The 57,671-nt window shown below is 60.2% G+C and carries 41 protein-coding genes (1 of these 41 running past the window's edge); 9 read left to right on the plus strand and 32 right to left on the minus strand.

Annotation, left to right across the window (positions count from 1 at the left end; all coding sequences use genetic code 11):
- Positions 1-17: 17 nt before the first annotated feature.
- The 19 genes from AC3WMT_RS26375 to cbiE form a co-directional block, all read right to left on the minus strand.
- Positions 18-857, minus strand: coding sequence for an urease accessory protein UreD (locus tag AC3WMT_RS26375; RefSeq protein ID WP_103306100.1), 840 nt, complete (start codon positions 855-857; stop codon positions 18-20).
- 43 nt (positions 858-900) lie between these two features.
- A complete protein-coding gene (gene urtE, locus AC3WMT_RS26380) occupies positions 901-1,599 on the minus strand; it encodes an urea ABC transporter ATP-binding subunit UrtE (protein ID WP_103306101.1) in 699 nt (232 codons plus the stop codon).
- Between the two features lie 142 nt (positions 1,600-1,741).
- Positions 1,742-2,611: an urea ABC transporter ATP-binding protein UrtD gene (gene urtD / locus AC3WMT_RS26385; RefSeq protein ID WP_103306102.1), complete on the minus strand. Its 870-nt coding sequence runs from the start codon at positions 2,609-2,611 to the stop codon at positions 1,742-1,744.
- The gene (urtC, locus tag AC3WMT_RS26390; protein ID WP_103306103.1) at positions 2,608-3,687 is read right to left on the minus strand and encodes an urea ABC transporter permease subunit UrtC; all 1,080 of its coding nucleotides are present in this window, start codon (positions 3,685-3,687) and stop codon (positions 2,608-2,610) included. The genes urtD and urtC overlap by 4 nt, the downstream gene beginning before the upstream one ends.
- Positions 3,687-5,189 carry an urea ABC transporter permease subunit UrtB gene (gene urtB / locus AC3WMT_RS26395; protein ID WP_103306104.1) on the minus strand — a complete coding sequence of 501 codons (1,503 nt, stop codon included), beginning with the start codon at positions 5,187-5,189 and terminating at the stop codon, positions 3,687-3,689. Before urtB ends, urtC begins: the two co-directional genes overlap by 1 nt.
- 142 nt (positions 5,190-5,331) lie before the next feature.
- The gene (gene urtA / locus AC3WMT_RS26400; RefSeq protein ID WP_103306105.1) at positions 5,332-6,597 is read right to left on the minus strand and encodes an urea ABC transporter substrate-binding protein; all 1,266 of its coding nucleotides are present in this window, start codon (positions 6,595-6,597) and stop codon (positions 5,332-5,334) included.
- Between the two features lie 327 nt (positions 6,598-6,924).
- Positions 6,925-7,935: a FecCD family ABC transporter permease gene (locus AC3WMT_RS26405; protein ID WP_103306106.1), complete on the minus strand. Its 1,011-nt coding sequence runs from the start codon at positions 7,933-7,935 to the stop codon at positions 6,925-6,927.
- On the minus strand, positions 7,932-8,879 hold the full coding sequence (locus AC3WMT_RS26410) for an ABC transporter substrate-binding protein (protein WP_103306107.1): 948 nt from the start codon (positions 8,877-8,879) through the stop codon (positions 7,932-7,934). Before AC3WMT_RS26410 ends, AC3WMT_RS26405 begins: the two co-directional genes overlap by 4 nt.
- On the minus strand, positions 8,876-9,664 hold the full coding sequence (locus AC3WMT_RS26415; protein ID WP_103306108.1) for an ABC transporter ATP-binding protein: 789 nt from the start codon (positions 9,662-9,664) through the stop codon (positions 8,876-8,878). The genes AC3WMT_RS26410 and AC3WMT_RS26415 overlap by 4 nt, the downstream gene beginning before the upstream one ends.
- Positions 9,665-9,833: 169 nt before the next feature.
- Positions 9,834-11,957 carry a TonB-dependent receptor gene (locus tag AC3WMT_RS26420; protein ID WP_103306109.1) on the minus strand — a complete coding sequence of 708 codons (2,124 nt, stop codon included), beginning with the start codon at positions 11,955-11,957 and terminating at the stop codon, positions 9,834-9,836.
- 150 nt (positions 11,958-12,107) lie between these two features.
- Positions 12,108-13,487, minus strand: coding sequence for a PepSY-associated TM helix domain-containing protein (locus AC3WMT_RS26425; RefSeq protein ID WP_103306110.1), 1,380 nt, complete (start codon positions 13,485-13,487; stop codon positions 12,108-12,110).
- 163 nt (positions 13,488-13,650) lie between these two features.
- Positions 13,651-15,771: a TonB-dependent copper receptor gene (locus tag AC3WMT_RS26430; RefSeq protein ID WP_103306111.1), complete on the minus strand. Its 2,121-nt coding sequence runs from the start codon at positions 15,769-15,771 to the stop codon at positions 13,651-13,653.
- 84 nt (positions 15,772-15,855) lie between these two features.
- Positions 15,856-16,302 carry a DUF2946 domain-containing protein gene (locus tag AC3WMT_RS26435; protein ID WP_103306112.1) on the minus strand — a complete coding sequence of 149 codons (447 nt, stop codon included), beginning with the start codon at positions 16,300-16,302 and terminating at the stop codon, positions 15,856-15,858.
- Between the two features lie 21 nt (positions 16,303-16,323).
- Complete coding sequence (locus tag AC3WMT_RS26440; RefSeq protein ID WP_103306113.1) at positions 16,324-16,803, minus strand: copper chaperone PCu(A)C; 480 nt, start codon at positions 16,801-16,803, stop codon at positions 16,324-16,326.
- Positions 16,804-16,851: 48 nt separating this feature from the next.
- A complete protein-coding gene (locus AC3WMT_RS26445) occupies positions 16,852-17,250 on the minus strand; it encodes a DUF2946 domain-containing protein (protein ID WP_103306114.1) in 399 nt (132 codons plus the stop codon).
- Positions 17,251-17,297: 47 nt separating this feature from the next.
- Positions 17,298-17,609, minus strand: coding sequence for a hypothetical protein (locus AC3WMT_RS26450; protein ID WP_103306115.1), 312 nt, complete (start codon positions 17,607-17,609; stop codon positions 17,298-17,300).
- A 261-nt stretch (positions 17,610-17,870) separates the two neighbouring features.
- Entirely contained in the window at positions 17,871-18,593 is a 723-nt protein-coding gene (locus tag AC3WMT_RS26455) for a cobalt-precorrin-6A reductase (RefSeq protein WP_103306116.1), read from the minus strand.
- Positions 18,590-19,687 (minus strand): cobalt-precorrin-5B (C(1))-methyltransferase, encoded by a 1,098-nt coding sequence (locus AC3WMT_RS26460; RefSeq protein ID WP_103306117.1) that lies wholly within the window; start codon positions 19,685-19,687, stop codon positions 18,590-18,592. The genes AC3WMT_RS26455 and AC3WMT_RS26460 overlap by 4 nt, the downstream gene beginning before the upstream one ends.
- Positions 19,680-20,891: a precorrin-6y C5,15-methyltransferase (decarboxylating) subunit CbiE gene (gene cbiE / locus AC3WMT_RS26465; protein ID WP_103306118.1), complete on the minus strand. Its 1,212-nt coding sequence runs from the start codon at positions 20,889-20,891 to the stop codon at positions 19,680-19,682. The genes AC3WMT_RS26460 and cbiE overlap by 8 nt, the downstream gene beginning before the upstream one ends.
- 240 nt (positions 20,892-21,131) lie before the next feature.
- On the opposite strand from cbiE, the gene AC3WMT_RS26470 reads away from it, so the two are divergent.
- The 9 genes from AC3WMT_RS26470 (at position 21,132) to AC3WMT_RS26510 (ending at position 42,784) form a co-directional block, all read left to right on the plus strand.
- On the plus strand, positions 21,132-21,803 hold the full coding sequence (locus AC3WMT_RS26470) for a hypothetical protein (RefSeq protein ID WP_103306119.1): 672 nt from the start codon (positions 21,132-21,134) through the stop codon (positions 21,801-21,803).
- Between the two features lie 139 nt (positions 21,804-21,942).
- Positions 21,943-22,767 (plus strand): hypothetical protein, encoded by an 825-nt coding sequence (locus tag AC3WMT_RS26475; RefSeq protein ID WP_103306120.1) that lies wholly within the window; start codon positions 21,943-21,945, stop codon positions 22,765-22,767.
- Between the two features lie 51 nt (positions 22,768-22,818).
- A complete protein-coding gene (locus AC3WMT_RS26480; protein WP_103306121.1) occupies positions 22,819-23,481 on the plus strand; it encodes a hypothetical protein in 663 nt (220 codons plus the stop codon).
- A gap of 148 nt (positions 23,482-23,629) precedes the next feature.
- Positions 23,630-24,928: a precorrin-3B synthase gene (cobG, locus tag AC3WMT_RS26485; RefSeq protein WP_103306122.1), complete on the plus strand. Its 1,299-nt coding sequence runs from the start codon at positions 23,630-23,632 to the stop codon at positions 24,926-24,928.
- A complete protein-coding gene (locus tag AC3WMT_RS26490; RefSeq protein ID WP_103306123.1) occupies positions 24,921-25,547 on the plus strand; it encodes a precorrin-8X methylmutase in 627 nt (208 codons plus the stop codon). The genes cobG and AC3WMT_RS26490 overlap by 8 nt, the downstream gene beginning before the upstream one ends.
- Positions 25,544-26,278 (plus strand): precorrin-2 C(20)-methyltransferase, encoded by a 735-nt coding sequence (locus AC3WMT_RS26495; RefSeq protein WP_371919331.1) that lies wholly within the window; start codon positions 25,544-25,546, stop codon positions 26,276-26,278. The genes AC3WMT_RS26490 and AC3WMT_RS26495 overlap by 4 nt, the downstream gene beginning before the upstream one ends.
- Entirely contained in the window at positions 26,278-27,978 is a 1,701-nt protein-coding gene (cobJ, locus tag AC3WMT_RS26500) for a precorrin-3B C(17)-methyltransferase (protein ID WP_103306124.1), read from the plus strand. Before AC3WMT_RS26495 ends, cobJ begins: the two co-directional genes overlap by 1 nt.
- 310 nt (positions 27,979-28,288) lie before the next feature.
- Positions 28,289-35,446, plus strand: a complete 7,158-nt coding sequence (locus AC3WMT_RS26505; protein ID WP_103306125.1) for a TcdA/TcdB pore-forming domain-containing protein — start codon at positions 28,289-28,291, stop codon at positions 35,444-35,446.
- A gap of 279 nt (positions 35,447-35,725) precedes the next feature.
- Positions 35,726-42,784 (plus strand): TcdA/TcdB pore-forming domain-containing protein, encoded by a 7,059-nt coding sequence (locus tag AC3WMT_RS26510; protein ID WP_103306126.1) that lies wholly within the window; start codon positions 35,726-35,728, stop codon positions 42,782-42,784.
- A gap of 78 nt (positions 42,785-42,862) precedes the next feature.
- Here the strand turns inward: AC3WMT_RS26510 and AC3WMT_RS26515 are convergent, their stop codons facing one another.
- The 13 genes from AC3WMT_RS26515 to AC3WMT_RS26575 form a co-directional block, all read right to left on the minus strand.
- Positions 42,863-43,459: a MarC family protein gene (locus tag AC3WMT_RS26515; RefSeq protein ID WP_064593220.1), complete on the minus strand. Its 597-nt coding sequence runs from the start codon at positions 43,457-43,459 to the stop codon at positions 42,863-42,865.
- 62 nt (positions 43,460-43,521) lie between these two features.
- Positions 43,522-46,299, minus strand: a complete 2,778-nt coding sequence (locus AC3WMT_RS26520) for a hybrid sensor histidine kinase/response regulator (RefSeq protein WP_103306127.1) — start codon at positions 46,297-46,299, stop codon at positions 43,522-43,524.
- A 99-nt stretch (positions 46,300-46,398) separates the two neighbouring features.
- The gene (gene purD, locus AC3WMT_RS26525) at positions 46,399-47,694 is read right to left on the minus strand and encodes a phosphoribosylamine--glycine ligase (protein ID WP_103306128.1); all 1,296 of its coding nucleotides are present in this window, start codon (positions 47,692-47,694) and stop codon (positions 46,399-46,401) included.
- Between the two features lie 156 nt (positions 47,695-47,850).
- On the minus strand, positions 47,851-49,458 hold the full coding sequence (gene purH, locus AC3WMT_RS26530) for a bifunctional phosphoribosylaminoimidazolecarboxamide formyltransferase/IMP cyclohydrolase (protein WP_103306129.1): 1,608 nt from the start codon (positions 49,456-49,458) through the stop codon (positions 47,851-47,853).
- Positions 49,459-49,540: 82 nt separating this feature from the next.
- Positions 49,541-49,861, minus strand: a complete 321-nt coding sequence (gene fis, locus AC3WMT_RS26535; RefSeq protein ID WP_002555375.1) for a DNA-binding transcriptional regulator Fis — start codon at positions 49,859-49,861, stop codon at positions 49,541-49,543.
- Positions 49,858-50,868 (minus strand): tRNA dihydrouridine synthase DusB, encoded by a 1,011-nt coding sequence (gene dusB, locus AC3WMT_RS26540; RefSeq protein ID WP_103306130.1) that lies wholly within the window; start codon positions 50,866-50,868, stop codon positions 49,858-49,860. Before dusB ends, fis begins: the two co-directional genes overlap by 4 nt.
- Positions 50,869-51,052: 184 nt before the next feature.
- Positions 51,053-52,327: a DUF3426 domain-containing protein gene (locus AC3WMT_RS26545; protein ID WP_103306131.1), complete on the minus strand. Its 1,275-nt coding sequence runs from the start codon at positions 52,325-52,327 to the stop codon at positions 51,053-51,055.
- A 30-nt stretch (positions 52,328-52,357) separates the two neighbouring features.
- A complete protein-coding gene (gene prmA, locus AC3WMT_RS26550) occupies positions 52,358-53,236 on the minus strand; it encodes a 50S ribosomal protein L11 methyltransferase (protein WP_103306132.1) in 879 nt (292 codons plus the stop codon).
- A 33-nt stretch (positions 53,237-53,269) separates the two neighbouring features.
- A complete protein-coding gene (locus AC3WMT_RS26555) occupies positions 53,270-54,148 on the minus strand; it encodes an EI24 domain-containing protein (protein WP_103306133.1) in 879 nt (292 codons plus the stop codon).
- Between the two features lie 68 nt (positions 54,149-54,216).
- On the minus strand, positions 54,217-55,572 hold the full coding sequence (gene accC / locus AC3WMT_RS26560; protein WP_103306134.1) for an acetyl-CoA carboxylase biotin carboxylase subunit: 1,356 nt from the start codon (positions 55,570-55,572) through the stop codon (positions 54,217-54,219).
- 17 nt (positions 55,573-55,589) lie between these two features.
- Positions 55,590-56,054 carry an acetyl-CoA carboxylase biotin carboxyl carrier protein gene (gene accB, locus AC3WMT_RS26565; RefSeq protein WP_103306135.1) on the minus strand — a complete coding sequence of 155 codons (465 nt, stop codon included), beginning with the start codon at positions 56,052-56,054 and terminating at the stop codon, positions 55,590-55,592.
- Between the two features lie 48 nt (positions 56,055-56,102).
- Positions 56,103-56,555, minus strand: a complete 453-nt coding sequence (aroQ, locus tag AC3WMT_RS26570) for a type II 3-dehydroquinate dehydratase (protein ID WP_093430249.1) — start codon at positions 56,553-56,555, stop codon at positions 56,103-56,105.
- 240 nt (positions 56,556-56,795) lie between these two features.
- Positions 56,796-57,671, minus strand: partial view of a methyl-accepting chemotaxis protein gene (locus AC3WMT_RS26575; RefSeq protein ID WP_103306136.1) — the final stretch only. Its footprint extends 1,071 nt past the window's final position; the window shows 876 of its 1,947 coding nt (coding positions 1,072-1,947); the start codon falls outside the window, past its right edge; it ends in the stop codon at positions 56,796-56,798.

Consider the following 57,671-nt stretch of genomic DNA (forward strand, 5'->3'; position numbering starts at 1 on the left):
GGGTGAGGGTGGGGCCTTCAAGTACTCCAGATTCGTGGTGGTCGGGCTTCTCGTCCTAGCAGGGCGGGTCTTAGCAATCGCCATAAATCGATGAGCCAGCCACGAGCCAACAGTGCTTCACTGGCCAGGCATCGGGCGACCAGCAAACCCGGCAACTGGGTCAGATCCCCGCGTACTTGGTGATTCAGCGAGCGGCAACGCTCCAGCAGTTCAGCATCGATTTCACCCGTTACCAGCAGCGTCGCAAACACCGGATTGCCATCCAGACCAATCGGCGAATCAAGCAAACCGTCGTCGCCGACAATGCGCTGACGTTCATGCCAGAGCAATCGACCGTCGCGACGAATATCCAGATGCGCTTGAAAATGGCCGAGGTCGAAGCGCTCGCCACTGGCCGGGCGACCCAGCGCCACCACGTCCCAGTAGAACAGCCGGGCGTCACCTTCCAGGTCAATCGAGGTGGTCAGTTCGGCCTGAGCGGCGCTGTAGACGATGGTCTCTTGCGGCAACCATTCCAGTGTCGCCCCGGCCGCTACCCGCAAGTCGAGCTTCTGATAAGCGGGTCCCCCGGCGCGATACCACTTGGTTGCGCCGGGGCTGGTGATCTGCGCCCAGGCGTTGTGTTCTACGCGGGCGCTGATATCCAGTCGGTCACCGCCAGCAATCCCGCCCGGTGGGTGGACGATGATGTGTTGGCAGACTTCGGGGCCTTCGGCGTATAGATGCTTTTGCACCCGTAGCGGGCCGAGGTGCCGACGCATGACCGGGCGCGTGCAGTGGTCGAAACGGGCGTAGGCCAGTTCCAGCTCGGCGTGCCAGCTCGGGGTAAACAGGGCAGGTGAAACAGTCGAATTCATGGTGTGTAATTATCGTTAGGAGGCTACAGATTAGTTCGTTGTACTAGATCGTTACCAGCCCGCGCACACCTTCGGCTTCCATATTTTCACCGCGACCCTGCTGCACGATCTCACCCCGGGACATCACCAGGTATTGATCGGCCAGCTCAGCGGCGAAATCGTAGAACTGCTCGACCAGCAGAATCGCCATGTCGCCGCGTGCCGCAAGCTTCTTGATCACCGCGCCGATCTCTTTGATCACCGAGGGTTGAATGCCTTCGGTGGGTTCGTCGAGGATCAGCAAACGCGGACGGCTGGCCAGTGCGCGGCCAATCGCCAATTGCTGTTGTTGCCCACCGGACAGATCGCCGCCGCGACGCTGCTTCATTTGTAGCAGCACCGGGAACAATTCGTAGATGAAACCTGGCACCTCTTTCGCTTCGCTGCCGGGAAAGCGTGATAAACCCATCAGCAGATTTTCTTCCACGGTCAGCCGGCCGAAGATTTCCCGGCCTTGTGGCACATAGGCGATCCCGGCGTGCACACGCTGGTGCGGCTTGAACGTGGTGATCGGTTTGCCCTCCCAATTCACCGCGCCTTCCTTGGCCGGGAGCAAACCCATCAGGCATTTGAGCAGGGTGGTCTTGCCGACGCCGTTACGGCCGAGCAGGCAAGTGACTTCGCCGACTTTCACGTCGAAAGAGAGGCCGCGCAGGATGTGGCTACCGCCGTAGTACTGATGCAGCTTGTCGACTTGCAGCATTCTCAAATTCCTTCTGTTGCACACAGAACCCTGTGGGAGCTGGCTTGCCAGCGATAGCGGTGGATCAGTCGGCATCAATGCTGGATGTGTCGACCTCATCGCTGGCAAGCCAGCTCCCACAGTTTTGATAAGTGTTTGCAGTTCAGCGGCCGAGGTAGACCTCGATCACGCGCTCGTTTTCCTGCACCTGCTCAAGCGAGCCTTCGGCCAGTACGCTGCCCTGGTGCAACACGGTGACGTGGTCGGCAATCGAGCCGACAAAGCCCATGTCGTGTTCCACCACCATCAACGAATGTTTGCCGGCCAGACTCTTGAACAACTCGGCGGTGAATTCGGTTTCGGCGTCGGTCATGCCGGCCACCGGTTCGTCGAGCAGCAACAGTTGTGGGTCCTGCATGAGCAACATGCCGATTTCCAGAAACTGCTTTTGGCCGTGGGACAACAGGCCCGCCGGGCGGTTGACCGAGGTGGTCAGGCGAATCGTCTCCAGCACTTCGCTGATGCGATCCTTCTGCTCGCCGCTCAGACGCGCACGCAAGCTGGCCCATACTGATTTGTCAGTCTTCTGCGCCAGTTCGAGATTCTCAAACACGCTCAAGGCCTCGAACACGGTGGGTTTCTGGAACTTGCGACCGATGCCGGCCTGGGCGATCTGCACTTCGCTCATCTGCGTCAGGTCCAGCGTTTCGCCGAACCACGCCTTGCCGTGGCTGGGGCGAGTCTTGCCGGTGATCACGTCCATCAGCGTGGTTTTACCCGCGCCGTTGGGGCCGATGATGCAGCGCAATTCGCCGACGCCGATGTACAGGTTGAGATTGTTCAACGCGCGGAAACCGTCAAAGCTGACGCTGATGTCTTCCAGGGTCAGGATCGTGCCGTGGCGGGTGTCGAGCCCCGGGCCGGCGCTTTGGCCGAGGCCGATGGAGTCGCGGCTGGTGCCGGCATCCTTGTTCGGTTCGACAGGGAAAAAGGCGGGTTCCAGCATGAATTCGGCGCTCGCTGTCACTCTCATTGCTCACCTCGTTTCTTCAACAGGCCAATCACGCCTTTGGGCAGGTACAGCGTCACGACGATGAACAGCGCGCCGAGGAAGAACAGCCAGTATTCGGGGAAGGCCACGGTGAACCAGCTCTTCATGCCGTTGACCACGCCGGCCCCGAGCAGGGGACCGATCAAGGTGCCGCGACCGCCGAGGGCGACCCAGACTGCCGCTTCGATGGAGTTGGTCGGTGACATTTCACTCGGGTTGATGATCCCGACCTGCGGCACGTACAGCGCCCCGGCCAAGCCGCACAGGACGGCGCTCAACACCCAGACGAACAGCTTGAAACCGCGCGGATCGTAGCCGCAGAACATCAAGCGGTTTTCCGCATCGCGCAGCGCGGTCAGCACCCGACCGAACTTGCTCTGCGCCAGACGCCAGCCGATGAACAGACTGGCCACCAGCAGCAATACCGTGGCGAGAAACAGCACCGCACGGGTCCCCGGTTCGGTGATGCCGAAACCAAGAATCGTGCGGAAATTGGTGAAGCCGTTGTTGCCGCCAAATCCGGTTTCGTTGCGGAAAAACAGGAGCATGCCGGCGAAGGTCAGGGCCTGGGTCATGATCGAGAAATACACGCCCTTGATCCGCGAGCGGAAGGCGAAAAAGCCAAACACCAGTGCGAGCAATCCCGGCGCCAGCACCACCAGACACATGGCCCAGACGAAGCTGCTGGTGCCGGTCCAATACCACGGCAATTCGCTCCACGACAGGAAGGTCATGAACGCCGGCAAACCGTCACCGGCGGCCTGACGCATCAGGTACATGCCCATCGCATAACCGCCGAGTGCGAAGAACAACCCGTGGCCCAGGGACAGCAAACCGGCGTAACCCCAGACCAGATCCAGCGCCAGAGCGACGATGGCGTAGCAAAGAATCTTGCCGACCAGTGTCAGGGTGTAGGCCGAAATATGCAGGGCACTTTCTGCCGGTAGCAAGGACAACAACGGCAGGGCGATCAGCAGGGCAAGAATCACCGCGCCGACCGCGATCGTGACTTTTGGCCCGGCCTTTTGTGTGGCCGTGACTAACAGAGGCTGGTTCATCAGTCGATCACCCGTCCTTTCAGTGCGAAGAGGCCTTGCGGACGTTTCTGGATAAACAGAATGATCAGCGCGAGGATCAGGATCTTGCCGAGCACCGCACCGATCTGCGGTTCAAGGATCTTGTTGGCGATACCGAGGCCGAACGCGGCGAGTACGCTGCCGGCCAGTTGACCGACGCCGCCCAGTACCACCACCAGAAACGAGTCGATGATGTAGCTCTGGCCTAGATCCGGGCCGACGTTGCCGATCTGGCTCAGCGCCACGCCGCCGAGGCCGGCGATGCCTGAACCGAGACCGAAAGCGAGCATGTCGACACGCCCGGTGGGTACGCCGCAGCAAGCGGCCATGTTGCGGTTCTGGGTGACGGCACGAACGTTGAGGCCCAAGCGGGTCTTGTTCAGCAGCAGCCAGGTCAGCACCACCACAAACAAGGCGAAGGCGATGATGACGATGCGGTTGTACGGCAGCACCAGGTTCGGCAACACCTGAATCCCGCCGGACAGCCACGCCGGGTTCGCCACTTCGACGTTCTGCGCGCCGAACAACAAGCGCACCAATTGAATCAGCATCAGGCTGATGCCCCACGTCGCGAGCAGGGTTTCCAAAGGTCGGCCGTAGAGATGGCGAATCACCGTGCGCTCCAGCGCCATGCCAATGGCGGCGGTGACGAAGAACGCCACCGGCAAGGCGATCAGCGGATAGAACTCGATGGCCTGCGGTGCATAACGCTGGAACATCAGCTGCACCACATACGTCGAGTAGGCGCCGAGCATCAGCATCTCGCCGTGGGCCATGTTGATCACCCCAAGCAGGCCAAAGGTGATGGCCAGACCGAGCGCCGCGAGCAGCAGAATCGAACCGAGCGACATGCCGCTGAAGGCTTGGCCGAGGATCTCGCCGATCAACAGTTTGCGTTTGACCTGGGCGAGGCTGGTTTCGGCGGCGGTACGCACATTGGCATCGGTTTCGACGCCGGGTTCGAGCAAGCCTTCGAGGCGCGTACGTGCCAGTGGATCGCCGGTTTCGCCGAGCAGACGCACGGCGGCGAGGCGCACGGTCGGGTCGCTGTCGACCAATTGCAGATTGGCCAGCGCCAAACTCAGGGCGGCGTGAACACTCTCGTCTTTTTCGCCAGCCAGTTGCTGGTCGAGGAATTTCAGCTGCGCGGGTTTCGCGCTTTTCTGCAATTGCTGCGCGGCAGTCAGACGGATTTTGGCGTCGGCGGCGAGCAATTGGTGGCTGGCCATGGCAGTGTCGATCAGACCCCGCAGGCGATTGTTCAGGCGCAGGGTTTTGGCTTGGCCGTCGACGGTCAGTTCGCCTTGTTGCAGGGCGTTGATCAGTTCGATACGGGCCGGGTCGGGCTGCGCGGCCCAGGCTTCGAGCAGTTTGGCCTGTTGCACGGGATTGGCCGCGACGAAGTCTTCGGCATCACTGGCGTGGGCCAGTATCGGCAGCAACAGTGCGATGGCTATGAGAAAGCGGTGTATGGCAGTGGGCATAGGTAGGGCCTTGCTTATTGATCGTTCCCACGCTCCGCGTGGGAATGCCTCACCGGACGCTCCGCGTCCGCTTTTGGACGCAGAGCGTCCTCGGCTGCATTCCCACGCAGAGCGTGGGAACGATCAGGTTGAGCGGGATAACTCAGTTGCTCTTCACCGCATAATCCGGCTTCTTGTCATTGCCATCGATAAACGGGCTCCACGGCTGCGCACGGATCGGCCCTTCGGTCTGCCACACCACGTTGAACTGACCGTCGCTCTGAATCTCGCCGATCATCACCGGTTTGTGCAGGTGGTGATTGGTCTTGTCCATGGTCAGGGTGTAGCCCGACGGCGCGGCAAAGGTCTGCCCGGCGAGTGCTTCGCGAACCTTGTCGACGTCAGTGGATTTGGCTTTCTCTACCGCTTGCGCCCACATGTGGATGCCGACATACGTGGCTTCCATCGGGTCGTTGGTCACCGCTTTGTCGGCGCCCGGCAGGTTGTGTTTCTTCGCGTAGGCTTTCCAGTCAGCGACGAATTTCTTGTTCTGCGGGTTCTCCACCGACTCGAAGTAGTTCCACGCCGCGAGGTTGCCCACCAGCGGTTTGGTGTCGATGCCGCGCAGTTCTTCTTCACCCACCGAGAACGCCACGACCGGAACGTCGGTGGCTTTCAGGCCCTGGTTGGCCAGCTCTTTATAGAACGGCACGTTGGAGTCGCCGTTAACCGTCGAGATCACAGCAGTCTTGCCGCCAGCCGAGAATTTTTTGATGTTGGCAACGATGGTTTGATAGTCGCTGTGACCGAACGGGGTGTAGACCTCTTCGATGTCCTTGTCGGCCACACCTTTGGAATGCAGGAACGAGCGCAGAATCTTGTTGGTGGTGCGCGGGTAGACGTAGTCGGTGCCGAGCAGGAAGTAGCGCTTGGCGCTGCCGCCTTCTTCGCTCATCAGGTATTCAACCGCCGGGATCGCTTGCTGGTTCGGCGCGGCGCCGGTGTAGAAGACGTTCGGCGACATCTCTTCGCCTTCGTACTGCACCGGGTAGAACAGCAGACCATTGAGCTCTTCGAACACCGGCAGCACCGATTTGCGCGACACCGAGGTCCAGCAGCCGAACACCACGGCGACCTTGTCCTGGGTCAGCAACTGCCGGCCCTTTTCGGCGAACAGCGGCCAGTTGGATGCAGGGTCAACCACCACCGGTTCGAGCATCTTGCCGTTCACACCACCCTTGGCGTTGATCTCGTCGATGGTCATCAGCGCCATGTCTTTGAGCGACGTTTCAGAGATCGCCATGGTGCCGGACAACGAATGCAGGATACCGACCTTGATGGTCTCGGCGGCCTGGACAGTCCAGGTCATGCCCATCGCGGCAATGGATGCCGTGAGTGTGAAAGCCTTGATCAAACTGCGACGCTTCATTGTGCGATCTCCATGAACGTTAAAGTTTTTTATGGTTGGCAGATGCGGACGACTGAAGGGTGTTTTGCAAGGGCTGTGCCCGGTCGGGGACGGGCAGGAAAACGTCGGTTTAGAGCGGTTGTGCGCGGTCGCGATGCACCATGAAGGAACGCGGAGGGAGCGTTGGTGCAGGCGGCCGCGCCAGATTGGGGCGCGATTTTGCGCTCACTACAAATCAAATGTGGGAGCGAGCCTGCTCGCGAATAGATCGTGTCAGTCAACATCACTGGTGAATGACACACCGTATTCGCGAGCAGGCTCGCTCCCACATTTTTGATCTGTGTTGGTTCAGCGGCGGCGCATCAGGCCGATGAAAAACAGACCACCGATGGCCGCAGTGGCGACGCCGATGGGCAGGTCTTCGGGGGCGATCATCGTGCGGGCGGCGACGTCGACCCAGATCAGAAACACACTGCCCAGCAACACGCACGCCGGCAGCAATCGCCGGTGTTCGGCACCCACCAGACGGCGCGCAATGTGCGGCACCATCAGCCCGACAAAACCGATCGAGCCACTGATCGACACCAGCACACCGGTCATCAGCGAGGCGATGACAAAGACCCGCAAGCGCACCGAGCGAGCATTCAAACCGAGGGTGACGGCAGTCTGTTCGCCGGCCATCAGCGCGTTCAACGGGCGGGCCATGCCCAGCAGCAAGATCAACCCGAGCAGCACGCTCGCTGCCGGCACCGCCAGCAACTCCCAACGCGCCAGCCCGAGGCCGCCGAGCATCCAGAACATCACCGCGGAACTGGCGCGATGGTCACCCATGAACAGCAGCAGATTGGCAATCGCCATCATCACGAACGACACCGCCACGCCGCACAACAACAGGCGGTCACTGTCGAGCCGGCCTTGCCGACTGGCAATCGCCAGCACCACCAGCATGCTCAGCAGGGCGCCGATGAACGCGGCAATCGGCAAGGTCAGCAGGCCGATGATTTCACCGACATGCAGCACCACGATCACCGCGCCCAATGTCGCCCCAGACGTCACGCCAAGCAGATGAGGATCGGCCAGAGGATTGCGCGTCACCGCTTGCAACACCGCGCCGATCAGCGCCAGACCGGCGCCCACCAGCGCGCCGAGCAACATGCGCGGCACGCGGATCAGCCAGACGATGTGTTCCTGCCCGGCGCTCCAGTCGACCTCGCCAATGCCAAGCGTCTTGTGCAGCAAAATCCGCCACACCACGTCCACCGGCACCCGCGCGGGGCCGAAGCCGAGCGACACCACGCACGACACCAGCAACACGGCGCCGAGGGCGATCAGCAGCAGGGCGTAGCGACGGTTGATCATTCGCCGTGGAAACCTTTGGCCAGGGTTTCCACCGCCAGCACGTTGTCGATCCCCGGCGTGGCCTGCACATACGGAATGACGATGAAGCGCTGGTTCTTGATCGCGTCCACCGATTGCAGGGCTTTATTGTTCAGCAGAAATTCGATCTTCTGCTCGGCAGTGATTTCGCTGTAGTCAACGATCACGATGACCTGCGGATTATGCTCGACCACGGTCTCCCAATTGACCCGCGTCCAGCTCGCTTCGACGTCATCGAGAATATTACGCCCGCCCGCCGCGTCGATCAGCGCCTGCGGCATGCCGAGGCGGCCGGAAGTCATGGCGCGGTCTTCGCCGCTGTCGTAGAGGAAAACCCGCGGTTTTTCGGCGGGCAGGTCTTTGCGCACGTCGGCGACTTGCGCCTGCATCCGGGCGATCAGCGCATTGGCGCGATCCTGCACGTCGAAGATTTTGCCGAGGTTGCGCAGATCGTTGTAAGTGTCTTCAAGCGATGCGGCCGGGCGCTTCATCACGAACGCGCAGGACTCGGTCAACTCATACACATTGATGCCCAGCGGTTGCAGGGTTTGCGGGGTGAGGTCGCCGCCGACGCGCATGCCGTAATCCCAGCCGGCGAAGAAAAAATCGACGTTGGCATTGAGCAGGGTTTCCACCGACGGATATTTCGCCGCCAGCTCTGGCAAACCGTCGAGCAACGACTGCATGTCGGGCGTCACTGACTTCCAGCCACTGACGCCGCTGTAACCGGCCATGCGCGACTTCAGGCCGAGGGCGAGCATCATCTGGGTCATGTTGATGTCGTGGCTGACCGCGTGTTGCGGCGCTTGCTTGAAGGTCACTTCGCGGTTGCAGCTCTGAATGGTCAGCGGGTACTTCGTGGCCTCGGCCAGCGCCTGGGCACTGCACAACAGAAGAGCGACGCAAAGCAGGGAACGCACAGTCATGGTCGGGTTATCCAGGTGATTCGCGGGTAGCCGTGAAGGGGGTGGGAGTCGATCAATGCCTCGACGCCGAAAACCTCGCGCAGCAGTTCGGTGGTGAGGACTTCTTGCGGCGTGCCGCTGGCGACGATGCGTCCGTGATTGATCACATAGAGTCGGTCGCAGAAAGCGGCAGCGAGGTTCAGGTCGTGAATGCTCGCCAGCGTGCCGATTTGCAGACGTTTGACCAGTTGCAGCAGTTCCAGCTGATAACGCGGGTCGAGGTGGTTGGTCGGCTCGTCGAGGATCAGCAGTTGCGGTTGCTGGGTCAGAGCGCGGGCAAGAATCACCCGCTGTTTTTCACCGCCGGAAAGGGTGGCGAAGGCGTGGTCTTCGAAGCCTTCCAGGCCTACCGATTTGAGCGCCTGGGTGGCGAAGTTGCGGTCCTCGAGGGTTTCGCCATCGAACAGACCTTTGTGCGGCGTGCGGCCCATGGCGACGACTTCTTCGACGGTCAGGCCGAAGGCGTCGGGGAACTCCTGCAGGACCACGGCGATGCGTTGCGCGCACCAGCGCGAGGACTGCTTCCACACGTTGTAGTGATCGAGACTGACCTCACCGCTTTCCGGTTGGCTGAAGCGGTAGGCGCAGCGCAACAGGCTGGTCTTGCCGCTGCCGTTGGGACCGATCAGCCCGACGAACTCACCGGCAGCCACTTGCAAGGAGGCGTCACGCAGTTGGAACTGGTGATGGCAGTGGCCGTGGCCCAGCGGTGTCCAGGCGAGGTTGGTGAGGGTCAGTGAGGTCATTACTTTCCTGATTTCAGTAGCATTTGTGGCGAGGGGATTTATCCCCGATCGGCGTCGAAGCCGTCGTAAATCGATGAATACGGTCTTCTGATAAACCGTGATTACAGGTTTGGGACCGCTGCGCGGTCCATCGGGGATAAATCCCCTCGCCACAAGAGTGTTTCCGCTTTTAAAAGGTGTAATCAGCCGTGACAAAGAACGATCTCGGCTCGCCGAGTATCCACTGCTGGCCCTCATTGTATTGGCTTTGTGCGTACTGGCGGTCAAACAGATTGTTCACCTGCAAGCCCAGCGTGGTGTTGCGCAAGGCTTTCCACGACAGGGTCGCATCCACCACGGTGTAACTCGGCAGCTCATTGCGGTTGGCCATGTCGGCGTAACGCGCATCGACATAACGCAGACCCGCGCCGGCTTTCAGGTCATCGCTGAGGTTTTTGTTCAACCACAGATTGGCGGTACGACGTGGCACATCCACCGGACGGTTGCCGTTGTACGACAGGGTCTGACCATTAACCACCTCGGAAAAATCGTCGTACCTGGCCTTCACGATCGCCGCGTTGGCTTGCAATTGCCAGGCGTAGGGCAATTGCAGATCGAGGCTCGCTTCCAGGCCGTTGGATGACTGCTGGCCTACCTGTTGCTTGAGCGTCGGGTTGCCCGGGTCGTCCGTCAGCAGTTTCTTTTTGACGATGCGATAGGCCGCCAGCGTGAACTCGCCGCGCTGATCCCAGAACAACTGCTTGAGGCCGATCTCGGTCTGGCGGGCGGTCGACAAATCGTACTGCTGCTGATTCGGACTGAGGGAAATCAAGCCACCGATGCCATCGGTGCTGGTCGCCATCTGACCGTAGAACGAAGTCTGCGGCGTCAATGCAAACACCAGACCGGCCTTCCAGTTATTACCGGTCAGGGTCTTGTCGCTCTGGCTGCCATCGGTCAGGCCGTTGCGATCCACGTGCACGTAATCACGGCGTACGCCGGTCACCAAGGACCAGCGTTCGCTCAGTTGCGTGCGGTTTTCAGCGAACACCGACATTTGTCGGGTGGTGCTGTCGAACTGGTCGCGGTACGGATTGCTGCTCTCGAAATAACCCGATTGCGGGTGATGCAGATCCAGCGGCTGGCCGTTCGGCAACACGTCGTTGAATGGCGAGTTGCTGTTGAGCTGGAAACGGATGCGGTTGTAATCGACACCGGTAACGGTCTGGCTGTCGAGGCCGAACAGTGAGTGTTTGAAGGTGAAGGTCTGGCGATCACCGACCTGCTCCTGCTTGTGGCCGATGCCGAAGTAACCGCTGCGGCTCAAATGTCGTGTGTCGGTATTGAAGTTGTAGTTCTCGGCGTTCTGCCAACGGCGCTGGGCCTTGAGGTAGTACAGCTCGTTGCTGGCGCTGACCGAGTCATTGATCTGCCAGTCACTGGTCAGGCGCGTCCACTGATCGTTGTAGTGCTGCTTGTCGTCGCGCACGTTGTAGTTCTTGTCGCGCAGGCTTTCCTGCAACCGGCCGTTGATCAGTGGCGTGCCGAAATAGTTCTGCGGGCGCTGGTCGCCATAGTCATGGGCGAGGGTGAACGCCAGATCATCAGTGGCCTGCCAGCGCAGCGCGGCACTGATGAAGTCGCTGGAGGAATCGCCGCGATCGATCCAGCCGTTGCTGCGCAGACGATTGAGGTTGAGGCGGTAGCTCAGGGTATCGGTCAGCGAGCCGCCGCTGTCGAAGGCTTGCTGCTGGCGGTCGTATGAGCCGTAACCGACGCGCACATGGTTTTCGATCTCGCCCTCGAACGGCTTCTTCGGGATCACGTTGACCACCGCACCGGTCGCGCCTTCGCCGTACAGCACCGAGGCCGGGCCGCGCAGCACATCGACGCGCTCCACCGACCAGGTGTCGACCGGGAAGGTGACCGTGCCCATGCCGGTGTACATCCGGTTACCGTCATACAACTGCATCACCGAACTCTGCCCGGTAAAACCCCGTGCCTGCAGCGACGTGCCGCCATCGCCCGGCGTCCCGGTGCGACTGATGCCGGTGCTGCGCGATACGGCGTCCTGCACGCTTTGATCGCCACGGGCGCGGACTTGCTCACCGCTGAGGCTTTCGACGCTGGCCGGGGTTTCCATGGCCGTCAGGTTCAGGCGCGAACCGGCGGTGGTCGGTGTGGTGAGGCTGACGTTTTCTTCGTCAACGGCCGGCGCAGTGATGTTGCCGGTGGGCAGGGTCAGCGCTTGGCTATCGGCATGGGCGCTGTTCATCACGAACAGGCAGAGGCTGGACAAGAGGTACTTGTTCATCGGGGCGGTGAATCACTTCTGCAAAAGAAAGCCCGCAGCTTTTGGCCGCGGGCAGAATGGCAAACAAGAGTTATACAGTAACACTAAGGGCTGCCGAATTATAAGCCTCGGCATTCTATAGAGCTGTCTAAAACGCGCATCTCGCCTGATTCATGATGAAGGTGAGGCAGATTCAGCTTGTCGGCCAAATCGCGACAGCAACAGTCGATCCAGCAGCCACACCACCACCAGCGAAGCCCCCACCAGCGGAAAAATCACCGCCAGCGCCAGCATGATCACCACACCGGTTTTCCACTTCGGCAAGTCATGCCGCAGCGGCGGCACGCCGAACTTGCCCTGTGGCCGGCGCTTCCACCAGATCACCACGCCGCTGACGGCGCTGAGCAGAATCATCAGGCAGATCAGCAGCACGACGATCTGGTTGAAGGTGCCGAACATCTTGCCTTCATGCAGCATCACGCCGATTTCCGTGGCGCGGGCCACCGTGCCGTACTGTTCGAAACGCACATCCGCGAGGACGTTGCCGGTGTACTGATCGACGTGCAGGGTCGCGTCGTTGCGCGGGTCATCGGCGAACACCGCGATGGTGAACACACCGGTGGCGGTGGTCGGCAAGGTGATGCTGTAACCCGGCTCGACCTTGCGCTGCATGGCGATGTTCTGCACGTCTTGCAGGCTGATGGTTGGCGCGGCAGGGCCGTGTTGCATGCCGCTGTGGGCCATGTGTTCGGCGTGGTCGCCGGACATCGGCATCGGCGTGTTTTCCATCGCCCATGGCACGGTCTGGCGCGTGGCGCTGTTGAGGCTGCGGGCTTCAACGTCGGAGGTCGGCACGTTGTCCCACATCGCTGCCGGGAACACGTTCCAGACCTGCGCGTATTGCTTGCCCCAGAAGCCGGTCCAGGTCATGCCGCTGAGTAGCATCACCAGCAGCAACGTCGCGCCCCAGAACCCGGTGACGGCGTGCAGATCACGCCACAACACGCGGCCGCGACTGTTCAGGCGCGGCCAGAGAATCCCCGCTGCCTGACCGCGCGGCCACCAGAGGAACAGTCCCGACACCACCAGCACCACGCCCCAGCCGGCGGCCATTTCGATCAACCGGTCACCGACGGTGCCGATCATCAATTCGCCATGGATGGCGCGGGCGACGGCTTGCAGATTCTGCTTGGCATTCTGCTCGCCGAGGATGTCGCCGTGGTACGGATCGACGAAGACATTCAGTTCGTGGCCGGCGTTGGTCACGACAAACTGAGCACTGCGTTCGGCGTTCACTGGCGGTAGATATTGCGTGACCTGGCCCTGTGGATAGGCGCTTTTTACCCGCTGCAGCAAGTCATCGGCGGGGACGGTGTGATGGCCGGCCGGGACCTTGAGCAGGCTGCTGTACATCAGCGAGTCGAGTTGGGGTTTGAACAGGTAGATGATGCCGGTCAGGGCCAGCATCACCATGAACGGCGCGACGAACAATCCGGCATAGAAATGCCAACGCCAGGCTAGGTTGTAGAAATTCGGTTTGGGCTTTTGCATCACGTTTGCTCCGCTTGGCTTGGATCTTTTAGTTGTTCATTCAGGTTGCTACACCGCATTCCCTGTGGGAGCGAGCCTGCTCGCGAAGGGGACGGCACATCCAACATTGATGTCGTCTGGCACGATGCCTTCGCGAGCAGGCTCGCTCCCACATGGGTGGGTGTCAGAAACTCATGTCCACCTTGGTCCAGAGCGTGCGCCCCGGTTCATTGATCGCTTGCGGGTCATTGGCCGGGTAGCCGAAACCGGCGTTGCCCGCCAGGTTCAGGTGTTCGGCGTACGCCTTGCCGAACAGGTTGTCGACGCCGCTGCTGACCTTCCAGTTTTTGTTGATCCGGTAGGCACCGTTGAGCGAGAACACGCCGAAGCCGGAACTCTTGTCGTAATCCTTGCCGACCACGTTGCCCTTGTTCTGGTCGATGCGGTTTTGCGCAGCAACCACCCTCCACAGCGCGCCGGCGCTCCAGTTGTTTTCGGTATAGGTCAGGCCGAAACGTGCATCCAGCGGCGGCATCTGCGGCAGTGCCTTGCCGTCGCTGCTGTTCTTGCCCCAGGCGTAGGCCAGGGTCGCATCGGCTTTCCAGTTGTCGGTGAGGTTGTAAGCGGCACCGAGTTCACCGCCCATGATCCGCGCGTCGATGTTTTCCGCGCGCGAAGTGCTCATGCCCATCCTCGTCGGCGTGTAGTCGAACAGGATGTAGTCACGCACCACGCCGATGTAGCCCGAGGCCCAGGCTTCGAGGTCGGCGCTCTTGTAGTTCACGCCGAAGTCGAGTTGAGTGGTCTTTTCCGGTTTGATCGAATCGAAGGCATTGACCGAGCCCGCCGGGCCGGATTTCGGCGAGAACAGCTCCCAGTAATCCGGGAAGCGTTGCGCGTGACCGAGGCCGGCGTAGAGCGTGGTCGGGCTGTCGGCCAGGTCATGCTCGTAACGCACGAAGCCGCTTGGCAGGGTGTCGGCGCGGGTTTCATCAGCGGTGGGATTCGGCCGGGACATCATTCCGGAGCCGCTGCTCTGCCGATAATCCTTGGCCGAGGCGCGATCAACCCGGGCGCCAGTGATCAGCCGATCACGGTCGGCGGCGTACCAGGTCATTTCGCTGAACACGCCGTAGTTATGAAAGTCGGCGTCCTTGGTGTAGGGCTGATCCTTGTAGGTATCGATGCCCATGCCGCTGCGCTGACGGTGTTCGTTGGTCTGCGCATCGAGACCGGTGATCAGCTGGATATCAGCCCAGCGCCAGGTGGCTTTGATCCGTGCGCCTAGGGTGCGACGGTCAACGTTGGACGCCATCGGCCCGGCCATCATCCCGGTGCCGGATGGTTTGCGCAGGGTGTAGTTGTCCATCACATGATCGGCGTAGTTGTAGTAGACCTGCGCCTCCAGCTTCTCCAGCACGTCGCTGATGTTGGATTTCTCAACACGCAGACCGAGGCTTTCGCGCAGGAACTGCGAGCCGTCCATACCCCGCCCGGCATAGCGCGCCTCGCCGTCGCCCTTGCCGGCAGTCAGTTCGATCAGGGTGTCAGCGTCCGGCGTCCAGCCGAGCGCAACGTCGCCGTTCCACTTGTCGTAACGCGAGCCGACGATGTCGTTGTTACCGTCGCGATAGTCGTCGGAATGCGCGGTGTTGCCGATCACCCGCACGTAGCCCAATGGCCCGCCGGCAGCGGCGTCGACGACTTTGTCGAAGCGCCCGTGGGAGCCGGCCAGAATGCTCGCATTCACTCGGGTGCCGAGTTCGCCGAAGCTCTCCGGTTCTCGGTCAAACAGCACCGTGCCCGCCGAGGCGCCGGGGCCGTAGAGCACGGTTTGCGGGCCTTTGATCACGGTGAGTTTGTCGTAGGTTTCCGGCGAGATGTACGAGGTCGGCGCGTCCATCCGGCCCGGGCAGGCGCCGAGCATCACGCCGCCGTTGGTGAGGATGTTCAGGCGTGAGCCGAACATGCCGCGCAACACTGGATCGCCGTTGGTGCCGCCATTGCGCACCAGGGCAAAGCCCGGGATGGTTTTCAGATAATCACCGCCATCGCTGGCCGGCACCGGTTGGCGCGGGTCCTTGGGGTTGGTGACGATGGTCAGTGGCGAGCTCGGCGCGATGGCGGTGATCACCGTCGGGCTCAGTTCTTCCGAATGGCCGGTGTGCTCATCGGCCAGCACCAGCGGGGCCAGCAATACGCCGCAAAGGACGGCGGTAGCGTGCGAGAAACGAATCCGCGATTCGTTCAAGGCAAAGGTCGCCTGGGCAGAACCCGAGCGTGGAACAGCAGAAAACCTGGACATGACAATTTCCATCAAACAGTCGTAAACGACACGGCCGGCAGCCTGAAGCTGTCTTCTCAACCGTGTGCAATCAGAGGCGGGTGATTACGCTGCGATGGGCGGTGCGCGGCTGCGGGCGCCGGGGAAGAAGGTTTGCCGGGCGTGGCCCAGGCGTGGAGAGGGCGCTGTGAAGGTGTTGACGTGGGCGATGCTGAATGTGGCAAAAGTACCGCCGCCCGTCAGCGCCGGACAGTTGAACAGCAGGCTGCAATAACCGCACTTTTCCCACATCGCGTGATGTGAGGATTGCGGCGGACAGTGTTCGGCGACAGGTTTTGCAACGTGCCCGGAGTGATCCATGCCGGGCATTTCCATCGACATGTCCATGCTCATTGGCATGGATGTCGAGGCGTGCTGATCCATCGGCATCGACTGAGAAATCAGTGGGCCGATGAAGATCATCAACATGGCGAACAGGGCGATCCAGCTGCCGCGGGTCAGGTGTTCAGCCTGACGGCGTGGCGCGGAGGGCCTGGCGCTCAACGGGCGCATGGGCGACGTCAACCGGATCGGTTATTGGGCGTGCGCGTGTTCCGGCATGTCTTGCGGCGGCTTCTTCTGCACGGCGACTTCGACGGTGACGTCACCGGCCTTTTCGAAATGCATCGTCAGGGGGAAGCGCTTGCCGTCGCTGAGCAGACTGCGATCGGTTGGGTTGAGCAGCATTACGTGATAAGCCATCGGCGCGAAGGTTACCTCGCCGCCGGCAGGGACTTCGACGCTCGGCACTTGCTGCATCTTCATCAGATCGCCCTGCATCACGTGCTCGTGCAGTTGCGCTTCAGGGGCGATTGGCGAATCAACGCTGAGCAGGCGATCAGCGGTTTTGCCGGCGTTGTGAATCACGAAATAGGCGGCAACCGTCGGCGCGTTGGGCGGCAGCTCTTGCGACCACGGATGAGCGATTTCCAGCTCGCCGGCCTTGTATTCGTGGGCATGGGCGAAGCACGCAGGCACCAGCAGCACAGCGATGACGATCAGTTTGTTCAACATGGCAGTTCTCCAGAATGATTTGAAACGCAGGTCAATTGCGCGAACAAATCAAACCAGAGGGGAAGCGCGGGGGTTGAGACTTGGCCATTGCTGGCGCGGTGTGGGAGTTTGCAGTGAGGCGGGCGCCACGCTGCGATTGCTGTCATAGCGGGCGAAATACAGCTGCGGCGTATGCCCCGGCAGCGCGACCAATGGCGCCGAGCCCGAGCAGCACCAGCAATGCTGCATGTTGGAATGGCTGTCGTTGGGCGGGGCTTGCTGATCGGTGGCGGCAATGTTGATCGCGACCATCTTCGTCCCGCTGCCGGTGCAGAAACTGCTCCAGAGCAATTGTTCGGCCGGTGAATTGGCCACCTGCGCCATCGCTCCCGTCATCGGCATGGCGAGCATGTTGAACAGCACTGCAAAGCAGGCGATCCAGGCAATTGCTAGCCGGTGTCGGTTCATGGGACAGATCCGTTGGGTGGGCGATCAGGCGCGGCTATTTAGCCTGATCAGGGCCGATAAGTAAAAAAGCGTCGTGCGGTTTGGTGTCGCAGTGCCTCTTGCAAGAGGTTGAGGAGTCTGCGCCCGAGTTCGATTTCGCCACTGTGAATGAGTGTAGCGGCTTCGATTCGCAATGCCTGGGCGAAATTCGGGTCGTTTTCTATTCGTTCACGAATGGTCTGCATGACGTCTCGGAATGCTAATCGGTTGAGTTGCCCATCGCCCGAGTCTTCGACTTCGCAACCCTTGATGTACTGGCCAAGATCGGCAGGTGTTTTGAGAAAGTCCTTGACGTCGAAACGGAGGAATTTTTCTGACATAGGATGTACACGCCTTAGGATTGAAAGACGGTGAGCGTAAGTGTGGACTCTGGATGCTGAAAGTCGGTGATTCGTTAAGTTGTTGTGGGCTGTGTCCTGCGTGGTTTTAGGATTAAAGGCATATGCAGGCAGAACAGACGTCATCGCGGGCAAGCCCGCTCCCACAGGTTGCGAGGCGTACACAAAATCTGGATACACCACCGATTACTGTGGGAGCGGGCTTGCCCGCGAAGGCGGACTTACGTTTTCGATGTTTCAGGGTTAACAAACAGTCGCGAGGGCGGCGAGGACTTCAGACGTTGATGCAAACTCCCGATCAACCGCCGGCAACCCCGGCCTCTTCAACACAATCACCGGCACCCCACGCTCGCGCGCCACTTCCAGCTTCGGCTCGGTCGCGGTGCTGCCGCTGTTCTTGCTGATCAGCACATCGATCTGCCGCCGCTCGAACAGCGCCCGTTCATCCTTGAGCAGAAACGGCCCGCGGGCGCCGATCACTTCGCAGCGCTCGTTGCCCGGATAAACATCCAGTGCGCGCAGGGTCCAGAACTGGTCAACAGGGATTTCGTCGAGGTGTTGCAGCGGCTCGCGACCGAGGGTGAACAACGGGCGGTGAAACGGTTTGAGTGCGGCGATCAGTTCGGCCCAATCGCTGACTTCGCGCCAGTCATCGCCCGGCTGCGGCTGCCACGCAGGACGACGCAAGGCCCAGGAGGGGATGCCAGTCAGTTGCGCGGCGGTCGCGGCGTTGTGGCTGATTTGTGCGGCGTACGGGTGGGTGGCGTCGAGCAGTAGATCGATGCCTTCGTCACGAACGAATTGCGCCAGACCTTCGGCACCGCCATAGCCACCGACGCGCACCTGACAGCTCAAATCAGTCGGCACTCGGCCAACCCCGGCCAGGCTGTAAATGTGTTCCGGCCCCAGCGTGCGAGCAATCGCCAGCGCTTCGGTCACACCGCCCAGCAGCAGAATCCGCTTCATTGAAAACCTCCAGCATGGCCGACAATCCCGCCCTGACGATCAATCGCAAACACCTCGACCTGCACCTGCGCCGGCACCACGCTGCGAGCGAAATTCAACGCATGGCGACAGACCTCATCGCCCAGCGCGATCCCCGCCGCACTGGCCATGACCAATGCCTGCTGACTGGTGTTCGCCTCACAAATACCTTGCTGTAAAACCTCATCAGCGCCAATCACCGCCGCCCACTGCGCCAGTTGCGGCAGATCGATGCTCGAGTGACGGGAGTGCAGATCCATATGCCCGGCCGCGAGTTTGCTGATCTTGCCGAAGCCCCCGCACAGGCTGAGTTTATCCACAGGTACTTTGCGCAAATGCTTGAGCACTGCGCCGACGAAATCGCCCATTTCGATCAGGGCGATTTCCGGCAGGTCGTAGACCCTTCGCATGGTGTCTTCGCTGGCATTGCCGGTGCACGCGGCGATATGCAGGTAGCCGTTGGTCTTGGCGACATCAATGCCTTGATGGATCGACGCGATGTAAGCCGCGCAGGAAAATGGCCGGACGATGCCGCTGGTGCCGAGGATCGACAGGCCGCCGAGAATGCCCAGGCGCGGGTTCATGGTTTTCAGCGCCAGCGCTTCGCCGCCTTCGACGTTGACCGTGACATCGAAGCCGCCGGCATAACCGGTTTCGGTGGCGAGCAGGCTCAGGTGATCACTGATCATTTTGCGCGGCACCGGATTAATCGCCGGTTCGCCGACGCCCAGCACCAGTCCGGGGCGGGTCACGGTGCCGACGCCAACACCGGCAATGAAACGGATTCCCGGTTCGTCTTTCAGCTGCACTCGCGAATAAAGCAGCGCGCCGTGGGTCACGTCCGGGTCGTCACCGGCATCCTTTATGGTCCCGGCTTCGGCGCCGTCAGCGGTCAGGCGACAGAACTCCAGACGCATCTGCACTTGCTTGCCCTTGGGCAACACAATCTGCACCGCGTCGGCCGAGATCCCGCCGAGCAACAGGCGAGCGGCGGCGAGGCTGGTGGCGGTGGCGCAACTGCCGGTGGTCAGGCCGCTGCGCAGCGGTGCGGGTTGTTCGGCGGTTTCGTCACGCATCGAGAGGTTTGACCAGATCGAGCAGAGTGATCGGCAGCGCCTGGCGCCAGGTGTCGAACTCGCCGAGCGGTTGCGCCTGGGCGACATGAATGCGCGTCAGCTCGCCGCCGTAGCGTTCGCGCCAGTTCATCAGGGTGACCTCGCTTTGCAGGGTGACCGCGTTGGCGACCAGTCGGCCGCCGGGTTTGAGTTGTTCCCAGCAGGTCTCGAACACGCCTTCACGGGTCACGCCGCCACCAATGAATATCGCGTCCGGGCGCTCCAGCCCTGCGAGTGCCTGCGGGGCGCGACCACGGATCAATTGCAGGCCGGGCACGCCCAGCGCATCGCGGTTGTATTCGATCAATTGCTGGCGGCCGTCATCGGCCTCGATAGCGAGTGTTCGGCAACTCGGATGCGCGCGCATCCACTCGATGCCGATCGAGCCGCTGCCGGCGCCGACGTCCCACAGCAGTTCGCCGGGCGTCGGGGCGAGCCGGGCGAGGGTGATGGCACGCACGTCGCGTTTGGTCAGTTGGCCGTCATGCCGGAAAGCCGAGTCGGGCAGCCCGGCCAAACGCGACAGGCGCGGCGTATCGGCATCGGCCAGACATTCGAGGGCGATGACATTCAGATCGGCAATCGGTGAGTCGTTCAAGTCATTGGCCGTGCCATCGACGCGGCGTTCGGCGCTACCACCCAGATGCTCCAGCACGCTCATCCGACTCGGGCCGAAGCCACGCTCACGGAGCAATTGCGCGACCGCCGCCGGACTCTGCCCGTCATTGCTCAGTAACAACAGGCGCACGCCGCTGAACAAATGCGCGTTGAGCGCTGCCAGCGGCCGGGCCACCAAGGACAGCGTCACCACCTCTTGCAACGGCCAGCCGAGACGGGCGGCGGCCAGCGAACAGGACGACGGCGCCGGTAGGATCAGCATCTCGTCACTCGGTATCTGCCGCGCCAGGCTGGCGCCGACGCCGTAGAACATCGGGTCACCGCTGGCCAAGACGCACACCGCTTCGCCACGCTGTTCCAGCACGGGCGCCAGGGAGAAAGGACTTGGCCACAATTGCCGTTCACCACGAATGCACACCGGCAACAGGTCCAGTTGGCGCTGGCCGCCGACGATCCGCGAGGCGCCCATCAGGGCTCGCCGGGCATTTTTGCCCAAGCCCTTGAAGCCGTCTTCACCGATTCCCACAACCGTCAGCCAGGGTGTCATGCCGTTCCTCAATCGCGTGCTTAACCATTAATGGGCGACATGATAACGCGATGGCTGCGCACTGACTGCTATCGATTTTTAAAGAACTAGCGGAAATCAAATGTTTAGGTTGTTTTTCTAAAGGCTATTTATTTGTTGTTAAGTTGTTGTTGAGTGGCGCGCAACTTTATTAACGGATGTGCGCGCAGTATTAATCGTCAAGTGCCGCCAGGCCAATGAATGTTAAGGAGTAACTTGTATATGAGCACCGTTCAACAACCGTTCGATCCACTCTCTGATGAAAGCAGTTCAACGGTAATGGGCAGTAATGTACTGTCTTTTTTTGCCGGGCTGACGCACGCGGATAAGCTGTTCATCAAGAACAGCATGCGCTGGGCGGAATACCGGGCTGACCAACGCTTTAACAGAAAGCGGTCTTCTGCAGACTGGTTCGAGTTTTACTCAGGCGTCATGTGGTCCGTCGGTTGGGGTCTGGAGCATGCTCCGGTCATCGTCGCAGCTCGTGATTTTTCCGGTGATGTGCTGGAGGTGTGGGCGAATTCATTGTCCACTCAATTAAGCAGGGAAAAGGTCAGCCGGATGAAAGAGACGTTTCAGCGGCTTGAGTACAACCCGGGAGCGATTGAGTTATTTACCGACAGCACACGCAAGTGGGGCGACTTCCGTTTTTCCCCAGCGCAATACAATTTTCACAAGGAGTTGGAGATTGTGATCAGTAACGTTCGCTTGCTGAGTTCCGAATGGGTATCAACTCATCTGTTCTGGAATCTCCGGCACACGACGTCGCAACTTGATATTCAGTCCCGACGCTTTGTGATCACGCCGCGGCAGATGGATCGATATCGGGATTCATTGGCAGAATCATTGCGTGAAATGCGCATGAAGGAAATAGAACTTTCGGCTGGCGTCTGACTTGCTGAAAATATGGCCGTATTAGTGTTCTGTTTTCTGAAACTAATTGAATGAAATGCAAGTTGCCTGGGCGCTGGATGACGGTTACTTTGCAACTACGCCATGACGGCGTTCTAACTAGCTCGAAGGAATCGTATTTATGAATGAAGTTACTGATCACGTTCTTACCGCTGCGCAACGTATTGCGTTTATCAAGGAGAATAATGAAGTCATTGCTGCGCAATCCCAACCGGTACTGCAATCGCGTGTCGCCAGCTTCGGTGCCGTATTGCCAGTCGACAAGGATGAACTGAACGCCGCCATTATGGGATCGGGTGTTGCGGGTTTTGACGCAAGCATGTCCAAGCGCAGCAAACGGATTGTCAAAAATACCTATATGTATGCGGACCTGAGCGCCCTGCTCAAATTTCCGAACGCCAATCAGAGAGAGCAGCGCTACGCCGAGTTCATGCGAATCATGCAGCTGGCCGGTTGGTTTCCGTTTAGCCAACCCTATAACCGCTACACAGCGTCTTCGCAGAAACTGACCATGGATAACCTGGCGCTGTCTTTGATCCATACAGCGGTGGGTGCGGCAGTCAATCAAGGTCAAGCCGCATTAAAAGTGCTATCGACTGTAGCGGACGCCACTCTGGAAGCTCTCAAGAACGAGCCGGAAGCATTGAAGCTGTTTGAGAAAAACTCGAAAAGAGCCGAAGGCGGCAACTTCTGCATGACCAGTTCGCTGGAGGATGCTGATGGTGAAATCACCATGGCAGTCGCCGCGGTGCAGTACTTCGCCAAGGCTCAGCCCACCAAGGTCCTGTTCGTTGAATGGTCCAGTTCCAGTGTCGAGATCTACAACGGCGCCACCACCATGACTATCGAAGAACAAGACTATCTGGATGTCGAGCCATTGATCATCAAAACACTCGCCGAACAGCGTAAAAAAGCACTGAGCATAGAGTTTGGCAAAGCAGCCTGAATTCAAATAAAGCCAGAGGCGTAAGCCTCTGGTTTTCAGGAGATGGAAAAAATGGACTTTAACTCTGGATATAAACCGTTCATATGTGCGGGCGCTGTTATTTTGGTGGCGAATGACTTGTCGGAATCGAATACCCGCGACATTCTTGATGCGTTGCTTTACGCACAAACCGCTGCCGCTAATAACGTTACGGACTTTTCCCAGGCAGCGTCATGGACCAACGCCCACAAAATCGCGATGAGGGTGACCGGTGCAATGCTGCTGGACGATCCCGATGCAAGTCTTCCTGCCCCGATGCACGACAGTTTCAGCTTGATCGAGTTGGTGCAAAAGGTTTTACGCAACTGGCCGCTTGGCACAACTTCGTTGCTATTGGATTCAACAGGGCAGAGTCGGCTTGATCTGCCATTTTCGACACCCGCGATTGAGACGCTTCAACAGCACGTTGTGCATCAGGGCAGATGGGTACGGTTTATGTTCAGCCTCATTTCCGCCGATTTGACCATCACGACGGTGATGATCGCTTTCGAGTTTGATGAGGTCATGGGCGGCAATGTTCTTCAGCACCGATTCAACACAGAAAAAGTACTGGGTAACTTATCTGTAGACGGTTATAGGGCGCAGGCAGATCCGGAGGACTATGAGTTTTCTCGCGCAACGATCATTTCGTTGTTGGGCGAACTTCGCAATGAACACATTATCGCTTTGGCTTAAGGGATTGCTCGTCGCTCGAGCGTTTTCAATTCAACTGCTGTCCGGTCAGTCAGACGATCCGACGGCAGACTTTTCATGCCGTCGGACAAAGCAGGCATAATACCGCGCCTTTCACACGCAACCGGTCAGCCCCTTGAACGAACGCCCGATGTCCACCGCCATACGCCCCTCGGCTTGCCCGGGGTTGCTGCGTATTGTCCAGGCATTGGACGGTGGCATCTGCCGGATCAAACTCAATGGCGGCTCAATCAGCGCCGACCAGGCAGATGCTGTGGCCAATGCCGCCGAGCAATTCGCGGGCGGGGCGATCGAGGCGACCAACCGCGCCAATCTGCAGATTCGCGGGATCGGCGAGCAAAGCAGTGCGCTGATCGACAGGCTGCTCGCCGCCGGGCTTGGGCCACGCAACGCAGCGGGCGACGACGTGCGCAACCTGATGCTCAGCCCGACCGCCGGGATTGACCGGCAGATGCGCTTCGACACCCGCGCACTCGCCGAGCAGATTCTCGACACGCTGCAAAGCCACCCCCGTTTCCACGAGTTGAGCGCCAAGTTCGCTGTGCAACTGGATGGCGGTGAAGCACTGGCGATGCTCGAACACCCGCATGATCTGTGGTTGTCGGCTTTCGAACGCGACGGCGAAGCGTTGCTCGCGTTCGGTCTGGCTGGGTGCCCGACGGATCGTGCGGTCGGCGCCGTGACGCTGGAAAACGCACATGCGCTGGTGGTGGTGGTGCTGGAGTTGTTCCTGGATCTGGCTCGACCCGAGCAGACGCGGATGCGTCATTTGCTCGATGAGTTGCCGATGCTGGCATTTCTTGAACAACTCAGGGCACGCCTGCCGATCAAGGCGAACAGCGGTTGGCAGCGCACCCCGGCAACAGGCGATCTGCATATCGGCGCTCACCAACAAAACGCGGACAACCTTGTTTACGTCGGCGCGGTGCCGCCCCTCGGTCGCCTCGACCCGATCATGCTGCGCGGTGCCGCTCGACTGGCCCGCCAGTTTGGCGACGGCAGCGTGCGCTTAACACCGTGGCAGAGTCTGTTGCTGCCCAACGTAAAAGCGAGCGATGCCGCTCAATTGCTCGAAAGCCTCAAGAGCCTGAACTTGTTGACCGAGGCCGTTGAGCCCTTGTCGAGAATCATTGCCTGCACCGGCTCAAACGGCTGCGGCAAAGGTCTGGCCGACACCAAGCACGATGCACGACGACTGGCGACGCTGTTGCCCCAGGCGCAGAGCGTGCACTTGTCCGGTTGCACGCGTTCATGCGCAGCCGCTCACTGTGCCCCGGCGACGTTGCTGGCCGTCAGTGCGGGTCATTACGACCTCTATTTTCGCGATGCAGCGCTGCCGGGTTTCGGCGCGTTGCACGCACGCAATCTTACTATTGAAGCGGCCGCGACCCTGCTCGCCGCCCGCTCCCGGAGCCCCCTTGATGCTTGATTACATCCGCGACGGTCAGGAGATCTATCGCAACTCCTTCGCGATCATTCGCAGCGAGGCCAATCTGGCGCGCATCCCGGCCGATCTGGAAAAACTCGCGGTGCGGGTGATCCACGCCTGCGGCATGGTCGAGGCGGTCGACGGCCTGCAATTCTCTGAAGGTGCGGGCAAGGCCGGGCGCGATGCGCTGGCCGCCGGTGCACCGATCCTCTGTGATGCGCGAATGGTGTCCGAAGGCGTCACCCGTACACGTCTGCCGGCGAACAACCAAGTGATCTGCACCCTGCGCGACGACAGCGTGCCGGAGTTGGCCCGCGAGTTGGGCAACACCCGCTCTGCTGCCGCACTGGAACTGTGGCGCCCGCATCTGGCAGGCAGCGTGGTGGTGATCGGCAATGCGCCGACCGCGCTGTTCTATCTGCTGGAAATGCTCGACGCCGGCGCGCCGAAACCGGCGCTGATCCTCGGCTTCCCCGTGGGCTTCGTCGGTGCCGCCGAATCGAAAGCAGCGCTGGCCGCTGACAGTCGCGGCGTGCCGTTCGTGATCATGCAAGGTCGGCTCGGCGGCAGCGCCATGGCCGCCGCTGCGGTCAACGCCCTCGCCACGGAGATCGAATGATGCAGGCAAAAGGACGTTTGATTGGCTTGGGCGTCGGCCCCGGTGATCCGGAGCTGATTACCGTCAAGGCCCTGCGCCTGCTGCGCGAATCGCCGGTGGTGGCGTACTTCGTCGCCAAGGGTAAAAAGGGCAACGCTTTCGGCATCATCGAAGCACACCTGCAAGACGCGCAAAATCTGCTGCCGCTGGTGTATCCGGTGACCACTGAAGTCCTGCCGGCACCGCTGTCCTATGAGCAGGTCATCAGCGATTTCTACGACGAAGCCGCCGAAACCGTGGCCGCGCATCTGGATGCCGGTCGTGACGTGGCAGTGATCTGTGAGGGTGATCCGTTCTTCTACGGTTCCTACATGTATCTGCATGATCGGCTGGCCAGCCGCTACGAAGCGCAAGTGGTGCCGGGTGTGTGCTCGATGCTCGGTGGCGCTTCGGTGCTGGGTGCGCCGCTGGTGTATCGCAATCAGAGTCTGTCGGTGCTCTCTGGCGTGTTGCCCCACGAAGAACTGAAACGTCGTCTGGCCGATGCCGACGCAGCGGTGATCATGAAATTGGGGCGCAATTTCCCCAAGGTGCGTCAGGTGCTGGAAGAACTCGGTCTGGCCGAGCGCGCGCTGTACGTTGAGCGCGCGACCATGGCCAATCAGAAAATTGTGCCGATGGATCAGGTCGAGCCGATGTCGTCGCCGTACTTCTCGCTGATCATTGTGCCCGGCGAACGGTGGCAAGGCTGATGACTGCATCCACTCCTGCCATCGTCATACTCGGCCAAGGCAGCCTGGCCACGGCCCGCCGGATTCAGCAGGTGTACCCGGCCGCGCAGATCCACGGCCTCGCCGGAAGGGTTGAAGGCGCCGACTGCACCTATCAGGAATTCGGCGCGACTCTGCGCGCGTTGTATCAACAGGACACGCCGATCATTGCCCTGTGCGCTGCCGGGATTGTCATTCGGACACTGGCGCCACTGCTGCTGGAAAAAGGCGCCGAACCAGCGGTGCTGGCCGTCGCCGAAGACGGCAGCGCTGTGGTGCCACTGCTCGGAGGCCTCGGTGGCGTGAATGTCATGGCGCGGGAAATCGCGGCCGGGCTGCACGTCGCCGCAGCGATCACCACCAGTGGCGAATTGCGTTTTGGCACCTGCCTGCTCAACCCGCCGAGCGGTTATGCGCTGGCCGATCTGGAGCTGGGCAAGCGCTTTGTTTCCGATCTGCTGGCCGGGCACAGCGTGCGCATCGAAGGTGCGGCGCCGTGGCTGGAGCAAGCGCAATTGCCGGAAGATCCGCAGGCGCAGCGCTCGATTCATGTTGGCAGCGCCGAGCGTGCAGCGAGTGCCAATGAGTTGCTGATTTACCCGCGCAGTGTCGCGGTGGCGGTGAGCAGCGCAGTGGCGGACCTGCCGAATGCCGTTCGCTCAGCGTTGCAGCAGGCGAAAGTCGCGATGCAGGCTTTGGCCTGTCTGGTGGCGGCCGATACTGAAATGGCTGCGGCGAATCTGCGCGAAGCAGCGCTTGAACTGGGTGTGCCGTTACGCTTTGTCGCGGCACAGGATGGCATCGAGGCACTGGCGCTTGCTGCCGTGCCGGAGGCGCAAGTCGTCACGGCGAACGCCATGGCAATCGCGATCACCGAACAGCCCTTGGACGTCGAGAAAGTCGGCCGCCCACGCGGTCGTCTGGCCGTGATCGGCCTCGGCCCCGGCGCGGCTGAATTGATGGTGCCAGCGGTGAAAGCCGAACTGGCCCGCGCCACCGATGTGCTCGGCTACGAAACCTACGTGCGCATGGCCGGTCCGTTCCGCGACGATCAAGTGCAGCACTGCACCGACAACCGCGAAGAAATGCAGCGCGCCCGCCACGCCTTCAGATTGGCCGCTCAGGGTCGTTCGGTGATTGTCGTATCGTCCGGTGACCCGGGCGTGTTCGCCATGGCGGCGGCGGTGCTCGAAGCGTTGCACGAGTCGGATGATCCGGCCTGGCACAGCGTCGATCTGGAAATCCTCCCGGGCGTCTCGGCCTCGCTGGCCACCGCCGCGCAGGCGGGCGCACCGCTGGGCCACGACTTCTGCGTGATGTCGCTGTCGGACAACCTCAAGCCGTGGTCGATCATCGAAAAGCGTCTGGATCTGGCCGCCGAGGCGGATCTGGCGCTGGCGTTCTACAACCCGATCTCCCGCGCCCGTCCATGGCAGCTGGGTCGGGCGCTGGAAATCGTCGCGCAGCACCGCACGCCTGAAACACCGGTGGTGCTAGGGCGTGACATTGGCCGGCCGGGGCAAACCTTGCGGACCACGACATTGGGCGCGCTGACCCCGGATCAAGTGGACATGCGCACGATGGTGCTGATTGGTTCGTCCACCACCTGCACGTTTCCTCGGGCGACGGGTGGTGACTGGGTCTATACACCGCGTTGGTATGGTGAAAAGCCGAATACCTGATCGTACTTCTCTGCGGCACAGAAGTATTTGTAAGCAACTTCGATTGCGGTGAGATCTGGTCAAGACTTTTGGCATTAATAATCACTGCAAACAACAAAGCCGCGAACCTCCGGGTTCGCGGCTTTGTGCGTTATTGCAACGGGCAATCTTTGAATGCAATTGTCGCCGGAGTATTCGGCGGAACAGTTTGAATGTCGTCTGATGTTTCGATGGTCATCACTTGAATCGCTTCACGTTTGAATACGCGGCCCTTGCGCAATAACTTTCCGCCAAAGCGCATGGCTGCATATTCATTCAAGGACGGAAAGTGATGAGAAATTTTGAAAGTCAGACAGAGCACCCCGAGTTTATTTCGCCAGAAGAGTTTTCAGACGTATCCCGGGCAGTGAAGAAGTACGCCAGCTCGATGCAATACGATGCACTTATCCAGCACTACCAGTCATCGATTGAAACGGTCGAGCTGGATGAAAAGCTGTTGGCGGTGAAACTCTTTCAAGAGGTCATGACAGCAATACGCCGTAACCGCAAAACACCCGCGTCAGCATTGATCGATCGGATCAGTACGCGGGTGGAACACTATGTTTCGCGGCTGACCAATACGCTGACGCTGTTGTCCGGGGCCAGTTCACCGGTGCCGAATATCATGCATTTCGTCTGGGTAGGAGGCAGTGAAGTCGGGGTCAATCAGCGCGACTACATGAACATCTGGCGCGAAGTGCTGAAACCGCAGGATTACACCTTCAACCTCTGGTACGACAGTGACGCTCTGCTGGCCTTCGAGATGAACCGGGTCATTCTCGACAGCGCCAGGGTTCATGCGATGGAAACTGGAGGGGATCAAGTCACAAAACCCAGCATCCTGGCCCAAATGATCGAAGACCGCGCCCGCGTCCTCAAGCACCAGATGTTTGCGTATCTCAACCAGCCACAGTGGGCCGGGCGCGCGGACGAAGCGCGGATTGACCTGATGGTGCGCGCCTACGGCAAGGATCGCGCAACGCTCGAAGCCTTTCGCCAGAAGTGTCTGGACACGCACCTGAACATGGTCGGGCCGGACCTGCATTTGCGTGACGTTCGCCACGAATTTGCCGGGCACTTTTTGCAGGATGTCTACCAGCGGGAAGTCGCCATGCGCGGCAATTTCGCGGCGGCCAGTGATGTCGTGCGGTTGCAGGCCGAGTATCTGGAAGGTGGTCGTTACAGCGACATAGACTACTTGCCGCCGCTGGCCGAGAAGTTGGGCGGCGTCGATATAACAGGTTTCCATCCAGACGAACGACTCTGGGTATTGAAACTGTTGCTGGATCACAACCAGGAGTTGATGCCAGGGCGGGACCCCCTTCGGTACAAGAACGAAACAGGCGCAATTCCCGCAGGTCATGAAGAGGCGTTAACCGCATTTGCACGTAGTAAGCCCGCTCTTCAGGACATTTTCGTTCCCCCACCAGTCAGTCGGGTTCCCCAAGACGCTATTCGATTGGGTACAGCGTTTAGCGATCCTTCAAGAGGGGAAATGAACGCTCATATGCTGGCGCATCCCGGCGCGGACATGACCCTGTCCATTATGGAAGTCATCCGGTTCAACTATGACTGCCTTTATGAGGTTGACCGCCGGATGGTTGCAACAGGGGCTGATTGGGCAAACGCTCGTCGCGTGGAGGACATCATTGTTGAGGTGCTGGAGGAGAGAAAGTCCCAGGGCATCACACTTTCCCACGCGGATATGCGCTACATGGGGCTCTTGGGTGCTGCAATTCACAAGTACTACTCGGACGGGATTCGCCCCGAAGCGCGCGGCACGATTGTATTGACCGGTCCGTCTGCGGCGAGTGCAGGCGTCGGTAAGTACACCGAAACACATCTATTGCTTGAGCAGTGGGCAGCCGTTCGCAAAGAACTCAAGTTGACTGAAGGCTTTAATTTATCCACAGAGGAAGAAAACATCACCGGCTGGACCGTGAATGATGAGCCCGAGCAATGGCTGAAAAAAGAACAGGAAAAGTGGCAGTCCGGCAAGCTCAAATCCCGTTACGCCGGCAATCTCGCCGAGTTATTGAAAGGACAAACCCTGACCTTCAAACAAGGCTGGCCGGTAATCGAAGGCAAACCGGTGCTGTTGACGGCCGTGCTGCAACAACTGATGGACGACCTCGGCGAACCGTTCATCCGCGCCATGAAGGACAAGTTGAGCGGCGATATCAACTTCGATAAAGCGTTTTCCATCGGTTTCGACAGCCGTCAGCAGATTCTTGCGCAACCCGTCAGTGACCTCCCGGTTTCGCTGGGCGCCGAGTCCACCAGTAACCTCAACGAACTGTTCACTCGCGTTGCTCATGGCTCGCTCGGTGTCGAGCACCTGAGCCCGTTGTTGCGCGTCATGCTGGGGGGCGTGTTCGGCGCCACGACTCTGGATGCCGAAGGATTCGGCAAGGTGTGGCAGGAGGTGTCGAACATCGCCCGGGACACCACAGAGGCTGGCGTGTTCGCCCGTTACCACGCCATCGAAACCGCCCTGCATCAGCGGCAGGCGCCAGTACTTGAGAGCGGCGTTACGCGCCTTGCCCAACCTGACCCGCACACCGCGCAAGAGCTCAAGGTGCTCGCGTTGAACGAAGCGCTGACGCTGACCCAATGGCGCGAGCGTATCGGGCAGATAAACAGCACTGCACAGCGCGAATATCACACGCAAATCCTCCAGCGCGGCGGGCAGGTACGAGACGTGTTTTTCAAGGCCGGCGCGGTGTCCGCGCGGCAGATGCCGCAGGATCTGCTGATGCGCACCGGTGGCGATCCGGGTCGTCGCTGCTATCCGTTGGCGTTGCTGATGGCCTCGGCATTGGGGCTGGGCGAGTCGGCCGAGCGTGCGCTGATCGGTCGGGTGGCCAATGCCGGCCTGTCGCCGGACGACCCTGATTCGCGGGCATTACTGCTGGCGCTGGATGAGTTGCACGAAGTCACCGCGACCGAGGTGGGTACACCGCAGGGCGTGCATGGCCTGGACAGTATCGTGCAGACGCTGGAGGCGAAAACCGCGCCGGCGATGCTGCTGCTCAATACCGGTGATCATGCGCTGTTGTTGGCCAAGGTTTTGCTCAGGGGTGAGGTTGTCTATCGTTTTTACGATCCCAACTTTGCGATCTTCGGCTTTGACGGGGTACGCGAGCTGCAATTGGGCATGGAACGCTACTTGGGTGATGGTGACGGAGCGATAGCGCGTCTTTATGGCCTGGGTGAGCTCGACGCGGCGCAGTTCAAGGTGACCGAGTTGAATGCGGCGAGGATTGCCGACAAGGTGCTGTCGTCGAACGTGAAGATCGGTCGTTTTCTGCAAAACGGCGTGATCACTGATGCTCAAGGCGCTTCGGTCTGGGAAAAGCAAGCTGTCGGACGCACGCGCTCGCTGGGTGACAACTCGCGCATGGGCGCCAGCCTCGCGCAACTTGATGCCCGCTACTGGGCGCAGGCACTCGATGAGGCGACCACACGGTTGCGCAGCGAGTACAAGCTGGGGCGTGAATACCTGCCCTTGCTGGAGACAGTGGAAAAAGCCCCCGGGGCAGGGTATTCGCTGACCTTGGTCGACGCGCGCCAGCCGAAAAATACCTTCAAGGTCACCACCGTCGATGTGCGCTTCAGCAAGATCAAACAGCACCTGCAGCGCCTGGTAAAAACACTGGCTGGCAGGGACAGCGGCGCGAGCGAAGCCGACGGCGGCAGTCGCTTGAGTTTTGCCTTTGCGATCCAGACGCTGATCACGGAGATGCGCCATCGCGACTACCTGGCCGGCGACGCGCAAGTACCGGCGTTGTCGATCGCCCTGCAAGTGCAGGTCTACGTCAACTATGCCCAACTGGGCTATGGCGTATTGAGTGACACGGCGCAGATCATCGGTTTGGTGCGACAGGTGGCGGCGAGCGAGCAGGCACTGGCGCTGCGTCAGTCGTCTATGTCTGGACGACTGTTGGGGCGTGTGTCGACGGGGGTTGGGGTCGGATTTTCCCTGGTCAATATCGGTTTCGACATCTATGGACTGAGCGTCGCGCAAAACCAGGAGCAGCGTTCGCGATTCGCTACGCAACTGGCGTTTGATGTCGCGGCATTGGGGCTGGATATTTTCGCCCTGGCCGTCGGTGGAGCCGCAGGCGCTGCGGCAACGTTTCTGTCGGTGCCGTTGCTCGGTGTCGGCATTGGTGCGACGGCCATCGCCAGCAACCTCGGGCAGATCAGCGACAAGGCGCAGGCTGTGGGCGCGCATCTGCGCAAGATTCAGGACGCCTACGGGCAAGGCGCCTACACGCGCAAGGATGGTGTGCTGAGTTTCGAGCCGGAGGCTGTGATCACTCATCTCGATTTGCACGGCAATCAGATCCGCTTCGACAGTCAGAAGTTTTACCCAATGACTCGCGGTGGCCTGGAACTGCCGCAGATCGACCCGAGTCCGCAGCGGCTGAGTCAGGCGATCAATATCCGTGAGGCGCTGGAGTTGCCGCAGGTCATCGGCCTGATCCGCCCCTCGCCCGATGAGCTGCACACCGTGGTACTGCCCTGCACGCCGGGCTGTTATTACGCTTATGAGTATCAGGTTGGCACAGCCGGTTACCCGTATCAGCCCAGCGCCGGAGAGTTGGAGCGCGAACCGCTGACATCGAGTGAGATCAGCTCGCCGGATCTTTTATCGGTTGTTAACCCCGGCGCGTTGATCCAGCACTTGTTGAATCCGCGTATCGAAACCCAATACCCCCATTTGCGTAACAGCGCCGTGGATAAGCTGGAACTCGACAAACAGGGCAACCGACGTTTCTATTTCTTTGCCAATACGCCGATTCCGCACATTCTTTACAAGCTGACGCCGGTCTGCCAGCCGACGAAAATAGTCGTGACACTGGATGCCCTGGTTCGCCAGTTGGTGGTGCCGCAACTGCCACCGGAGTGGCACACATTCATCAGCTACGAAATCACTGCCCGCTCGACGGGAGTGTCTCAGCTCAGGCTGACCCCGGGATTGGTGACCGTTGCACTGAAAGTGGCCGCACCTGGTCAATGGGCGGTCAACGCACCGTGGGTCAAAGACACGCAGATTCACTTTGAGGGCGACTCCCTGCTGATCGACGGCATACGGCTGGATGGGCGCGTGGACTTTCTCAGTCTGGCCGGTGGCGAGCTGTTTCAGGTTGATCGCACAGGCAAGCGCTTGAGTCTGCTGTCCATCACGGTCGAGGACAACAGCGTGGCGCCGGGCGAAGGCGCCTTTGGGGTGACCCTTGAAGACCGTGGCAGTCTGCCGAAAGCTCTGGCGCGGATCCGTCAACTGGCCAAGGCGCAGCGATTGGCCGCGGCCTACCTTCCGCTGTACAAGTTCAAGGTGCCTTTTACGCCGGCAGCTCAACCGGTGTTCACCACGGCTTACTTCGACACCGCGAATGATCGGGTGCTGTATGCCCGGGATTTGCCGAAGGCGGTCAATGAAGGCCTTCTGCTCGGCGGCGTCAGCGGTCAACACGCCTGGTTCTACCACCCTGACCATCCCACCCTCTGGCGTGTCGACACCGTCACCGGCACGGTCAATCACCGCTATCGGCTGATGAACGCGGACGGCGGTTCAACGATCAGCGCTGTCGAGCAATTCGCTGACGGGCAACTGCGGGTGACGCAACACATCAGCAAAAGGACAACGTTCGGCGCCAACATGACCATGGATTATGTGATCGCCGCCCAGAGCCTGACACTCGTCGGCATCAACACTTGGGAAACCTGGCGCCACGATCGGGTGTTTGCCAATGACGAACAGGACTGGAGCCTGTGGATCGAGCGCTTGCAGCCAGAGCAAACCTTCGATGACGGAACGCCAGCCATGGCTGAGTCGATCAGCACCTGGAAACCCACTCCGTTTGTGAACGGGCGTGTGCATCTGTTTAGTGAGTTCCAGTATTCGGTGTGGATTCGTTTGCACGACAACGCGTTCTTTCGCGATGACAGTGGTTCGCCCGAACGTGCCATGCTGATGTGGGATCAGGCCGATGCATCAAGCCAGCTGTTTTTCGACAAGCACCGGACAGCGCTGATTCGCAGTTACGGCGACCCGAACGACCCGGGCGGTTTTATCGATGACATTCTCGAGACGGATGTCGTTGAAGTCGCTTCGCTTGGCGGTCGGTACATCGCCACCCGAGCGGACGGACGACTGTTCGAAGTCGACCGCGATGCCTCGCTGAAATTCGTCGGTGTCGGCCAGCGCTGGCTCGCCAGCCACCCGGACTGGCTGGCGGCACTTCCCGCGTTGATGAAAACCACGCAAGAGGCGCCGTTCCCGATTATCGGTTTGCGCAATGTATCTGGCAGTGGCGTTCTCGCGGCGTGGTGCGTCGGTGAGCGGCTTCTGTTGGCGGACATCGGCCACGGCAGGGAACTGTCGCTGCTGGGGCTGACCCCTGATCAACAGGCCGCCTGGCTGCTGGATGTTTCGGCGGGGCAACTCTACCGTCAGACGCTGGTCCGGATCGATGCATTGCATTCTGCGTTTGCCGGCGGGCAACTGCTGCGTCCCGAACGCTTGCCAGTGGCACAGAAGGTCTGGGCGCAATGGACGTTTGCCGAGGTGACGGCACACGGACAAGGCCTGCTCGGGTGCACTCGCGATGGGGTGAATCTGCAACTGCTGGATCAGCAGCCCGCGCTTGTCATCAGCGTGGAAAATCAGTGGTCGTATCTTCCGGGGCAAACGCCGACACAGTTGCAGGCACGTTTGAAAACACTGCTGCAGGGCCAAACCCACGCGCCGGTGCTGACCGTGGAAAACGCCGGAAATCGTTACAAATACTACGTGCCGCAACTGGATCGTCTGTTCGACGTCGCCGGGCGTGCGGATGGCCAATGGGCGGTGTTTCTGGGGACGCGCAACGCGTCGGTACCGATGCTCTTCGACCCGGTGGACGGGCTGATCTTCAGTCGTGGTGCGGCGCCTGATATCTGGCTTGGGAACAGCTATGCCCAGCGTGAAAAAGAGGTACTGACCCTGGAAATGAACGGCGTGGTCAGCGATGTCGTGGCGATGCTGCCCGATGGCGTCGACAAGTTGCTACTGACGTTCGGTGCGCAGGCATCGACCTATCGGATCTCGGACGAAGCCTGGCAGCGGCTGGACTGTATCGTGCTCGATCCCCGACAGCCAGAGGGCGCTGAAGAGTCGGTCATCGGTACGCTGGTTCTGGACATGGCCGACTGCCGACATCTACTGGTGTCGCTGGTCGACGGGCACTTGCTGTTCAGCGATCCGGACAATGCGCACACGCTGATTGTGCGTGACGTCAAACCCGAAGACGGTGCATCGGGGGTGCCGGTGCAAATCAGCATTAACGTCGACGGTCAGTACGAGAGGTTACTGCTGGATCACTGGCTGAATGTTTTGGAACAGCGTCAGGGTAATAATGGGGAGGTCACAATTGCGGCGTTCTTTAATAACGACATCTGACATATAAAGGAGAATTAAAAGTGTAAGGTCGTGAACAATAAGTTCACGGCCTTTTTTATTTTAAATGATGATGAAGTGTGTGCGGTTGCTCCGTATTTGTTGGGGTTCAAGTGGCTTTGGTGCCGGAATGAAATATGAAGTTCCAAAAAGGCGAAGTTACCGGATTTTGCCGGTGCGAGTTTTTCAAGTACCGGAAAATAATTGAATCTTTTGCGGTTTGAATTCGCTGTTTTCAATCGTTAGCGTGTCCTCTTTGGTTAATCTGATGAGTTGGAAATTATGCGCAATGTTCAAGGCGTTAATGGTGAAGTCGAATTCGTAAAACTTTTCAAGCTGGCGGATCTTGAAACGGCGCTAGTCGCTCATAAAGGCAACAAAAGTTATGAGGCGATGTTGCGTTATTACTTCGCTTGCGTGGCCGCAACAGATTCGTCGCAACTACCTGAACCGTTGGGATTGTTCCGTCAGACACTTGAACAAATGCTCGGCAAGGGGCGGGTCCGCCGCGATGGCGAACTTCCGGCGTCTTCGGCGGCAGGGCAAATCTACGACAAAGTGCAAGGGTTCGAATCACGTGTTCAATCGGGCATTGCGTTGCTGAAAACTCCGACGAGCGCCGTACCCAAAAAGCTGCATTTTGCCTGGTTGGGTGGTGGCCTGGGCGCCATTCAGTGCGATTACCTCAATATCTGGAAACAGGTGCTGGCGGATCACGGTTACACGTTCAATCTCTGGTACGACAGTGATGCGCTGCTGGCGCATCAAACCAACAAGCTGATTGTCGATGCCGCCAAGGCCGATGCCTTGGGTCAATTCGCAGGCCAGGATCTTACGCCAACAGAACTGGCTGACCATTACGAGGCACGGGCGATTGTTCTGAAGCAACAAATGTACGCCCACATCAATGCCGCCGTGGCAAACGGCGGCACCGCCGATGATGCGCGAATCGACTTGCTGGTTCGCGCCTATGGCCAGGATGCCGATGCGCTCGAAGCACTCCGTGAACGTAATCGCGCCAGCATGCAGGAAATGGCCAAGGCCGGCTTCAATTTGCGTGATCTGGACACGCGCGAAGTACCGTTGCAACTCCAGGATATCTACGAGCGTGAAATGCGCTTGCGCGGCAATCTTGCGGCGGCATCCGACGTCGTTCGTCTTGAAGCCCTGTATACCGAGAGTGGCAGTTATGCCGATGTGGATAACCTGCCACCCCTGGTGGAAAAAATGGGCGGTGTCGATGTTCAGGCAATGGGGACGAGTGAGCGCCTCGGCGTCTTGCAGTTGTTGCTGAATGAAAACCCTGGCTGGATGCCGGGGCGTAAAAACTCCGAAGGTCACTTGATGAGCATTCCGGAAGAGCATTTGCCGGCGCTGCGGACATTCGCGAAAAGTTCTCCTGCACTGAGTCAGGTGTTTCAGGCACCGACCGATTTGCAGGCCCGCCCGTTCATGCTGCGTGCCGTATCCGAAGGCCAGAAGATCAATAACGCGTTCCTGATGGCTCACGCCGGCTCTGCCACGTTGCAAACGGTTATTCAACGTATCCGGTTCAACTATCAACTGATCGATGCCACGATGCTGCTGGCGACGCAGCGCGGTATCGCATTGACCGATGGTCAAACCAGGTGGAAGCTGGCCGAGTCTATTCTGGAGAAATTCTACGGTTCACTGGGCGCACTCCCGGATATTCAGGAGATTCCTGCAAGATTTCTGGCATTTTCCGCCGCAACTTACTTCAGTGATGGCATCCGTCCTGGCAGCGAGGGCACCATCTATCTGACCGGCCCCGGTGCGGTCATTGATGGCATGGCCGATTACGCCATGGTGCATTTCAGTGATTCGCAGGCCGCCATGATCAACGCAGAGTCGGCCATTGCCCGTTATGCCTCGGTCAACCGGTCCACCGAAGAGGAACTGGATCACTCCTGGAAAGACAACACGGAAAACGACGCGGACTGGCTGAAAATAGAGAAGGAAAGCTGGAGCGCCGGCGATTATACGACCCGCTACAACGGTGATCTCGGCGAATTGCTCAAGGGCTCGACCCTTGAGTTTGAACACGGCTGGCCGTTGATCGAAGGACGCGCGGTGTTGCTCACTGATGTCTTGCAGCGCCTGGTCGATGGACTTGGCGAACCCTTCATCAACGCGATGCGCGAAGGGCATAACGGTGCAATCACCTTTGAGCAACCGCTGCCGCTGAGCTTCGCCGATCGTCAGTCGATCAAGCAGCAACCTGCCAGTGCACGGCCACCCGTGTTTCCAAACGATGCAAAATTCCAGACGCTGGGGCTGGACGAAGTGCTGGCCGGGCTGGGGCATGGAGAACTGGACGTTGTCCAGACGACTCCGCTGCAGCGTCTGGCACTGGGCGCGTTGTTGGGGATGGATTCACTGCATAACCAGAACTTCGCGACATTCAGCGGTGCTCTGGATAACCTCGCCAACGGTGTTCGCGACCTCGGCGCATCGAGTCGTTACGCGGCTATCGAGCGACATCTTTATCAACGCAAGGACTCTGCCTTTCTTCACGGTCTGGCCGCTGACGTCATCGACGCTTCAACGCCATCGACCAGTGCGCTGGAGCTGAAGAAGGGCGCGCTGACGAAGGCACATACCCTGCAACAGTGGGGCCGTTATGTGGCGCAGATCCAGCAGGTCGCCACCCTAGAGCATCGCTTGCAGATCGGTGAGCGGGTGGATCAGGTCTTTGCTCAGATGAATGCCAGCAGCGTCCAGCCGGTACCGCAGGATTTGATGCGCAACGGTCTCGGCGAGACCATCGGCGCGCGCTGCTACCCCTTGGCGTTGATGATGAGCGCCGCCCTGACCCAAGGCGAGACGGCGTCCCATCGTCTGCGCGAACGTTGTTATCTGGCCATTCTCGAGCCGCAGCAGAGTGATTCGATTGCCTTTGTAGAAGCGTTGGAAGAAATGCGAGGAACACCACTGGGCGAGGTCGGCACGTCCTTGAGTCGGGGTGATCTGGCGCAGATCACCACTGCGCTGGAAAACCACGCGACCAACCGTACGCTGATGCTCAACTCTGACAATCATTCGATGCTGGTGGCAAAAACGGTGGTGGACAAGGTCAGCACCTATCACTTTTATGACCCTAATTTCGGCGTCTTCGAGTTCACCAATCCCGTCATGTTCAAGACGGCGCTCGAGCATTTTCTGCTGAAGATGGGCATGGCGAAATACTATGCCGCGTACGGTGCCGATACCCGGCCGACCTTCGATCTGGTCGAACTGGACGGTGAACGAATAGCGGCCTTGCCGCTGTCGGCCGGGTATGAAGTGGCCAAAGTCCTGACAGCGGACCCGTTGCCGGGACAACCGGCACAAAAGCTGCGCCAGCGTTTGAATAGCGCACATGGGCGGTCGTTGGCCGACAATGCGCATCTGGGGCGAAGCCTGCTGGGGCTGGACAGCCATTGGTGGGGCCAGCAAATGGCTGAGGCGACGACGGCTCTGCAAGAGCTGCATCCTTCGGCAAGCACGCTGGTGCCGTTGTTCGACACCCTTGAGGTCACGCCCGAAGGCAAGTATCGACTGAGCCTGATTGATCCGTCGAAGCCTGAACACGTGGTTGAAGTGCTCAGCGAAGACCATCGACTGCTGCGGATCAAGACCTGGCTGTCCGAGCAGTTTTCCAATCTGGCGCGCAAACCGCAGCCGACGACGGGCGTGATCGATCCGACCGAGGCCGGCAGCGTGCATACCCTTAATGCCGGTTTCACCATTCAAGCGTTGATGAACGCGTTGCGCAGCCGCGAAGGCGAGGGTCGCACGCTGACCACAGCCGTGCGCCTGCACGCTTACGTCAACTATGCACAGTTGGTGCATGGCAACGTGGTGGACGTGGTCGGACTGATTCGTCTGGTGCGCACGGCACTCAACGAAGAAAAGGTTATCGCTCGCACCGTGGCGCCGGTGGTCAGCGAAGCGCTGGGCCACGCCGCCAATGAGGGTGTCGGCGCTGTGCTGGGGCTGGCTAACGTCGGCTTTGATATCTATCAGTTGGCGACTGCCGAGGACGATGTCGAAAAGGCTCAGTTCGGCACTCAATTGGCTTTTGACTCGGCCAGCCTGGCATTGACAGGGGCGGGTGTGGGTGCGGCATTGACCGGAGCCTCGACGGCGGCGGCGGTTTTGGGCGGGGTCGGCGTGATCGTCGGCGGCCTTGCTGTCGGTGTCGCGGCACTCGCTCAGGGCTTTGCCGGCATTGCGCGTGATGCGCAGGCCGTCGGCAAATTCTTCGCTGACCTGGAGCACGCTTATCGCGGAGTCGGATACCGCTTCGATGCCACTCTTGGGGTCTGGACTGTGCAGCCTTCGCTGCTGGTCAAACGCATTGATCTGGGCAAGGGCAAATTGCACCTCGACAGCCCGAAGCTGTACCCGTTACGTGACCACTTCGGTGTACCGGACTACGACGTCGACTATGCCCGGGCGATTGATATCCGCCAGCAGTTGCACCTGCCGGGAGAGATCGCCTTTACGCCATCCGCCGGGCAGACCATCGTGCTGCCGTGCACACCGCAGACTTGCTACGGCTACGAGTACAAGGCGTTGCCGTTTGCCAACTGGCGCCACGACAGTGGATTCGATACGGCTCGGCGTCTGGAAAAAATTCAGGCGGACGGTACATGGCTGTTCCGGTTTTCGTTTTATTCGTTTCCTTCCGATTACATCGTGCAGCGACTGTTTGCCGATTATCGCGAGACCACCCTCGAAGTGCAGTTGGACGCGGTCGAACGCACGCTCGTGGTGCCGTCGCTGCCAAGTGCCTGGAAAGGCAAAGTCTCCTACAAAATTTCCAGCGCCGGGGCGTCCTGCACACTGGTGCTCAATCGCGGCGCCAACGTCGAGTTGCAGTCGCCGAGTCTGAAAAGTTGCCGCTGGGTGCTGGAGGCGGGCTGGGCCGGTGAAGCGGATATCCGCATCGAACGGGGTGATCTGTACATCGGCGATGTTCACGTGAAATTGTCCGGTCATGGGGCTCATGCCGTGCTGATCCGCACGGCCGGTCAGCAACTGTTTTACGTTGATCAGGTCAAGCGTCAGCTGGACATCCTCGAACAGAGTGCGCCCGCCGGGCTCGATGAGCAGGCGTTGCTCGAGCACTACAAAGCGTTGGCTGGCGAGCATCGTCTGCTGCTGCCCTACACACCGATTCATGACTGGCTGATCCCGTTCGAATCACCGCAGCAGCCCCGTCACGTCACAGCCTGGTATGACGCCCACGAAGAGCGCTTTCTGTACATCCGCACCGAGGACGCCGGGGACACCGAGGAGGCGCAACTGGCGCTGGTCGCCGGTGGCTATGCGTACTTCTGCGTAACGGACAGCTACGATATCTGGCAGGTGGATGCACTCAGCGGCCTGCTCAAGTATCGATACCGTCTACTGCTCGCCGAAGGCGACAGCACGATTGGCAAGTTCCAGACCGATGCCCACGGCGTGATTCATTTTGTGCAAACCGTCAGCGATGTCGATGGCCCGCGCGAGTTGAGTTATCTGATCCATGACGGTCAGTTGCTGCTCAGTTCGGTGACTTACGATCTGCACCGTGAGCTGCAGTCCATCGCGTTTGCCAGTGATACGCTGGCCGACTGGTCATTGTTATTGGGCCAGTATCTGACCGCCCCTGTGTTACCCGAGAAGGAAGAGTTCACGGTTGTGGACTGGCAGCCGGCGGCCTATGTTTCGGTCAGTTGGGCATTCGCTACGGACAAGCGCGACCTGGTATGGATCCGCAGTGCAGATCGACTGCTGATCCATCCACAGCCGCTGGCTCGTCATGCTCGCGGTTGGAAAAATTCGATCAGGAACCTCAACGATCTGGTACTGATGCCGATGTCGGACGACGCTGATGTGTTCTTCGTTTACAACCGGATCGACCAGACCCTGTGCCGCCAGCAGCGAGCCGTTACGCAGGGCCAGGCGCAATGGTCCAACCGCTGGATCGAGCCCGAAGGGTTGACGCAGGTGGTGGCCGTCGACGGGGGGTATCTGGTAATCGACGATGCTGGACGCTTCTTCAATCTGACCATCCAGGGCGATCTGCTCTTGGGCGGCCTCGGTGAACAATGGCTTAAGGATCGGTCGCAATGGTGGCTGGCGCTGGCGTCGGTCGCCAAGCGCTATCCAGTCGACAGTTTCGCCATTGTCGGGTTACGCAACGTCGCCGGTAACGGCAACCTCAACGCCTGGTTTGTGAATGACCGCCTACTGTTGTGTGACCTGGGGCGCGACCAGGAAGTGCGCCTGCTGGGCCTGACGCCGGATAACAAGGCCGGTTGGTTGTTCAATCTGTCCAGTGGCGAGATCTGGAGCCAGGAACTGATTGAGCCGCAGAACCTCGACCGTGCTTTCGGCAAGGGTTCGCAGCTGTTAGAGGCAGACGCACTGCCGACCCCGAGCCAGGAGTGGGCCGAGTGGCAGTTTGCTGAAGTGCGTGTTGATGGCTCCGGGTTATATGGCACAACACGCGAGGGCGTGTCGATGAAGCTGCGCTATCAGGCGCCGGAGGTGGTCTGTGCGGTCAATCGGCATTGGGTGATGTCGCAGGACGGCTCTCTGGTTGCACGGTTGCAAGGGTTGTTGAGCGAGGTGGATCACGAAGATTTCGTTACCGTCGAATCCGCGCCTGACAGCCTGCAATGGTATGACGTGCAAAGCGCCAGGCTGCTGCACATCACCAGTAACACCCTGCCCACTGACTTCGCGTTGCTCGGCACGCAAAACCCGTCACAGAGCGAGGCGCCAACCAAGGTGTTGCTGCACGAACCTCGGGATGGCACGGTGCAGGTTTACCCGGGCATGCACAGCCTCGGGAAGTTCGACTACCTGGAGCGCGATGCTCACGTGGTGACCGTGGCGGGGCAGAACAGGCTGGATGATCTGCTGCCGTTGATTCCCGATGACGTCAACACGATGGTGCTGCGTCTGGGACAGGGTAACGTCACCTGCAAGCTGTCGAAGGCCGCCTGGTTGCGGCTCGACTCGCTGATCATCGACTGCCGGCATGCGCTGGGTGAAGTGCCGGCGGTGCCGGGCAAGCTGATCTGGGATTTTGATTCGCCGGAAAAACTGCTGTTCGAGATCATCGGGGATCATCTGCTGATCGTTGACCCGGACAGTGAGCACAGCCTGATCTTCCGAGATGTCTGTGCCGCTGACGTGACGTTGCGTGGCGAGGTCTTCCTCGCGTTCAAAAAACAGCAATCCCATGCCATATCGACATGGGTGCAGCGCTTGCAGGCCGGCAACGTGCGCACGAAAAACGTGACGTTGCAGGCGCTGATGGCAGAGCCGGCGAGCGCCGGTTAAGTCAGGCCGACAGCAAAACGCCGCGAACGATAGCGTTCGCGGCGTTTTGCTGTGCGGTCATTACCCCGGCGTCAGCTCTCAGGGCACCAGATAGCCTTTGACCCCGGTGAAGATGATCTGCGCCGCCAGGGCGCAGACAAACAAACCCATCAGACGGCTGACGATCTGCAAGCCCTGATCACCGAGAATCCGCTCGATGCGGTTCGACAGATACAGCACCACGCCCACCGTGAAACTGGCCAGGGCAATACTCATGATCGCCGTGAGTTTGTCGTCCCAGTGCGGCTGGCTGACGCCCATTACCAGCAGCGCACCGATGGTGCCGGGGCCGACGGTCAGCGGAATGGTCAGCGGCACGATGGTCACGTCCTGCTGCACATTGTCGGTTTGCACCACTGACTTGCCTTGGGCCATGCCCAGCGCCGAAATGAACAGCACGCTGCCGGCGCCGATCCGGAAGGCATCCACTGTGATGCCGAACACATCGAAAATCACCCGCCCGAACAGATACAGCAAGACGCTGGAGACCAGGGTGGCGATGGCTACTTTCCAGGCCAGGCGTCGTTGCTCCTTGCGCGAATAACCCCGGGTCAGGCTGATAAAGCAGGACAACACGAAGAACGGGCTGTAGAGCACCAGCATCTTCAGGTAAACGCTGAATAACACGTGGAGCATTGGGCAAGCTCACTGGCGAGGGAAGTCGAGGGAGTCTATCAGGCGCCAAACAGTCTGTCGGCTCAGGACGGTAGTGGGGTGGCCCGGTTCTGCTGATCACGCTGGGCAACCCAGTGCTCGATCAATTCGCGCAACTGCGACAGCTCGACGGGTTTGGACATGTGCCCATCCATCCCCGCTTGTCGCGCGCGCTCCTTGTGCTCGGCGAGGATGTGCGCCGTCAGCGCGACGATCGGCGTGCGGATCCGTTGGTTGCTGACTTCCCACGCACGCAATTGCTGGGTCGCGGAGAAACCGTCCAATACCGGCATTTCACAATCCATCAACACCAGATCGTAACGCTGGGCTTTCATCGCTTGCAGCGCTTCTTCGCCGTTGCTGGCGGTATCCGGTTGCAGGTTGAGTTTGCCGAGCATGCCGCGAATCACTTTGGTGGAAATCGTATTGTCTTCGGCGACGAGGATGCGGAAGTCGCTGGGCACTTTCGCCGCTGTGGCCGGGGTGACCACTTGTGGCTGAAACACTACCTGACCTTTGTTGCGCTGGTTGAGTTCGTCCGCCAGGGTGGTCTTGAGGGTGTAGCCGGCCACCGGTTTGGCAAGGATGCGTTTGATCCCCGAATTGCGCGCAATGATCTTGCTCGGCGCGTTGCTGATGCCGGTGAGCATGATCAGCAGAATGTCGTGGTTCAGGCTCGGGTCTTCCTTGATCTTGGCCGCCAGTTGCATGCCGGTCATGCCGGGCATGTTCTGATCGAGCAGGACCACATCAAAGTAATCGCGCAGGTGCGCCTTGGTACGCAGCAACGCCAGCGCTTCCTTGCCCGATGGCACGGCGCTGACGTTGAGGCCCCAGGCGCTGCATTGCTGTACGAGGACTTTGCGGCAGGTGTCGTTGTCGTCGACCACCAGCACCCGTGCGCCTTGCAGCGGACTGTCGAGATCGGACGTTGGATGTTCGAGGCGGTCAGGGTCCAGCGGCAGGGTCAGCCACAGGGTGCTGCCCTGATTGGTGCCGCTCTTGATGCCGAATTCACCTTGCATCAAACGGATCAGTTGCCGCGCGATCACCAGGCCCAGATTGCCGCCCAGTCGATTGGCCGAGAGAAAGTGCTTGCTGTGCAGTTCGGCGTGCATCAGCGCGTCGCGCTCTTCTTGTTCCATCGGTGCGCCACTGTCCTGCACGGCGATGCGCAGGCGCGGTTTGCTGCTGCGCTCGTCGAGGGCGACCACAATCAGCACCTCGCCTTCTTCGGTTTTCTTCAGGGCGTTTTCCAACAGGCTCAGCAGGGTCTGGCGCAGACGCGTCGGGTCGCCGCTGATCACCCGTGGCACTTGCGGCTGAATGAAGCTGATCAGCTCGACATTCTGTTGTTCGGCCTTGGCGCGGTAGATGCTCAGGCAATCGTCGATCAAGGCGTTGAGGTCGAACTGCACGTCGTCGAGTTCGATCTGCCCGGATTCGAGCTTGGAGATGTCGAGGATCTCGTTGATCAGGGTCAGCAGTTCGTTGCCGGCGCTGTGGATGGTTTGCACGTAGTCACGTTGCTTGACCGACAGCGGCGTACCGAGCAGCAGTTCGGTCATGCCCAGCACACCGTTCATCGGGGTGCGGATCTCATGGCTGATCTTGGCGAGGAATTCGGCCTTGGCGTTGATCTCGGCATTGCTGGCGGCGAGGTCGCGGCTGATGCTGAAACGGCTTTCGGTGATGCTGCGCTGACGCTCGCCCAGCGCAATGCTCATCAGCAGGCCACTGACGCAGATGAATGCCATCAACGTCATGATCAAGCCTTGCGGTGCGACCAGCGTCAGCCCCAGCAGCGCCGGAAGAATGATCAGCGTACCGATGTTGAACACCACCATCGCGGCCACGAACAGGCGTGCCGGGCGGTAGCCTTTCTGCCAGTGATAGGAGGCGACCAGCAACATGCTCAGGCCGGCCAGCGCCACCAGCGCGTAAGTGATGATGTTCAGCGGCAGGGTGTTGACGAACAACAGCAGCAAGCTACAGGTCACGATGAACAGGATGTCGCCCAGCAGCAGTTTGTTCAGCGGGTGCGGGCCGAGTGGAGCGAAGAAGCGCAAGGCGAACATCAACCCGGCCGGGGCGGTCAGCAGCAAGGCCAGATAGGCGCCCGGGGTCTGGATCGCGTGCCAGTTCGGCAGCCACGGGCCGGCGAGGTTGAGCAACAACAACAGACTGAGGCCCAGCAGCCCTTCGCACACCGCCAGCCACAGGCTGCTGCGCGAACGGGAATAGGCGTAACGCACCAGATTATGCAGCAGCAGCATGCCGAGACAGCCGAACAGCAAACCGAAGATCAGCGTCTGATTATGATTGGCCGCGCTCATCACCGCCGATTGCAGGGTGATGTGCGGGCGCAACTGATGGTCGGAAACCATCCGCAGATAAACGTCGAGGGGTTTGTCGCTTTGCGGCAGCGGCAGCATGAAGTCGCTGCTCGGCAACGGCCGTTCGGCCTGGGGCTGGTCGGTGCCGGTGTTGCGTTGCTCGATCAGCTGGTCGCCGTCGAGTACGTACAGATTGAGGTGCGACAGGTCGGGGGCGAAGACGCGCAGCACTTGTTCGTGCTTGCCCGGCGCCAGCCGGAAGCGCAGCCACAAGGCGCCATCGGGCTCGGCCGCGGTGAGGCGGTCAAGGTCGATGGGGCTGAATTGATTGGTGTAGCGAGCGGAACGGATGTCGCTTAATTGCAGATTGCCCTGATTATCAAGCAATACCGACCAGCCACTGCCTTGCGCGGCCTGGGCCGGAAGCATGCAGAGCAAGGTCAGCAGCGTGACGGTGAAGCTTATGGCAATCCTGAGCCAGCGCACGGCGAAATCCCTTCGTAGGTTGATGCCAGAATATAACGATGCGCGACGGCGGAACAGCCCGGCGAGGAAGGGCATCCTTCGCCGGACTTGGTGTGCAGCTTATTCCTGGGTTTCGCCACGTTCACGGGCAATGGCGCGGTAGCCAATGTCCTTGCGATAGAAGCAGCCTTCCCAGTCGATGGCCGCTGCCAGCTTGTACGCCTGCTGTTGCGCGTCGCTGACGCTGGCGCCCATGGCAGTGGCGCAAAGCACGCGGCCACCGGCGGTGACAACCTGACCGTCCTTCAGCGCAGTGCCGGCGTGGAAGACTTTGCCTTCCAGGCTGGCCGCAGCCTCCAGACCATTGATCGCCGCGCCTTTGGCGTAGTCGCCCGGGTAGCCGCCAGCGGCCAGCACGATGCCGACGCTTGGACGCGGATCCCACTGCGCTTCAACCTTGTCCAGCGCCTGCGCCAGTGCAGCTTCAACCAGCAGCACCAGGCTCGATTGCAGGCGCAGCATCACCGGTTGGGTTTCCGGATCACCGAAACGGCAGTTGAACTCGATGACTTTCGGGTTACCGGCCTTGTCGATCATCAGACCTGCGTAGAGGAAGCCGGTGTAGACGTTGCCTTCTTCAGCCATGCCGCGCACGGTCGGCCAGATCACCAGATCCATCACGCGTTTGTGCACGTCGGCGGTGACCACCGGGGCAGGGGAGTAAGCACCCATGCCGCCAGTGTTCGGGCCGCTGTCGCCGTCGCCAACACGTTTGTGGTCCTGGCTGGTGGCCATCGGCAGAACGTTTTTGCCGTCGACCATGACGATGAATGAAGCTTCTTCACCGTCGAGGAACTCTTCGATCACCACACGCGAACCGGCGTCACCGAAAGCGTTGCCGGCGAGCATGTCGCGTACCGCGTCTTCGGCTTCAGTCAGGGTCATGGCGACGATCACGCCTTTACCGGCAGCCAGGCCGTCGGCCTTGATCACGATCGGCGCGCCTTTTTCACGCAGATAAGCCAGGGCCGGCTCGATCTCGGTGAAGTTCTGGTAGTCGGCGGTCGGGATCTTGTGGCGTGCGAGGAAGTCTTTGGTGAAGGCTTTCGAGCCTTCCAGCTGCGCAGCACCGGCGGTCGGGCCGAAGCAGTCCAGGCCACGGGAGCGGAACAGATCAACGACGCCAGCGACCAGCGGCACTTCCGGGCCGACGATGGTCAGGGAAACGTTTTTCTCGGCGAAGTCTGCGAGCTGCTCGAGGGCCAGCACGTCGATGGCGACGTTCTCGCACTTGGCTTCAATCGCAGTACCGGCGTTGCCCGGCGCGACAAAAACCTTTTGCACGCGCGGATCCTGAGCCACTTTCCAGGCCAGGGCGTGTTCACGGCCACCGCTGCCAATGATCAAAACATTCATTTCAAAAACCTCGGATGACGCTAATTCTGGAGGCAGCATTGAAGCTGCTTTTCTGTGGGAGCTGGCTTGCCAGCGATGCAGGCGACTCGGTTCATCAGTCAGACCGAGGGGATGCTATCGCTGGCAAGCCAGCTCCCACATTTGGATCGAGTTGAATCAGTGACGGAAGTGGCGCATGCCGGTGAATACCATGGCGATGCCGGCCTCATCAGCAGCAGCAATCACTTCAGCATCACGCATCGAGCCGCCCGGCTGGATCACCGCAGTGATACCCACCTTGGCTGCGTTGTCGAGGCCGTCGCGGAACGGGAAGAACGCATCCGACGCCATCACCGAACCGGCAACTTGCAGGCCGGCGTGCTCAGCTTTGATCGCGGCAATACGCGCCGAGTTTACGCGGCTCATCTGGCCGGCGCCGACACCGATGGTCTGACGGTTCTTGGCGTAGACGATGGCGTTGGATTTAACGTACTTGGCGACTTTCCAGGCGAAGATCAGGTCGTTGATTTCCTGCTCGGTCGGTGCACGCTTGGTCACGACTTTCAGGTCTTCGCTGCCGATCATGCCGATGTCACGGCTCTGCACCAGCAGGCCACCGTTGACACGCTTGTAGTCCCAGGCCGCTGCGCGGTCAGCCGACCACTCGCCGCAGGCCAGCAGGCGTACGTTGGCTTTGGCCGCGACAATGGCGCGAGCTTCTTCGCTGACGCTCGGGGCGATGATCACTTCAACGAACTGACGCTCGACGATCGCCTTGGCGGTCTCGGCATCCAGTTCACGGTTGAAGGCGATGATGCCGCCGAATGCCGACTCGGTGTCGGTGGCGTAAGCCAGTTCGTAGGCCTGACGAATACCGCCTTCAGCGTCCGGGCTCACGGCCACGCCGCACGGGTTGGCGTGCTTGACGATCACGCAGGCCGGTTTGACGAAGCTCTTCACGCATTCCAGCGCGGCGTCGGTGTCGGCCACGTTGTTGTACGACAGTTCTTTGCCTTGCAGCTGGGTCGCGGTGGCGATACCGACTTCGGCAGGCTTGGCCTCAACATAGAACGCCGCGCTCTGGTGCGGGTTCTCGCCGTAACGCATTTCCTGCGCCTTGATGAACTGGCTGTTGAAGGTGCGCGGGAATTCGCTGCGGCCTTCGGTGCTGAGTGTCTCGGCAGCCTGGTTCACGGTGCCCATGTAGTTGGCGATCATGCCGTCGTAGGCGGCAGTGTGTTCGAACGCCTTGAGCATCAGGTCGAAACGCTGAGCGTAGGTCAGGCCACCGGCCTTGAGGTTTTCCAAAACGTTGGCGTAATCGCTGGCATTCACCACGATGGCCACGTCTTTATGGTTTTTCGCCGCCGAACGGACCATGGTCGGGCCGCCGATGTCGATATTCTCGATGGCGGTCGGCAGGTCGCAGCCTGGCTTGTTGATGGTGGCTTCGAACGGGTACAGGTTGACCGCCACCAGATCGATCGGCTTGATGCCGTGTTCGTTCATGATTGCGTCGTCGATACCGCGACGACCGAGGATCCCGCCGTGGATTTTCGGGTGCAGGGTTTTCACCCGGCCGTCCATCATTTCCGCGAAGCCGGTGTAGTCCGCGACTTCCACTGCGGCAACGCCGTTGTCGCGCAGCAGCTTGAACGTTCCGCCGGTGGAGAGGATCTCGACGCCCAGAGCTTCAAGCTCCTTGGCGAATTCGAGGATCCCGGTCTTGTCGGAAACGCTGATCAAGGCGCGGCGGATCGGCAGGCGGGTAGTCTGGTCGGTCATCTCAATTTCCATCAAAAGCAAAGGAAGTCAGCAAAAAAGGCGACCGGTTTTACGCGGGCGCCTTTCTGGTTTGATTGAATGCTTACAGCAGATCGTACTGCTTGAGTTTCTTGCGCAGCGTGCCGCGGTTGAGTCCCAGCAGTTCACTGGCCTTGGTCTGGTTGCCCTTGACGTAGTTCATCACGCTTTCGAGCAGGGGAGCCTCGACTTCGGAGAGCACCAGGTTGTACACGTCCGTGACGGACGCGCCCTCAAGGTGGGCGAAATAATTGTGCAGCGCCTTCTCGACACTCCCGCGAAGGGTCTGGCCTTCTTCGCTCGGGGTGTTGAGGTGCTGTTTCAAATTCACGTTGTCGCTCACGGGTGTTGTTCCACTCACTAAAGTCTCGGTCATCATCGTCATGCGGCCACCCCTTCATCGTCCCCTGTCAGGCTCTTGTAATGCTCGGCGAAGAACTCCCGAACATTGGCGCATTGTGTTTCCGTACCATCCAAACGATTGAAACGGGCGCGAAACTCCCTGGCGCCCGGCAAGGTTGCGAGATACCAGCCCACATGCTTTCGAGCAATGCGCACGCCCATCACGTCCCCATAAAAAGCGTGAAGTGCGGCCAGATGCTCTAGCAGAATGCGTTCCACCTCGATCAGCTCCGGTGCCGGCAATTTCTCGCCGGTACGCAGGAAGTGATCGATCTCGCGAAAAATCCATGGCCGCCCCTGGGCGGCTCGGCCTATCAACAGGCCATCGGCACCGGTCGCGTCGAGCACGTAGCGGGCCTTCTCCGGCGAATCGATATCGCCATTGGCAAACACCGGCATCGACACGGCCTGCTTGATCGCGGCAATCGTGTCGTACTCGGCTTCACCGGTATACAGATCGGCGCGCGTGCGGCCATGCACTGCCAGCGCGGTGATCCCGGCCTGTTCGGCGATCTTCGCCACGGTCAGGCCGTTCTTGTTGTCGCGATCCCAGCCCGTGCGGATCTTCAGGGTGACCGGCACATCAACCGCAGCCACCACGGCCTGCAGGATCTCGGTCACCAGTGCTTCATCCTTCAACAACGCGGAGCCGGCAGCCTTGTTGCAGACCTTTTTGGCCGGGCAACCCATGTTGATATCAATAATCTGTGCGCCCAGTTCGACGTTGGCCCGGGCCGCATCCGCCAGCATCTGCGCGTCGCCACCGGCAATCTGTACCGAGCGTGGCTCGGGATCGCCTTCGTGGATCATGCGCATGCGCGACTTGCGGGTATTCCACAGGCTCATGTCACTGGTGACCATTTCCGAGACTACAAGCCCTGCGCCCAGACGCTTGCACAGCTGACGAAAGGGCTGATCGGTGACGCCCGCCATCGGGGCGAGAATCAAGCCGTTCTGCAATGTATATGGGCCGATGCGTACCGCCGACATAGGACTTCCCTGAAGTGGGGCCGGATCATGAGAGTTCGAAAAAGGGTTGGCATGATACCCGCTCTCGATGACTGGATAAAGGCTGAATTGAACAAAATCTGAACAGTTATTCTGTTATCGCCAGCGGTTTGGTTGCGCCACGCGAAGTCAGAAAATTGCCGTCAATTGAAAAGCGTGAAGCGATTCACTCGGGCGAGTGAAAACTGAGGCTGTAATTCACCGCTTTCTGGCCTGGATCAAGAATATCCAGCGCGATGTGAATCGGTGTCTGCGGCGGCATCTCCGCCAGACCTTCGAGATCGCCACTGAGGTATTCGCCGGGTTTGAAGCGACGACTGGCGATCAAGTGGCCGTTGAGGTCGGCGAAGCGTAGTTCCAGCAGTGGAAACGGTTGCGAGAAAGTTGCGCGGTTATAGATGATCGCATCGACCACCAGCGCGCCGCTGAACTCCGGATGACTGCGCACCACCAGATTGCTGCTCTTGATTCTGGCGATGTCGACCTTGGAGGGCACCGTGCAACCGATCTGCGGGCAGACTTGCTGGAACCATGGGCGGTACTGATCCTGTCGCGCCAGTTCATCGAAATGGTAGGCAATGTACTGAGCCGCCAGGCCGAACGCTGCAATCAGCACCAATAACAGCCAGAGCAGGCGGCGGCCCCACGGCGAACGGCGTTTTTGCCAGTCCAGTTGCAGCGGATCGTCGGTCAGGTCTTGCAGGACTTCGGCGCGCACGCCGGGTTCTGCGCGCTCGCGTTTTTTGCGTGGCGGTTCGATCGAAGGCAGGTCGTCGTCGACTTCGTCGCTGGCCGACAGGTGTTCGCGGCGGGCATTCGGATCGATCGGATCGTGCAGGCGCAGTTGCGGAATGGCTGGCTCGTCATCCAGATCCACCGGTTCCAGCGACAGCGAAGGTTCGGTGCGCGTACTTTTTGCCGGCTCGGGTTCAACGACCTCGGGTTCGGCTTCTGGCTCGGCCTCGGGCAGATGCTCATCGTCGCGTGCGCTGAACAGACTGTCGCGCCACTCGGTTTCATCGGCTTCGGCGCTGTCACGGCGGGCGCTCAAGGCGTCTTCACGTGGGCGACCGAATTCGGTGGTCGGCTGAATTTCCCGTTGTTCGAGCCGGGCGAGTTCTTCGTCCAGATCGAGGCTGTCGAGATCCAGCTCCGAGGCGCTCCACTGCTTTTGGCTGATGGCGCGCGGCGCGGGTGGCTCTACGACAGTGGGCGATTCCACCACCGGCGGCGGTGCAACCGGCGTCGGCTCGACAATTGAGGGGGCGACCGGCGTCACCGCGTCCTTGCCGGCGTGTTGCTCAAGCAGCTGTTTGGCGGCGTTGAACACTTGCAGGCAGGAGCCGCAACGAACCACCCCGCGGGCCACGCTCAATTGAGCATGGCTGACGCGGAAACTGGTTTGGCAATGCGGGCACTGGGTGACGAAACTGTCGGTCATGCGGCGATCCGGATTATGCAGTCGGCCATTCTAGCGCCGACGGCCGGTGATGCGCACCCAGCCATCGCGATTGGCGATCGGGTCGAGATCGAAGTCCTGGGCGTACGCGGCCGCGACTTCTTCACCTTGTTCGGCGAGGATGCCCGACAGGGCCAGGCGGCCACCGGACTTGACCAGGCTGGTCAATTGCGGCGCCAGTGAAACCAGCGGGCCGGCCAGAATGTTGGCAACCAGCACATCGGCCTGAACCTGCGGCAGATCTTCCGGCAGGTACAGCGGGAACAGCTCGTCGGCGATGTTGTTGCGCCCGGCGTTATCGCGTGAAGCTTCCAGTGCCTGCACGTCGATGTCGGTACCGACGGCTTCCTTGGCGCCGAGCAGCAGGGCGGCAATCGCCAGAATCCCCGAGCCGCAACCGAAGTCGAGCACGTTGCAGCCTTTCAGGTCCTGACCGTCGAGCCATTCCAGGCACAGCGCGGTGGTCGGATGAGTGCCGGTGCCGAACGCCAGACCCGGATCCAGCAGCAGGTTCACCGCGTCGGGCTCAGGCGCGGCGTGCCAGCTCGGCACGATCCACAGGCGCTGGCCGAAACGCATCGGCTGGAAACCGTCCATCCAGCTGCGTTCCCAGTCCTGGTCTTCGATGACTTCGCTGTGATGCTCGGGCAGCGGGCTGCCGGTCAGCAGTTCCAGATGGGCCAGGACCGGCGCAGGCTCGGTACCGCCCTCGAACAGCGCCAGCAGGTGCGTGTGCTTCCACAGCGGGGTGGTATTGAGTTCCGGCTCGAAGATCGGCTGGTCTTCGGCGTCCATGAAGGTCACGGATACGGCGCCGACTTCAAGCAGCGCGTCTTCGTAGGTCTCGGCCTGTTGCGGAGTGATGGCGAGACGGACTTGTAACCAGGGCATTGTGGAACCTCGAAGACGCTGAAAAATGGACCTTTACAGGGGCGGCAAGCTTACTTGAGGTGCGCAGACCGCGCCAGCCGGGCTTTGCGCGCGCTCCATCCCTCGATAGGCCAGATGGCAAGAACCTGCACCGAGTAGCGCCGGGACCAGCAGATTGAGGACGGGCACCAGTGCGATGAGGAAGATTAGCAGGCCGAAGAAAATCATGGCGCCTCGTTGTTGTCGGACGGCTTGCAGTTGTTCGCTGCCACTGGCGATGCCTGAGAGTGCGGGGGCGGTGAGGAAGCGTACGTTCAGATAGGCCAGCAGTACGATCAGCAATGCACCGTTGATGACGGGAACCAACAGACACACAAGAGGGCCGATCCCCAGGCCCAGCCACGGGGCGACGAAGTAGCGTGCGCCGCTGAGCAGCTCCGCAGAGCCGCGAGTCTGCTGAGTCAAGTGTGGGTATTGCTGCAGGGCGCGTTGGCGCAGGCTGCCCATCAACACCCAGCGCAAGGCCAGGCGGATGCTCAGCACAATCAGGCTGAGATACAACAAGACAATCACGGCCAGTGTCAGCAGGGCGGCATAGATCAACAGCATGCCAAGGACGCCGGCGCCGCTGGCGACCCCGGTAAAACCGCCCCCGGCCCCTACACCGCCAAGTCCCAGGCCGCCACCGGTGGGGATAAAACCCAGCACCGCGCCGCCACCGACGATGAACAAGGAGAGGTAGCCTGAAGCGATGCTGATCAATTCAAAGTGGTTGTAGAAGAGCCAGCTCCACAGGCCGAAGGCCAGCAGGCACAGGAGGCTAGAGCGCATCACAATGCCGGGGCGCAGGCTGGAGCGTAACGCCAGGGCCAGGCAGGTCATGGCTTCGCCGAAGGCGCTGCCGATCGATTGGCAACGGGTTTTCAATGTCATGTTTTGCGTCCTTGCAGAATGAGAAAAGGCCGCAGTACGCGGCCTTTTCGGGTGTTACACAGGGCTGATCAGTGTTCGCTGGCCAGCTTGTGTTCCAGGTAGTGGATGTTGACTCCGCCTTTGCAGAAGCCTTCATCACGAACCAGATCACGGTGCAGCGGGATGTTGGTCTTGATCCCGTCAACCACGATTTCGTCCAGGGCATTGCGCATGCGGGCCATGGCTTCGTCGCGGGTAGCGCCGTAAGTGATCAGCTTGCCGATCAGCGAGTCGTAGTTCGGCGGAACCGCATAACCGCTGTACAGGTGCGAATCGACGCGAACGCCATTGCCGCCTGGGGCGTGGAAATGCTTGACCGTACCCGGGCTCGGCATGAAGGTTTTCGGGTCTTCAGCGTTGATCCGGCATTCCAGCGAGTGACCGCGGATAACCACGTCATCCTGCGTGAACGACAGCTTGTTGCCAGCGGCGATGCTGAGCATCTCCTTGACGATGTCGATACCGGTGACCATTTCCGAAACCGGGTGCTCCACCTGAACACGGGTGTTCATTTCGATGAAGTAGAAACGGCCGTTCTCGTACAGGAACTCGAAAGTGCCGGCGCCGCGGTAGCCGATGTCGATGCACGCCTTGACGCAGCGAGCCAGAACTTCCTGGCGAGCTTTCTCGTCGATGCCCGGTGCCGGTGCTTCTTCGAGAACCTTCTGGTGACGACGTTGCAGCGAGCAATCGCGGTCGCCCAGATGGATGGCGTGGCCCTGGCCGTCTGACAGCACTTGCACTTCGACGTGGCGCGGGTTGGTCAGGAATTTTTCCAGATAAACCATCGGGTTACCAAACGCCGCGCCAGCTTCGGAGCGGGTCAGTTTCGCCGAGGCGATCAGGTCTTCTTCCTTGTGCACCACACGCATGCCGCGACCACCACCGCCGCCAGCGGCTTTGATGATCACCGGGTAGCCGACTTCACGACCGATGCGCAGCGCCGTTTCTTCGTCTTCCGGCAGCGGGCCGTCAGAACCTGGAACGGTTGGCACGCCGGCTTCGATCATCGCGTGCTTGGCCGATACCTTGTCGCCCATCAGGCGAATGGTGTCGGCTTTCGGGCCGATGAAGGCGAAGCCGGAGTTCTCGACCTGCTCGGCAAAGTCGGCGTTTTCCGCGAGGAAACCGTAGCCTGGGTGAATGGCGGTAGCGCCAGTCACTTCAGCCGCCGCAATGATTGCCGGGATGTGCAGGTAAGAGTGCGCGGCAGAAGCCGGGCCGATGCAGACGGATTCGTCTGCCAGACCCAGGTGCATCAGCTCTTTGTCGGCCTTGGAGTAAACGGCGACGGTCTTGATGCCCATCTCTTTGCAGGCACGCAGAATCCGCAGGGCGATCTCACCGCGGTTAGCGATCAGAACTTTTTCCAACTTCGCAGTCATCAAAGGCTCTCCGCAGTTCAAACGATGGTGAACAGCGGTTGGTCGTACTCAACCGGCTGGCCGTCTTCGACGAGGATGGACTCGATCACACCGCTGGTTTCAGCTTCGATGTGGTTCATCATCTTCATGGCTTCGACGATGCACAGAGTGTCGCCTTTCTTCACGGTCTGGCCGACTTCAACGAAGGACGGCGAGGTTGGCGAAGATTTACGGTAGAAAGTGCCGACCATCGGCGAACGGGCAACAGTGCCGTTCAGCGCTGGAGCAGCAGCGGCAGCCGGGGCTGCAGCAGCGACCGGAGCAGCAGCGGCGGCAGGTGCAGCGGCCGGTGCTTGCATCGGAGCCGGCGCGTAGTACTGCTGAGCCGGCGTCTTGCTGTGACGGCTGATGCGTACGGACTCTTCGCCTTCCTTGATCTCGAGCTCGTCGATGCCGGACTCTTCCAGCAATTCGATCAGTTTCTTAACTTTACGGATATCCATGAATCATCAACTCCCAAGGGTCGGTCAGGGGCGTTTAACGCTTGTAGTTCAAGCCGTTGCCTGTGTTTCAAGCTGTTCTAGTGCAGCCTCCAGGGCCAGTCGGTAACCGCTGGCGCCAAGGCCGCAGATCACTCCCACCGCTACATCGGAGAAGTAAGAGTGATGGCGGAAAGGTTCGCGTTTGTGCACGTTGGACAAATGCACTTCGATGAATGGGATGCTCACTCCCAGCAACGCGTCACGTAATGCAACACTTGTATGTGTAAATGCGGCTGGATTGATCAGGATGAAATCCACTCCCTCGCCGCGTGCGGCGTGGATGCGGTCGATCAATTCGTACTCGGCATTGCTTTGCAGATACAGCAGATGATGGCCGGCTTCACGGGCGCGGCGCTCCAGATCCTGATTGATCTGCGCCAGGGTCGTCGACCCATAGGTGCCCGGTTCGCGGGTGCCAAGCAGGTTCAGGTTGGGGCCGTGCAGCACCAGTAGGGTTGCCATCTGCGTAGTCCTTGTGATGAATGAGCAGTCGTCAGAACCCGGCGACTATGCCGCAAAGACTTTGTGACTGTCCAGTTCTATGCAATAGCCAGCACGATAGCCGATGTTTGCGCAAAATATGTGACCGTGTGATTTGATCCGGTCATTTGTGGTGTACGGACCGACGCCTTCGCGGGCAAGCCGGCTCCCACAGGGTTATGTATTTCAATGTGGGAGTGAGCCTGCTCGCGATAGCGATTTTCAGACGCGGAACGCCTGGACGGCGGTATGAAGCTGGCCGCCTAGCACCAGCAGGTTCTCGCCCTGTTCGCGCCCACGGCCGATACGCAGCAAGTTATCCCCACCCAACTGATGAATCCGCTCGCTGTGATCACGAATCTCGCTGACCGCGCCACTTTGCTGGGCGGTGATATCGGCAATGCGGATCGCCGTGTCGGAAATGGTCTGGATCGCACCGACGATTTTATCCAGCGCCCCGTCAGCCGCTTGCGCCTGATTGGCGGTGGCTTCGGCGTGTTCGACCTGCGCGCGCATACCTTCAACCGATTGCCGGGCGGCGCTTTGCAGGCCGGCAATCAGGGTTTGAATCTCCGCCGTCGCCCCGGCCGTACGCTGCGCCAGCGAGCGCACTTCCTCGGCCACCACGGCAAAACCGCGACCCATTTCCCCGGCCCGTGCCGCTTCAATCGCGGCGTTGAGTGCCAGCAGATTGGTCTGGTCGGCAATCGAGCGGATCACCGTCAAGACGCCGCCAATGGTCGCCGACTCCTCGGCCAGATGTTCGATCATCTGCGCATTGCCCTGCACTTCACCAACCAGGGCGTGCAGACCGGTCAGGCTCTGGCCAATGACGGTTTGGCCGTGTTCGACGGCCAACCCGGCATGACGGCTGGCATCGGCAGCCTGACGCGCATCGCCGGCGACTTGCTGAATGGTTGCCTCCAGTTCGCCGAGGGAATCGCGAATCAAAGCGGTATCGCCAGCCTGATGCTCGGCGCCGCTGTGCAAGTCGTTGCTCAATTCGGCAAGGGTCCGGCTGCTGCCCGCCACTTGCTCGGCATTACCACGAATGGTAGCGACCAGATCCACCAGATAGGCACGCAAGCGGTTCAGCGA

This window comes from Pseudomonas sp. FW305-7, assembly GCF_058786735.1.

What these genes read in the sequence shown, in the direction of transcription:
- AC3WMT_RS26375 (WP_103306100.1), bottom strand. Translation starts at nt 857, where the DNA reads ATGAATTCGACTGTTTCACCTGCCCTGTTTACCCCGAGCTGGCACGCC.
- urtE (WP_103306101.1), bottom strand. Translation starts at nt 1,599, where the DNA reads ATGCTGCAAGTCGACAAGCTGCATCAGTACTACGGCGGTAGCCACATC.
- urtD (WP_103306102.1), bottom strand. Translation starts at nt 2,611, where the DNA reads ATGAGAGTGACAGCGAGCGCCGAATTCATGCTGGAACCCGCCTTTTTC.
- urtC (WP_103306103.1), bottom strand. Translation starts at nt 3,687, where the DNA reads ATGAACCAGCCTCTGTTAGTCACGGCCACACAAAAGGCCGGGCCAAAA.
- urtB (WP_103306104.1), bottom strand. Translation starts at nt 5,189, where the DNA reads ATGCCCACTGCCATACACCGCTTTCTCATAGCCATCGCACTGTTGCTG.
- urtA (WP_103306105.1), bottom strand. Translation starts at nt 6,597, where the DNA reads ATGAAGCGTCGCAGTTTGATCAAGGCTTTCACACTCACGGCATCCATT.
- AC3WMT_RS26405 (WP_103306106.1), bottom strand. Translation starts at nt 7,935, where the DNA reads ATGATCAACCGTCGCTACGCCCTGCTGCTGATCGCCCTCGGCGCCGTG.
- AC3WMT_RS26410 (WP_103306107.1), bottom strand. Translation starts at nt 8,879, where the DNA reads ATGACTGTGCGTTCCCTGCTTTGCGTCGCTCTTCTGTTGTGCAGTGCC.
- AC3WMT_RS26415 (WP_103306108.1), bottom strand. Translation starts at nt 9,664, where the DNA reads ATGACCTCACTGACCCTCACCAACCTCGCCTGGACACCGCTGGGCCAC.
- AC3WMT_RS26420 (WP_103306109.1), bottom strand. Translation starts at nt 11,957, where the DNA reads ATGAACAAGTACCTCTTGTCCAGCCTCTGCCTGTTCGTGATGAACAGC.
- AC3WMT_RS26425 (WP_103306110.1), bottom strand. Translation starts at nt 13,487, where the DNA reads ATGCAAAAGCCCAAACCGAATTTCTACAACCTAGCCTGGCGTTGGCAT.
- AC3WMT_RS26430 (WP_103306111.1), bottom strand. Translation starts at nt 15,771, where the DNA reads ATGTCCAGGTTTTCTGCTGTTCCACGCTCGGGTTCTGCCCAGGCGACC.
- AC3WMT_RS26435 (WP_103306112.1), bottom strand. Translation starts at nt 16,302, where the DNA reads ATGCGCCCGTTGAGCGCCAGGCCCTCCGCGCCACGCCGTCAGGCTGAA.
- AC3WMT_RS26440 (WP_103306113.1), bottom strand. Translation starts at nt 16,803, where the DNA reads ATGTTGAACAAACTGATCGTCATCGCTGTGCTGCTGGTGCCTGCGTGC.
- AC3WMT_RS26445 (WP_103306114.1), bottom strand. Translation starts at nt 17,250, where the DNA reads ATGAACCGACACCGGCTAGCAATTGCCTGGATCGCCTGCTTTGCAGTG.
- AC3WMT_RS26450 (WP_103306115.1), bottom strand. Translation starts at nt 17,609, where the DNA reads ATGTCAGAAAAATTCCTCCGTTTCGACGTCAAGGACTTTCTCAAAACA.
- AC3WMT_RS26455 (WP_103306116.1), bottom strand. Translation starts at nt 18,593, where the DNA reads ATGAAGCGGATTCTGCTGCTGGGCGGTGTGACCGAAGCGCTGGCGATT.
- AC3WMT_RS26460 (WP_103306117.1), bottom strand. Translation starts at nt 19,687, where the DNA reads ATGCGTGACGAAACCGCCGAACAACCCGCACCGCTGCGCAGCGGCCTG.
- cbiE (WP_103306118.1), bottom strand. Translation starts at nt 20,891, where the DNA reads ATGACACCCTGGCTGACGGTTGTGGGAATCGGTGAAGACGGCTTCAAG.
- AC3WMT_RS26470 (WP_103306119.1), top strand. Translation starts at nt 21,132, where the DNA reads ATGAGCACCGTTCAACAACCGTTCGATCCACTCTCTGATGAAAGCAGT.
- AC3WMT_RS26475 (WP_103306120.1), top strand. Translation starts at nt 21,943, where the DNA reads ATGAATGAAGTTACTGATCACGTTCTTACCGCTGCGCAACGTATTGCG.
- AC3WMT_RS26480 (WP_103306121.1), top strand. Translation starts at nt 22,819, where the DNA reads ATGGACTTTAACTCTGGATATAAACCGTTCATATGTGCGGGCGCTGTT.
- cobG (WP_103306122.1), top strand. Translation starts at nt 23,630, where the DNA reads ATGTCCACCGCCATACGCCCCTCGGCTTGCCCGGGGTTGCTGCGTATT.
- AC3WMT_RS26490 (WP_103306123.1), top strand. Translation starts at nt 24,921, where the DNA reads ATGCTTGATTACATCCGCGACGGTCAGGAGATCTATCGCAACTCCTTC.
- AC3WMT_RS26495 (WP_371919331.1), top strand. Translation starts at nt 25,544, where the DNA reads ATGATGCAGGCAAAAGGACGTTTGATTGGCTTGGGCGTCGGCCCCGGT.
- cobJ (WP_103306124.1), top strand. Translation starts at nt 26,278, where the DNA reads ATGACTGCATCCACTCCTGCCATCGTCATACTCGGCCAAGGCAGCCTG.
- AC3WMT_RS26505 (WP_103306125.1), top strand. Translation starts at nt 28,289, where the DNA reads ATGAGAAATTTTGAAAGTCAGACAGAGCACCCCGAGTTTATTTCGCCA.
- AC3WMT_RS26510 (WP_103306126.1), top strand. Translation starts at nt 35,726, where the DNA reads ATGCGCAATGTTCAAGGCGTTAATGGTGAAGTCGAATTCGTAAAACTT.
- AC3WMT_RS26515 (WP_064593220.1), bottom strand. Translation starts at nt 43,459, where the DNA reads ATGCTCCACGTGTTATTCAGCGTTTACCTGAAGATGCTGGTGCTCTAC.
- purD (WP_103306128.1), bottom strand. Translation starts at nt 47,694, where the DNA reads ATGAATGTTTTGATCATTGGCAGCGGTGGCCGTGAACACGCCCTGGCC.
- purH (WP_103306129.1), bottom strand. Translation starts at nt 49,458, where the DNA reads ATGACCGACCAGACTACCCGCCTGCCGATCCGCCGCGCCTTGATCAGC.
- fis (WP_002555375.1), bottom strand. Translation starts at nt 49,861, where the DNA reads ATGACGATGATGACCGAGACTTTAGTGAGTGGAACAACACCCGTGAGC.
- dusB (WP_103306130.1), bottom strand. Translation starts at nt 50,868, where the DNA reads ATGTCGGCGGTACGCATCGGCCCATATACATTGCAGAACGGCTTGATT.
- AC3WMT_RS26545 (WP_103306131.1), bottom strand. Translation starts at nt 52,327, where the DNA reads ATGACCGACAGTTTCGTCACCCAGTGCCCGCATTGCCAAACCAGTTTC.
- prmA (WP_103306132.1), bottom strand. Translation starts at nt 53,236, where the DNA reads ATGCCCTGGTTACAAGTCCGTCTCGCCATCACTCCGCAACAGGCCGAG.
- AC3WMT_RS26555 (WP_103306133.1), bottom strand. Translation starts at nt 54,148, where the DNA reads ATGACATTGAAAACCCGTTGCCAATCGATCGGCAGCGCCTTCGGCGAA.
- accC (WP_103306134.1), bottom strand. Translation starts at nt 55,572, where the DNA reads ATGACTGCGAAGTTGGAAAAAGTTCTGATCGCTAACCGCGGTGAGATC.
- accB (WP_103306135.1), bottom strand. Translation starts at nt 56,054, where the DNA reads ATGGATATCCGTAAAGTTAAGAAACTGATCGAATTGCTGGAAGAGTCC.
- aroQ (WP_093430249.1), bottom strand. Translation starts at nt 56,555, where the DNA reads ATGGCAACCCTACTGGTGCTGCACGGCCCCAACCTGAACCTGCTTGGC.